We start from the raw sequence: 57,671 nt of genomic DNA, 5'->3' as shown, positions 1-57,671 counted from the left end.
GGCACTGCACCGCGTCGGTGATGTGGGTCTGCAGGCCGCGGCCACCACGAGCGCCGGTGACATCGTCGATCAGATCCTCGGCGTCGCCTCGGCCCGCGGCGCCACGGTCCTCGGCGACGGGCCGCTGACCGCCGGTGCCGTCGACCTCCTCAACGGGCAGGGCCCGACGGTGGCGATCGCGGCCGCCGCCATCGCCGCGCAGGACTCCGCCACCGGCGAGCCGATGATCGCCGACGTCGCCGCGCACCGGCTGTCCCCTCAGGTCGCGGTGGCACCGTTCGACCCGGCGGTCGGCGCAGCGCTGGCCGGCGTGGGAACCGACCCGGACCTGCCCACCTACGTCGACTCCTCACTGGCCGTTCCGCTCAACCACGATTCGACGGTGGCGCGGCGCCAGGACGCGATCGCCTCGATGCTCTGGCGGGCGCTGCAGCCGTCGGCCGAGCCGCGCACCCAGATCCTGCTTCCGCCGCTGAAGTGGAGCCCCCAGCCCGACGACGCGCAGGCGATGCTCACCGCACTGGCCACCACCATCCGCTCCGGGCTGGCCGTCCCGCGGCCGCTGCCGGCGGTGGTCAGCGACGCTCTCGCGCTTGCGCCCGCGGACAACCCGGCCCCCGCGTCGTCCGACGACACCCGGGGCCGGTTCGACGATGACGTGGTGTCCACCATCGCCGGCCAGATCGGCCGATTGTGGGGCCTGACCGCGGCGCTGACCACCGACCCGCGCACCGGACTGACCGGCCCGCAGTACACCGCGCCGCTGCGCGAGGACATGCTGCGCGCGCTGAGTCAGACCGAGTCGCCGCAGACCCGCAACGACCTCGCCCGGCAGCGCCTGGCGGTGGTGGGCCGGACCATCGACGACTTCTTCCGCGCCGTCACCATCGTCAACCCGGGCGGCTCCTACACCCTGGCCACCGAGCACAGCCCGCTGCCGCTGGCGGTGCGCAATGATCTTGCGGTGCCAATTCGGGTCCGGCTTCAGGTCGACGCGCCGCCGGGGATGACCGTCACCGACATCGGTGAGCAGGAGGTGCCACCGGGCTACCTGCCGTTGCGCGTTCCGATCGAGGTGCACTTCACCCAGCGGGTCGCCGTCGACGTCACGTTGCGCACCCCGGACGGCCTGGCCCTGGGTGAACCGGTCCGGTTGTCGGTGCACTCCAACGCCTACGGCAAGGTGCTGTTCGCCATCACCCTGGCCGGTGGTGCGGTATTGGCGATGCTCGTCGGCCGCCGGCTCTATCACCGATTCCGCGGCCAGCCCGATCCCGCCGACCTCGACCGGCCGCGCCGGCACGACTCCCCGGGCGAATCCCAAGGCGACGACGCATGACCCCGCCGGCCCGCAAGCCCGTCCCCTACGTCCGGCCCGGCCCCCGCACCCGCGCGGTGCGCGCCGAGCTGTCCGACGCCGCGGTGGTCTCGCGGTCCTGGGGGATGGCGTTCGCCACGCTGATCAGCCGCATCACCGGGTTCATCCGGATCGTGTTGCTGGCCGCGATCCTCGGTGCCGCGCTGTCCAGTTCGTTCACCGTCGCCAATCAGCTGCCGAACCTGATCGCCGCACTGGTGCTCGAAGCCACCTTCACCGCCATCTTCGTGCCGGTGCTGGCCCGCGCTGAACGCGACGATCCCGACGGCGGTGAGGCGTTCGTGCGGCGGCTGGTCACGCTGGCCACCACGCTGCTGCTGGTGGCCACCCTCATCTCGGTGGCCGCCGCGCCGCTGCTGGTACGGCTGATGCTCGGTCGAGACCCTCAAGTCAACCAGCCGTTGACCACCGCATTCGCGTATCTGCTTCTGCCCCAGGTGATCTTCTACGGGTTGACCTCGGTGTTCATGGCGATCCTGAACAACCGCAACGTTTTTGGGCCACCAGCCTGGGCGCCGGTGGTGAACAACGTGGTCGCCATCGCCACCCTCGGGCTGTATGTGATCGTGCCGGGACCGTTGTCGGTGGACCCCGTTCAGATGGGCAACGCCAAGCTGCTGGTGCTCGGTATCGGCACGACGCTGGGCGTGTTCGCCCAGGCGGCGGTGCTGCTGATCGCCATCCGCGCCGAGCGGATCAGCCTGCGCCCGTTGTGGGGTATCGACGACCGGCTCAAGAAGTTCGGCACGATGGCCGCCGCCATGGTGCTCTACGTACTGATCAGCCAGATCGGCCTGGTGGTCGGCAACCAGATCGCCAGTACCGCAGCAGCTTCCGGGCCGGCCATCTACGCCTACACCTGGCTGGTGTTGCAGTTGCCGTTCGGCATCATCGGCGTCACGGTGCTGACGGTGGTGATGCCGCGGCTGAGCCGCAACGCCGCTGCCGACGACCTGCCCGCGATCCTCGCCGACCTGTCGCTGGCGACCCGGCTGACCATGGTCACGCTGATCCCGATCGTGGCGTTCATGACCGTCGGCGGTCCGGCGATGGGCAGCGCTCTGTTCGCCTACGGCAAGTTCGGTGCGGTCGACGCGAACTACCTCGGTATCGCAATCGCCCTGTCCGCGTTCACTCTGGTGCCCTACGCACTGGTGCTGCTGCAGCTGCGGGTGTTCTACGCCCGCGAACAACCCTGGACCCCGATCCTGATCATCGTGGCGATTACCGCGGTGAAGATCGCCGGATCGCTACTGGCACCGCATCTGACCGACGACCGCGAACTGGTGGCCGGCTATCTGGGTGCCGCCAACGGGGTCGGCTTCCTGGCCGGTGCGGCACTGGGCTACGTGCTGCTGCGTCGGGCACTCAACCCACCCCGCGGCCGGCTGCTGGACCTCGACGTGATCCGCACGATCCTGGTCACCATTGCCGCCTCGCTGCTGGCCGGCCTGGTCGGCTACCTGGTGGACCGGCTGCTGGGACTGCGGGAGCTCACCGCTCACGGCGGCGGCGCAGGCTCGCTGCTGCGGCTGGCGGTGCTCGGCGTGATCATGCTGCCGATCGTGGCCGCCGTGATGATCGCCGCCCGGGTTCCCGACGCGGTTGCCGGCTGGACCGCGATCAAGCGCCGGATCACCCGGACCCCACCGGTTGCCGCCACCGCTACGGCAACCCTGGACCGGCCCCCGGCGAATCCCCACGTCACGTACCCTATGCACAGCAATTCGTCGGGAGCGGGACAACCTCCGCTCCGATACGAGCCTTCGGCACCCGTTGCCGGAGTAGGGACGGGGAAAGGACCGGCGGTGAGCGACGAACCCTCGGGCACACCCCCCACCGGTACTCCCGGTGATGCCACCACGAAGATTCCGCGCCAGTCCGCCGATGACTTCCAGCCGGACGTCAGCACGGACATCCAGGTCGGAACCGTGGCGCCGGCAGTGGGACCGACACCGCCGAACGCCGACTTCGCCGGTGACCCGAGCCGCGAGCCGCTCGCCTTCGACGCCCCCCGCGAGCCCGCGATGGAGCACCCCGGCGCCGACGACACCACCCCGCTGATGCCCGGCGCGAGCGTCGCCGACGGACGCTACCGCCTGCTGGTGTCCCACGGCGGACCTCCCGGCCTGCAGTTCTGGCAGGCCCTGGACACCGCGCTGGACCGACAGGTGGCGCTGACGTTCGTCGACCCCGACCGGACGCTGCCACCCGAACAGGTCCAGGAGATCCTGGCCCGCACCCTCAAGCTCAGCCGCATCGAACGTCCCGGAGTGGCCCGCGTGCTCGACGTCGCCACCACCGGCTCCGGCGGCCTGGTGGTCTCCGAGTGGATCCGGGGCGGCTCGCTCAAGGAGGTCGCCGACACCTCGCCGTCCCCGATCGGCGGGGCACGCGCCGTGCAATCGCTGGCGGCGGCGGCCGGTGCCGCGCACGAGTCCGGTGTGGCGCTGTCCGTCGACCATCCCAGCCGGGTGCGGGTGAGCATCGACGGTGACGTCGCACTGGCGTTCCCGTCCACGATGCCCGGTGCCACCCCGGAGGACGACATCCGCGGTATCGGCGCGACGCTCTACGCGCTGCTCGTGGACCGCTGGCCGCTGCCGGAATCCGGAACCCCCAGCGGACTGGCGCCCGCCGACACCGATCCGGCCGGTGAGGCACTCGAGCCCCGCGCGATCAACCGCGACATTCCGTTCCAGATCTCCGCCGCCGCCGCCCGCTCTGTCCAGGTCGGTGGCGGAATACGGAGTGCCCCAACACTTTTGAACCTTCTCCAGCAGGCAACGGCGGTGGCTGACCGCACTGAGCTGATCGAGCCGGTCGGTGGGTCCACCCCCGCCGCGGGCCACTCCGACATCGAGGACGATCCGGAGGCCCAGGCCCGGCGCAAACGCAATCTGCTGATCGGCGTCGGCATCGGTGCCGGGGTGCTGGTGGTGGCGCTGATCATCCTGGCCTCGGTGTTGAGCAGCATCTTCGGCGACGTCGGCGGCGGCCTCAAGGGCGACCAGCTGGGCCTCAACCCGTCGACCTCGCAGAGCCCCACCGCCTCGGGTGAGGCGGTCACGCCCGTCAAGGCCACCGTGTTCTCGCCGGCCGGCGGGGCCGACAACCCGGACAAGGCCGGGCTGGCGCTGACCGGCGCGCCCGGTTCCGGCTGGGCCACCGACACCTACACCGACCCGACCCCGTTCCCGAACTTCAAGAATGGCGTCGGACTCATGCTGCAGCTGTCCGCGCCGACCAAGGTCGGCAGCGTCTCGCTGACCGTGCCGAGTACCGGAACCCAGGTCCAGATCCGCGCGGCGTCGACCGCGAACCCGGCCAGCCTCGACGACACCACCGTGTTGGTCCCGGCGACCACGTTGAAGACCGGGCCGAACACCATCCAGGTCAACGCCTCGGCACCGACGACCTACCTGCTGGTGTGGATTTCGACGATGGGCACCACCAACGGCGAGAACCGCACAGAGATCTCGCAGCTGAGCGTGAAGGCCGCGTCCTAAGCACTTACTCACAGGGGTGAAGTGCACGCCCGGCGCGGCGACCATAGCGTCCGGCCGTGACCAGCTTTCCCCGCTCCGACGCCGATCTGCTGACCGCCCACGTCGGCGGTGACCGGGATGCGTTCGCCGAACTGATCAGCCGCCATCACCGCCGGCTGTATCGACTGGCGCGTGCGACGACCCGCAGCGCCGAGGACGCCGACGACGCCCTGCAGGACGCCTTGCTGGCCGCCCACCGCGGGGCACCGTCGTTCCGGAATGACGCCGCGGTGGGCAGCTGGCTGCACCGCATCGTCGTCAACGCCTGCCTGGACCGGGTGCGCCGAACGCGTCCCACCGAACCCGCCTCGGACGAGGAGTTCGGGTCGATCGGTGATTGCACCGGACAGGTAGACACCGCGATCGTCGTACGCCGCGCCTTGATGCGGTTGCCGATCGAGCAGCGTGCGGCCGTGCTGGCGGTGGACATGCAGGGCTATTCGGTGGCCGACGCCGCAGCGCTGCTGGGCGTCGCCGAAGGCACGATCAAGAGCCGGTGCGCCCGGGCCCGGGCCCGACTCGCCGTCCTGCTCGCCCCCTGAGACGGCACACTGGTCCGGTGGAGCCCGAACCCGCCGACGCCGCGCACACGGTGGCTGCGGGCGACGCGCCGGTCCGGTCGGCCGCCCATGCGGCACGCCCGGCCGGACACCACCGGCGGCTGGTCGCCGCGGCGATCGGCGGGGCCGCCGTGCTGACCGCCGTCTGGATGGGTACGACGGCGTTGCTGGGCCGCGATGACACCAACCACAGCAGTCCGACGAGTGCGAACCTGATCACCGTCACCCCGACCGTGCCGCTGTCGTCTCGCGATCTGGTGGCCCTGGTCGGTCGCAGCCCGGACTTCGGCCCGCTGGCCGACGAGGCGAAGCGGGCGTCGTGCCTGACCGGCCTCGGCTACCCGAGTACCCAGCAGATATTGGGCGCCGAACCGCTGCAGATCGACGGCCGGCCGACCATCGTGCTGGTGCTACCCGGCGAGCGACCCGAGGACCTCGTGGTGCTGGCCGTCGCACCGACCTGCAGTTCGGTGACCACCGGATTGGTCGCCGACACGACCGTGCGCCGACCATAGTTCACGCCCGGGAACAGCCCGGCCTACCCTGTTGTTTGACCAGGTGCCCTGGAGGTCCCGTCGTCGCAGGCCCCCGCCTGTCCAACGGGACCAGAGCAGAAAGGCTGGAATGACCGCCACCCCTACCGTGCATGACGTCATCGTCATCGGATCAGGCCCCGCTGGCTACACCGCCGCCATCTACACCGCGCGCGCCCAGCTCAAGCCCTTGGTCTTCGAAGGGACATCCTTCGGCGGCGCACTGATGACCACCACCGAGGTGGAGAACTTCCCCGGCTTCCGGTCAGGTATCACCGGTCCGGAGCTGATGGACGAGATGCGCGAACAAGCCCTGCGCTTCGGCGCCGACCTCCGGATGGAGGACGTCGAGGCGGTGTCGCTGGACGGCCCGATCAAGGAGGTGGTGACCTCCGACGGCGAGAAGCACCTCGCCCGCGCCGTCATCCTGGCGATGGGTGCCGCGGCCCGCTACCTAGGCGTGCCCGGCGAGCAGGAGCTGCTCGGCCGCGGCGTCAGCGCCTGCGCCACCTGTGACGGCTTCTTCTTCAAGGATCAGGACATCGCCGTCATCGGCGGCGGTGACTCGGCCATGGAGGAAGCCACCTTCCTGACCCGCTTCGCCCGCAGCGTCACCCTGGTGCATCGCCGCGACGAGTTCCGGGCATCCAAGATCATGCTGGAGCGCGCCCGGGAGAACGAGAAGATCACCTTCCTGACCAACACCGCTGTGGTCGCGGTCGAGGGTGACACCACCGTCAGCGGACTGAAGATCCGCAACGTGGTCACCGGCGAAGAATCCACCCTGCCGGTGACCGGTGTCTTCGTCGCCATCGGGCACGATCCTCGTTCGGCGCTGGTTCGCGACGCCGTCGATGTCGACCCGGACGGCTACGTCCTGGTCCAGGGCCGCACCACCGCCACCACGCTGGACGGCGTGTTCGCCGCCGGTGACCTGGTGGACCGCACCTACCGGCAGGCCATCACCGCCGCCGGCAGCGGCTGTTCGGCCGCGATCGACGCCGAACGCTGGCTGGCCGAGGCACACGAAGCCGGTAGCACCGATACCTCCGAGATGATTGGGGCACAACGATGAGCGACGACCACAACACCGTAACGGTCTCCGACGACTCGTTCGCCGAGGATGTGCTGGGCAGTAAAACGCCTGTGCTGGTTGACTTCTGGGCCACCTGGTGTGGGCCGTGCCGGATGGTCGCCCCGGTTCTCGAAGAGATCGCGACGGAGAAGGCCGGGTCGTTGACGGTGGCCAAGCTCGACGTCGACGCCAACCCGGCGACCGCGCGCGACTTCCAGGTGGTCTCGATTCCCACCTTGATCCTGTTCAAGGACGGCGAGCCGGTGAAGCGGATCGTCGGAGCCAAGGGCAAGGCCGCCCTGCTGCGGGAGATCGCCGACCTGGTCTAGGTCGAGACGATTCTGTTACGGGCGGCCTCGCCTGCCGTTTTCCGAAATGGCCCCAGCTTCTGCGAGAATGCTGCTTAGCCTGTCCGCAAACGTCAGCGCATTGGTAGCTGACCACGGTGACCGAAGGGCCGCGGTATGTCGAGTCTGGACCACGGCGCCGGAGACGATGCCTCCTGGCACCGTGCCGGCGCCGGCGACCTCCTGCGCCGCGGTGACCGCAGCGGGGCGGTGGTCGAGATCAGGGCGGCACTGGCTGCGCTGGGACTGCTGGAGAACCCGGACGAGAACCTCACCACCGGACGGCACGTGGCGGCCGATCTCTTCGACGCCGAACTCGACCAGGCAGTGCGCGCCTTCCAGCAGCGCCGTGGTCTGATCGTCGACGGGATCGTCGGCGAGGCCACCTACCGCGCGCTGCGGGAGGCCTCCTACCGCCTCGGTGCCCGCACCCTGCTGCATCAGTTCGGTGCGCCGATGTACGGCGACGACGTGGCCACCCTGCAGTCCCGGTTGCAGGACCTCGGCTTCTACACCGCCCTGGTCGACGGCTACTTCGGCCTGCAGACCCACAACGCGCTGATGTCCTATCAGCGCGAGTACGGGTTGTCCGCCGACGGCATCTGCGGCCCGGAAACGTTGCGCTCCTTGTACTTTCTGGGTTCCCGCGTCACCGGTGGGTCACTGCATGCGATCCGCGAGGAGGAGCTGGTTCGCCGCTCCGGGCCGCGGCTGTCCGGCAAGCGGATCATCATCGATCCGGGCCGCGGCGGCAGCGACCACGGCCTGATCACCAACGGCCCCGATGGTCCGATCAGCGAAGCAGACATCTTGTGGGACTTGGCAAGTCGGCTCGAAGGCCGGATGACGGCCATCGGGATGGACACCTTCCTGTCCCGGCCGGCCAACCGCAGCCCGTCCGACGGCGAGCGGGCCAACACCGCCAATACCGTCGGTGCCGACCTGATGATCAGCCTGCGTTGCGAGACACAGGCCAGCCCGTCACCCAACGGTGTTGCCTCGTTCTACTTCGGGAGTTCGCACGGCTCGGTGTCGACGATCGGCCGCAATCTCGCCGACTTCATTCAGCGAGAAGTGGTGGCGCGCACCGGGTTACGTGATTGCCGTACCCATGGGCGTACCTGGGATCTGCTGCGGTTGACCAGGATGCCCACCGTCCAGGTCGACGTCGGCTACATCACCAACCCGCGCGATCGCGCCATGCTGGTGACCCCGCAAACACGGGATTCGATCGCCGAAGGCATTCTCGCCGCGGTCAAGCGCTTGTATCTGCTCGGCAAGAACGACCGGCCGACGGGCACCTTCACCTTTGCCGAGTTGCTCGCGCACGAACGTGCCGTGGAGCAGGCCCGCCCCGCTCTCTAGGGCGTCTGACCGCGAACCTCTGCGCCGGCTCCCACCGGCTGCTGCAGCTGCGCACTGTCGAGGAGTTGCTTGAGAGCAGCTTCCACCTCGGCCTTCCACCCCAGCCCCTTGTCGAGTTCCAGACGCAGTCGGGGAAAGTACCGGTGCGGTGCGACAACCGTGAACCCTGCGTCGATGAGCAGGTCTGCCGGCATCATGCACTGTTCGAACGAGCAGTCCCCCAATGCCTCGACGGCTTCCCGCAGTCCGGGCTCGACAATTTCGGGATCGAGCTCGAGGAGTTCGACGGCATCGGCGGTACGGCCGAAGGCTTCCAGGGCCCGCACACCACGGCGCACCAGTTCTCGGACCACCTGACTGATCAATGAATGCGCTAGCTCCTGACCCTGTCCGGGCTCGGTGCCCAGTGAGGTGAGCAGGACCGCATCCGCGGACACCGGTCCGGTCGGAAACCGCTGCGCCCGCGGGACCGCACGCGGTGGCGCGTAGAGGATGTAACCCACACATGGTTCGTCGTCCTCGGCACCGGGGTCGGTCCCTTCGGCCGGGGCCTTGGCTGCGACCTGGCCGCAGGATCCCCACTCAAGCATGACCATCGACAGCCACGCTTCCTTCTCGAACTCAGGGTCGGGCAGATAGTCACCGCGATCCAGGGTCGCCGGGTCCACCTCCCAGAAGACGCAGCGGCGGGCGTGCTTGGGAAGCTGCTCGAAACCGTCGAGTCGCAACGGCATGATGCGAACGGACACTAGCCTCCCCGGCTTTCACGTGGCGTCGTGACGCACGAACGCCCCTCCAGAATAGGAGAGTTGGGCCGACGGCGGCCAGTGCAGGGTTGGCAACGTTCGCCGGTTCCGCCTGACAGTGAAAAGTCTTGCAGCACTATTGCTTTCCCCCGTCGGTGGTCACGTCAGCGAAGGCTCGGCGGCGCCAGCGTCACAGTGACGTAAGTGCCTGGTGTCGTCCTACCTGGATTTTCAGCCTTCAGAGCGGTCCATCATGCCGACAATCCGTTGCAAGTCTTCCACCGAACCGAACTCGACGACGATCTTGCCTTTGCGCTTGCCGAGGCTCACCGTAACCCGGGTGTCGAAGGTGCCCGAGAGCCGCTCGGCGACATCCTGGAGCCCCGGCATCTGGATCGGCTTGCGCCGCGGTGCGGGCGGGAGCTTGGGATCGGCCCGGTTGGCCAACGTGACGGCCTCCTCGGTTGCTCGTACCGACAAGCCCTCCGCGACGATCCTCGCCGCGAGTTCCTCCTGCGCCTCCGGACCGGCTTCCAGTGCGAGCAACGCCCGGGCATGACCGGCCGAGAGCACGCCCGCCGCCACCCGGCGCTGTACCGCGATCGGCAGCCGAAGCAACCGGATCATGTTGCTGATGACCGGACGGGACCGGCCGATCCGCGCCGCGAGTTCGTCGTGGGTGACGTCGAACTCCTCCAGCAACTGCTGGTAGGCCGCCGCTTCTTCCAAGGGGTTGAGCTGTGCCCGGTGGATGTTCTCCAGCAAGGCGTCGCGGAGAAGGTTGTCCTCGGTGGTCTCACGCACGATGGCCGGAATCGCCGTCAGGCCCACCTGCTGTGCGGCACGCCAGCGCCGCTCCCCCATCACCAATTGGTAGCGGGGGGCCGCGCCCGGTTCGGTGCCCGCGACCTCACGGACCACGATCGGCTGCATCAGACCGAATTCACGAATGGAGTGCACGAGTTCGGCCAAGGCCTCCTCGTCGAACACCTGGCGGGGCTGGCGTGGGTTGGGCTCGATGGTCGCCGGATCGATCTCGCGGTACACCGCGCCGACGTTGTCGGCCTCGATCACGGGGCCGCCACCGATGACGACGTCCGCGGCCGCCTCCCCCATCCGCGGTCCCCCGTCAGCCGGGCCGGTCGGAATCAGGGATGCCAATCCGCGGCCGAGGCCGCCTTTGCGCCGCGACGGCTGCGTCATGCCTGTGCCTCCACTGATGCGTCGGTGTCCCGGGTTGCGAGTTCTCGACTGGCATCGAGATAGCTCATGGCGCCCCGTGAGCCGGGATCGTAATCGATGATCGTCATGCTGTAGCCGGGGGCCTCCGAGACCTTGACGCTACGCGGGATGACGGTCCGCAGGACCTTGTCGCCAAAGAATCTGCGGACCTCGCTGGCCACCTGATCGGCGAGCTTCGTGCGTCCGTCGTACATGGTGAGGACCACGGTGGAGACCCGGAGCTTCGGGTTGAGATGTGCCCGGACCATCTCGATGTTGTTCATCAGCTGCGAGACACCCTCGAGGGCGTAGTACTCGCACTGGATCGGGATGAGCACCTCAGGAGCCGCCACCAGAGCGTTGATCGTCAGCAGACCCAACGACGGCGGACAGTCGATGAACACGTAGTCGAAGTCGGAGTCGTCGAGGGCAGCCAGTGCCGTTCGCAGTCGGTTCTCCCGGGCGACCATGCTGACGAGTTCGATCTCAGCGCCCGCGAGGTCGATGGTGGCCGGCACGCAGAACAGCCGGTCGCTGTGTGGGCTCTGCCGGATCGCGGCCTGCAGCGGGATCTCGCCGAGGAGGACCTCGTACGACGACGGTGTTCCGGATCTACGGTCGGCGATGCCCAGCGCGGTGCTGGCGTTGCCCTGCGGGTCGAGATCGATGACGAGTGTCTTCAGCCCCTGCACGGCCAGCGCGGCGGCCACGTTCACGGCGGTCGTCGTCTTTCCGACACCACCCTTCTGGTTGGCCACGGTGAAGACGCGGCGCTGCTTGGGCCGGGGCAGGCGACCGGTCGCGGTGTGCAGCACCTTCATCGCGCGCTCGGCGGCAGCACCGATCGGCGTCTCGAACTCGTCGGCCTCTTTCCATGTTTCACGTGAAACATCTCGCGGGCCCTGGTTCGGTGGCACTGTCATCGTCTTCTTCTCTCCGCCGCTCGCGTCGGCCGCCTTCGGTCCGGGCTCCGCTCCCCCCGTACCGCGATCACCACGGTGACGGGCGGACTCGAATAGCTCACGCCACATCTCACCACCCTGACATCCGTAGCGCCTAACGACGCCATCGCTCGCTGTGCCTCAGCAACCTCATCCTCGGCGCGCTCGCCCTTCAACGCCATCATCCGGCCACCGGGACGCAGCAGAGGGAAGCTCCAGCGGATCAGTTTGTCCAACGAAGCCACCGCACGTGATACCGCGACATCGGCACCGCCAGCCGCATCCCGGACACCCGGCTCCTCGGCTCGACCGCGGACCACGTCAACCGATAGCCCGAGCTCGGCAACCGCCTCGGTCAGGAACTCCGTCCGGCGCAGCATCGGCTCCACGAGTGCGACCCGCACATCGGGACGTGCGATCGCGATGGGCAATCCAGGGAGGCCGGCGCCGCTACCGATGTCCACGACGCGAGCGTCCGCCTCGATGAGTTCACCGACCGCCGCGCTGTTGAGGACATGGCGGTCCCAGATGCGGTCCACCTCTCGGGGACCGATCAGGCCGCGTTCAACACCAGGCCCAGTCAAGAGATTCGCGTACCGCTCGGCCAGTTCCAACCGGGGTCCGAACACTTCCACGGCCGCGGCCGGGGGCGGCGGTGCGCCCGTATGTTTCACGTGAAACATCCTCCCGTTCGCCGGGCCCGGCGATGAACTACATAGATGTAACTTCAGTCCTTCAGCACGACGACGCGGCGCGACGGCTCCACGCCCTCGCTCTCGCTGTGCACACCGTCGACCGCCGCGACGGCGTCGTGGACGATCTTGCGCTCGAAGGGCGTCATCGGTGCGAGCTCTTCGCGGCCACCATTCTCGGCCACCCGCCGGGCCACCTTGTCACCCAGCGCGCTCAGCTCCTCGCGGCGACGGCGACGCCAGTTGGCGATGTCCAGCATCAGCCGGCTGCGCTCCCCCGTCTTCTGGTGAACGGCCAGCCGGGTCAGCTCCTGCAGCGCGTCGAGCACCTCGCCCTTACGCCCGACAAGCTTCGACAGATCGTCTCCGCCGTCGATGCTCACGACCGCGCGGTTACCTTCGACGTCCAGATCGATATCACCGTCGAAGTCCAACAGGTCGAGCAGCTCTTCGAGATAGTCGCCCGCGATCTCGCCTTCGGCGACCAAGCGCTCTTCGAGATCTTCGGCCTTCGTCACCCGGGTCTCTTCCTCGGGGGCTTCGGTCAACTCGGTGGTGTCTGCTTCCGTCATGTGTCTCTCCCTCTTTCGCCGGAACCGAATCCGGTCAACGTCTCTTCTTCTTGGGCGGCCGCGCGCCTGGCCGCGGCGTAGCCGCCGGCTTGGTCGCGGTGTCGGCGGTCCCGTCGCTCGCCTCGGAGGCAAGGGTGTCGGCGGCGCCGGAATCTTCGGACTCCGCCGGTTCACCGCCCGTCCCGTTGGTGGCTTGAGCGCCACCCTTCTTGGGCTTGGTCGGCTTGGCGCCGGGGGCCGGTGCGTTGGCCGACCGGCGCGCCAGTGCCTCTTCCTTCTTGGCCTCTTCTTCTTTTTCGATCTTGCCGAAGACGTAGTGCTGCTGGCCGAAGGTCCAGATGTTGTTGGACACCCAGTAGATGATGATCGCGATCGGCAGGAACGGGCCGCCGACCACCACGCCCAACGGGAACACGTAGAGCGCGAGCTTGTTCATCATCGCGGTCTGCGGGTTGGCGGCGGCTTCCGGGCTCTGGCGCGCCACCGATGCACGGCTGTTGAAGTAGGTGGCGATGCCGGCGGCGATCATCAGCGGGATGCCGACCGCAATCACCGACAGGCGATTGAATTCGGTGAAGGCTTCCAGGCCATGCTGCTGGATCATCGTCGCGCCCAGCGGAGCGCCGAACAGATTGGCGTCCAGGAAGTGGCTGACATCCGTCGCGCTGAAGACGTAGTTGGGCAGGCTGCGGTTCTCTTCCACGGACAGGCCGAGCCGGCCGATGCCGGTCTGAGTCCGGTTGAATGACATCAGCACGTGATAGAGGCCGATGAACACCGGGATCTGCGCCAACATGGGCAGACAGCCGAGGATCGGGTTGAAGCCGTGTTCGCGCTGCAGCTTCTGCATCTCCAGCGCCATCCGCTGACGGTCTTTGCCGTACTTCTTCTGCAGCGCCTTGATCTGGGGCTGCAGCTCCTGCATCTGCCGGGTGGTGCGGATCTGCCGAACGAACGGCTTGTAGAGCAACGCGCGCAGGGTGAACACCAGGAACATCACTGACAGCGCCCAGGCGAAAAAGTTGGTGGGGCCGAGGATGAAGGAGAACAGCTTGTACCAAAGCCACATGATCCCGGAGACCGGGTAGTAGACGAAGTCGAGGCTGAACCAATTAAACATGTGTGCTCCTGGCTTCGTGTTCCACGCAGATGTGGGCCGGCTGCGATTGCCGCTCGGGGATTGGATCCCATCCTCCCCGATGCCAGGGACCACACTTCCCCAGCCGGACGACGGTCAGCCAGCTTCCTTTGAGCAAGCCGTACTCGGTCAAGGCATCGACTGCGTACTGGCTGCAGGTGGGGGTGAACCGGCAGGTCGGAAGTCGCAGCGGCGAGACGGTGTGCCGGTAGAGCTCGACGAGGAAGATCAGTGCACGCACCGGCACAGCCCTCAACCGGGCCAGTCGGCTTGCGCCCTGCATGCTCACCGGTTCTTCTCCATCACTGTCTGGGTGCGCTGCAGCGCTTTGCGCAACTGCTGCTCGAGTCGTGCGGAGAGCGCGGTGTTGCTGCTGGGCAGCGCGCGGATGACCACCCGGTCGCCGGGATCCAGTTCGGGGAGCACGTTGCGCGCGACATGACGGAGTCGACGCGAGACACGGTGGCGTTGCACTGCTGAACCCACCGACTTGGAGACCACCAGACCAATCCGGGGTCCGCCGTTGTTCTCGCGCTGCGCGTGCACGACAAGGTCCGGCTGCACCGCTCGCACCCCGTGCTTGATCGTGGCGCCGAACTCCGCAGACCGTGTCATCCGGAACTGAGCCGGGAGCACGCCGCGTGATCCTGTGGATCAGGCAGTCAGTGAACGACGACCCTTGCCGCGCCGGGCCGACACGATGGCGCGTCCGGCGCGAGTGCGCATGCGCAGGCGGAAGCCATGAACGCGCGCCCGGCGCCGGTTGTTCGGCTGGAAGGTCCGCTTGCCCTTGGCCACGGCTATATCTCCTCGTTGCGTATGGCAGTCGCCGCCCGGAGAACACGCGCATGGTGTACCCGGACGAACGCGACCGCCGTTGTTAAGCTTTGGTCTTGCTCGTCACCGGCGCGGTCCCGGAAACCGGTCGCAGCCGTGTCGCCAACGTTCGGGCGACTGTTCGAGGGTACTGACGTCATTTCGTCTGGTCAAACCGCCTTGTCAGGTCGGCTCCGTGGCATACCAATTCACTGGCGTCACACCTGTCACGCCTCCGCGACGTACGTCACAATCACGGTGATCGCAATGCCGCAGAACGGTTGGCACCCGCGACGAAAACTGTTAGCTTCTGCCAAAGCCGTTTCAGATTCGAAGCGGGCGTGGGAATCACAACCAGGAGGGTGACGTCGGTCGGAGTCCAGACAACATCGTTTGACCGGATAACCCGCCGACCCGATACCTTCCGCCGATATGCTGCGAGGCGAGGACGACTGTCCTGTCCACATCTGTGGATAACTATGTGGACAGTTTGTCGTCGTCTCGTTTATTTGTTGCCCGAGATCGGACCAGGGGGATCTGTCGTTGACCGATGATCCCGGTTCTGCATTCGCCACCGTGTGGAGTTCCGTCGTCGCCGAACTCAACGGTGACGGCGATCGCGACAGCCACGGCGGGAACGGTTCGGGACCCGACTCCCCCCTGACACCACAACAAAGGGCCTGGTTGAAGCTCGTTCAACCACTGACCATCGTTGAAGGCTTCGCCTTGTTGTCGGTGCCGAGCAGCTTCGTGCAGAACGAGATCGAGCGGCATCTGCGGACCCAGATCGTCGAGGCCTTGAGTCGTCGGCTCGGCCACCGCGTGGAGCTCGGGGTGCGGATCGCTCCGCCGACCGAAAACGAGGACGACGACGTCATCCCGGTGGATCCGATGGCCGCGGAGTCCGATCTCGACGAGGTCGACGAGGATCGCGAGGCGCTGGCCAGCGCGCACGAGACCTGGCCGACGTACTTCACCGAACGTCCCCGCAGCAACACTTCCGCGGACACCCCGGGGACGAGCCTCAACCGGCGATACACCTTCGAGACGTTCGTTATCGGGGCATCGAATCGGTTTGCTCACGCGGCCGCCCTGGCGATTGCCGAAGCGCCGGCCCGCGCTTACAACCCCTTGTTCATCTGGGGTGAATCCGGTCTGGGTAAGACCCACCTGTTGCACGCCGCCGGCAATTACGCCCAGCGGCTGTTCCCCGGCATGCGGGTCAAGTACGTCTCGACCGAAGAGTTCACCAACGACTTCATCAACTCCCTGCGCGACGACCGCAAGGTCGCCTTCAAGCGCAGCTACCGCGACATCGACGTGCTGCTCGTGGACGACATCCAGTTCATCGAGGGCAAGGAAGGTATTCAGGAAGAGTTCTTCCATACCTTCAACACCCTGCACAACGCCAACAAGCAGATCGTCATCTCCTCGGACCGGCCGCCGAAACAGCTAGCCACCCTCGAGGACCGGCTGCGTACCCGGTTCGAGTGGGGGTTGATCACCGATGTGCAGCCGCCCGAGTTGGAAACCCGGATTGCCATCCTGCGCAAGAAGGCGCAGATGGAACGTCTCGACGTGCCCGACGACGTGCTGGAGCTCATAGCCAGCAGCATCGAACGCAACATCCGAGAGCTCGAAGGTGCATTGATCCGGGTGACGGCCTTCGCATCGCTGAACCGCACGCCGATCAGCAAGGCGCTGGCCGAGATCGTGCTGCGGGATCTGATCGCCGACGCCAGTAGCATGCAGATCAGCGCGGCGACCATCATGGCGGCAACGGCCGAGTACTTCGACACCACTGTCGAAGAGCTCCGCGGCCCCGGCAAGACCAGGGCGCTGGCTCAGTCCCGCCAGATCGCCATGTATCTGTGCCGCGAACTCACCGACTTGTCCCTGCCGAAGATCGGGCAGGCGTTCGGCCGTGATCACACCACGGTGATGTACGCACAGAAGAAGATCCTCAACGAAATGGCGTACCGCCGCGAGGTCTTCGACACCGTCAAAGAACTCACCACCCGGATCCGGCAGCGCTCCAAGCGCTGAAAATCCCTGTCATTCGCCCGCTGCCGCCAAAAAACTTTGGCCGCAGCGGTCACAGCCGTCACATCCGTCGTTGTGCACAGCGGTGTGGACAACATCGGGTATCACCGAGGGCCGAGCGGGGATGGTGATGAACAACCCGCCGAATTCCACATCGGCCCCGCCAACCATCACCAACGATCCACAATCCATCCACATCGCCGAATCACATCCGAGCAGCCACTGGACGGCTCGATGCACAGGATCCACAGGCCCTATTACTGTTGCCGATATCTCTATTGAGATTTCTCCTTGAAAGAAGGGCCTGGGGAAGATCGCGTACACAGCCAGGCACAGGCTGCCTCCCGGCGCTTCTGTCACCGTGATCGATTAGCTTTCAAGTTGGCGCCCGACGCTCTACGGTTGTTCTTCTGACTGCCGTTCCGCGGCTGTCGCTCACAGGTCACGCTCGCCCTCCGCCGTCGGCGCCGGGTGCGCGCCGGCCGAGCATGTTGGGTGATGAAGGGACACTATGGACGTGGCGACGACAACCGTTGGCTCCGACTTGAAGGTTCGCCTGGTGCGGGAGGACTTCGCCGAGGCGGTGGCCTGGGTTGCGCGCAACCTGCCGTCGCGGCCGACGGTTCCGGTGCTGGCCGGCGTCCTGCTGACCGGCACCGAAGACGGGCTGACCATCTCCGGGTTCGATTACGAAGTCTCCGCAGAGGTGCGCGTTCCTGCTGAAATCGCTTCTCCTGGAAGCGTTTTGGTGTCAGGCCGGCTGCTTTCGGACATCACCAAATCGCTGCCCGCCAAGCCGGTCGACGTCACCGTCGAAGGCACCCGGGTGTCGCTCACCTGCGGCAGTGCTCGGTTCTCGCTACCGACCATGGCCGTCGAGGATTACCCCGCGCTACCGGCCCTGCCCGAGGAAACCGGTGTCATCTCCGCCGATGTCTTCGCCGAAGCGATCGGTCAGGTGGCCGTTGCCGCGGGCAAGGACGACACCTTGCCGATGCTGACCGGCATTCGGGTCGAGATTTCCGGCGAGACAGTCGTTTTGGCCGCCACCGACCGATTCCGGCTGGCGGTGCGGGAACTCACCTGGTCGACCTCCTCCCCCAGCCTGGAGGCGGCGGTCCTGGTCCCGGCCAAGACGCTGGCCGAAGCTGCCAAGGCGGGCACTTCCGGTTCCGAAGTCCACTTGGCGCTCGGTGCCGGAGCCTCGGTCGGCAAGGAAGGTCTGCTCGGTATCCGCAGCGCCGGCAAGCGCAGCACCACGCGACTGCTCGATGCGGAGTTCCCCAAGTTCCGCCAGCTGCTGCCCAGCGAGCACACCGCCATCGCCTCGATCGGTGTGGCCGAACTCACCGATGCCATCAAGCGCGTGGCGCTGGTGGCCGACCGTGGTGCGCAGGTACGGATGGAGTTCAGTGACGGCGTACTGCACCTGTCGGCAGGTGCTGACGATGTCGGCCGCGCCGAAGAGGACCTGCCGGTCCAGTTCGCCGGCGAGCCGTTGACCATCGCCTTCAACCCGACCTACCTCACCGATGGTCTGGGGTCGCTGCATTCCGATCGTGTGACATTCGGTTTCACCACTCCCAGCCGACCTGCCGTGCTGCGGCCGGCGGGCGATGATGAGCACCTGGATGGCAACGGACCGTTCCCTGCCATTCAGACGGACTACGTATACCTGTTGATGCCGGTGCGCCTGCCCGGCTGACCGCGGCAAGGAAAGAGGCACACATGCAGTTGGGTTTGGTCGGGCTCGGCAAGATGGGTTTCAACATGCGCCAGCGTCTGCGCGACGGCGGCCATGAAGTCATTGGATACGACCCGCGTCCCGAGGTCAGTGATGTTGCGAGCCTGGCTGCTCTCGCCGAGGCGTTGACCGCACCGCGCGTCGTGTGGGTGATGGTGCCGTCCGGTCCGATCACCGACGAGACCGTCACCTCTCTTGCCGAGGTCCTCAGCCCCGGTGACCTGGTGATCGACGGTGGAAACTCGCGGTATACCGAAGACGGGCCGCACGCCGAACTCCTTGCCAAGAAGGGCATTTCGTTCGTCGACGCCGGTGTGTCCGGGGGCGTTTGGGGATTGACCGAGGGTTACGGCTTGATGGTCGGCGGCAGTGACGAGGATGTGGCGCGGGTCATGCCGATCTTCGACACCCTGCGTCCGGAAGGTCCGCTGGCGGACGGTTTCGTGCATGCCGGGCCGGTTGGGGCGGGCCACTACGCCAAGATGGTGCACAACGGTATCGAGTACGGCCTGATGATGGCCTACGCCGAAGGCTATGAACTGCTCGCGGCCGAGCCGCTGATCACCGACACCCAGGCTGTCATCCAGGCCTGGACCAACGGCACGGTGGTGCGTTCGTGGCTGCAGCAACTGCTGGCCAAGGCTTTGAAGGAAGACCCGAATTTCACCGACATCTCCGGCTACACCGAGGATTCCGGCGAAGGACGATGGACGGTCGAGGAGGCTATTCATCACCGGGTTCCGATGCCGGTGATCGCGGCGTCGCTGTTCGCCCGGTTCGCCTCTCGCCAGGACGACTCCCCCACCATGAAGGCAGTGTCGGCGCTGCGCAACCAGTTCGGCGGCCACGCTGTCAAACGGGTTCCGCTGTCGGGCTAACACCAGCATGTACGTTCGGCACCTGACGCTGCGCGACTTCCGGTCGTGGGCACATGTCGACCTGGAGCTGACTCCGGGACGCACCGTGTTCGTCGGGTCCAACGGTTTCGGCAAGACGAATCTTGTTGAGGCACTGTGGTATTGCGCAACGCTCGGTTCGCATCGGGTGGCCACCGACGCGCCACTGATCCGGGCCGGTGCACAGCGGGCGGTGATCTCGACGATCGTCGTCAACGAGGGCCGGGAACTGGCCGTCGACATGGAGATCGCCGCGGGCCGGGCCAATAAGGCCCGGCTCAACCGGTCGCCGGTGCGCAGTACCCGGGAGGTGCTCGGGGCCGTGCGTGCGGTGCTCTTCGCACCGGAGGACCTGGCCCTGGTTCGGGGAGATCCAGGTGAGCGCCGCCGGTACCTCGACGAGCTGGCAGCGGTACGTCGCCCGCGCATCGCGGGTATCAAGGCCGATTACGACAAGGTTCTCAAACAACGCACGGCACTGCTGAAATCTGCTGCGGGAGCACGCTTTCGAGGCGACCGCAGTGTCCTCGACACCCTTGATGTGTGGGATGGTCACCTGGCCGCACACGGCGCCGAGTTGATGGCGGCCCGGATCGAATTGGTGAATCTGCTGGCCCCCGAGATGGAGAAGGCCTACCAGTTGCTGGCGCCCGCCTCGCGGCCGGCCGCCATCAGCTACCGCAGTAGTGTGGAGCTCTCCGGGGAGGACGGTGCGGACCGCGAGTTCCTGGAAGCGGCGCTGCTGGCCGGGCTGGCCAGACGCCGCGATGCCGAACTGGAACGAGGCATGTGTCTGGTCGGCCCGCACCGCGACGACCTGGATCTGCGGTTGGGTGATCAGCCGGCGAAAGGCTTTGCCAGCCATGGTGAATCGTGGTCGATGGCGCTGGCCTTACGGCTGGCGGCTTACGAACTGCTGCGCACCGAGGGCAGCGAACCGGTATTGATCCTCGATGACGTGTTCGCCGAATTGGACAACGCACGGCGTCGCGCGCTGGCCGGTGTGGCCGCTGACGCCGAGCAGGTCTTGGTCACCGCGGCCGTCGGTGAGGACATCCCCGAGGACTGGGACGCCCGCCGCATTGGAATCTCACTGGTCGACGACGACAGTGGGCGGATGTCGGAGGTGGTGTCGTGACTGACGGTGACGGCGACCGCGATGAGGTCGGCGAGGACGTAGACCAGGCGGCGGCCCCGCCGGAGCATCTGCGCGGGCTGGCCGGCATGGATCTGGTGCGCCGGGCTTTGGAGGAAGCCCGCGGCGCAGCCCGCAGTCAGGGTAAGGAAGTGGGCCGCGGTGGGCGGTCACCGTCGCGTCGGCGCAGCACGCCGCGTACCGGCGGTCGCCGGTGGTCGGGTCCCGGACCCGACCAACGCGATCCCCAACTTCTGGGTTCGGCCACCCGCGACCTGGCCAAGAGCCGGGGTTGGTCGCCGCGGGTGGCCGAAGGAACGGTCTTCGCCCAATGGGCCGAGGTCGTCGGTGAGCAGATCGCCGAGCACGCGCAACCGACCGCGCTTCGTGAGGGAGTGCTCAGCGTTTCCGCAGAATCAACCGCCTGGGCCACCCAGCTGCGGATGGTCCAGGCGCAACTGCTGGCCAAGATCGCCGCGGCCGTCGGCGACGGGGTGGTGACCTCGTTGAAGATCACCGGTCCCACCGCCCCGTCCTGGCGTAAGGGCCCGTTGCACATCTCCGGGCGGGGTCCGCGCGACACCTACGGCTGAGTCCTCTACCACAGTCGGCTGACGGCCGCGTGGAGATCGCCGACTGGTGTGTTAGGCGTCAAGACGTATGCCGATCCGAGAAATTCCGCGCACGGCTCAACTAGGTGTGTAGAAACGCGCACACAGAATCGGTCCGGTCGGTGGTTGACGGTAGACTGACGCAAGACCTGCGCGCGGTGTACCAATCGCGCGCGTGCGAACCCCAAGGAGAGCGTTCCGCTAGTGGCTGCCAACGATCAGTACGGTGCCGAATCCATCAAAGTCCTCGAAGGGCTCGAGGCGGTCCGCAAACGACCGGGTATGTATATCGGCTCGACCGGTGAGCGAGGCCTGCACCATCTGGTCTGGGAGGTCGTCGACAACTCGGTGGACGAGGCGATGGCCGGTTTCGCGACCAAGGTCGATGTCCGCCTCCTGGAAGACGGTGGTGTGCAGGTCAGCGATGACGGGCGCGGTATCCCGGTGGCCATGCACTCCACCGGTGCTCCCACCATCGACGTGGTCATGACGGTGCTGCACGCCGGCGGAAAGTTCGAAGAGGGCGCCTACCAGGTGTCCGGCGGTCTGCACGGTGTGGGTGTCTCGGTGGTCAACGCCTTGTCGACCCGCCTGGAGGCGGATGTCTGCACCGACGGCTACGAGTGGTTCCAGACCTACGACCGGTCGGTGCCGGGCACGTTGCGTCAGGGCGAGAAGACCAAGAAGCGCGGCACCACCATCCGGTTCTGGGCGGACCCGGACATCTTCGAGACCACCACCTATGACTTCGAGACCATCGCGCGCCGGCTTCAGGAAATGGCATTCCTGAACAAGGGTCTGACCATCGAGCTCACCGATGAGCGGGTCAGCGCCGATGAGGTGGTCGATGAGGTGGTCAGCGACACCGCCGAGGCCCCGAAGTCCGCGGAGGAGAAGGCTGCCGAGCAGGCCGCCGCCCCGCAGAAGGTCAAGCACCGGATCTTCCATTACCCGGGCGGCCTGGTCGACTTCGTCAAGCACATCAACCGCACCAAGCAGGCCATCCAGCCCAGCGTCATCGACTTCGACGGCAAGGGCGAGGGCCACGAGGTCGAGATCGCGATGCAGTGGAACGCCGGCTACTCCGAGTCGGTGCACACCTTCGCCAACACCATCAACACCCATGAGGGCGGCACCCACGAAGAGGGCTTCCGCGCGGCACTGACCACGGTGGTCAACAAGTACGCCAAGGACAAGAAGCTGCTCAAGGAGAAGGACGCCAACCTCACCGGTGACGACATCCGCGAGGGGTTGGCCGCGGTGATCTCGGTGAAGGTCTCCCAGCCGCAGTTCGAAGGCCAGACCAAGACCAAACTCGGCAACACCGAGGTGAAGTCGTTCGTCCAGCGCATCTGCAACGAGCAGCTGACCCACTGGTTCGAGGCCAATCCGACCGAGGCCAAGACCGTCGTCAACAAGGCGGTCTCCTCGGCGCAGGCACGGATCGCTGCCCGTAAGGCGCGAGAGCTGGTGCGCCGCAAGAGCGCAACCGATATCGGCGGGTTGCCGGGCAAGCTGGCCGACTGCCGTTCGACCGACCCGAGCAAGTCCGAACTGTATGTGGTGGAGGGTGACTCGGCCGGCGGCTCGGCCAAGAGCGGCCGCGACTCGATGTTCCAGGCGATCCTGCCGTTGCGCGGCAAGATCATCAACGTCGAGAAGGCCCGCATCGACCGCGTGTTGAAAAACACCGAAGTCCAGGCCATCATCACCGCGCTGGGCACCGGCATTCACGACGAGTTCGACATCGCCAAGCTGCGCTATCACAAGATCGTGCTGATGGCCGACGCCGACGTTGACGGACAACACATTTCGACGCTGCTGCTGACCCTGCTGTTTCGCTTCATGAAGCCGCTGATCGAGGCCGGACATGTGTTCCTGGCCCAGCCGCCGCTGTACAAGCTCAAGTGGCAGCGCTCCGAGCACGAGTTCGCCTACTCCGACCGCGAGCGCGACGGCCTGCTCGAGGCGGGACGCAATGCGGGCAAGAAGATCAACACCGACGACGGTATCCAGCGGTACAAGGGTCTGGGCGAGATGAACGCCAAGGAACTGTGGGAGACCACCATGGACCCGTCGGTGCGGGTGCTGCGTCAGGTCACCCTCGACGATGCCGCGGCCGCTGACGAGTTGTTCTCCATCCTGATGGGCGAGGACGTCGAGGCGCGCCGCAGCTTCATCACCCGCAACGCCAAAGACGTTCGCTTCCTTGATGTTTAGTGAAGTACACCCCTTCCTAGGGACAGAAGGATCAGATGACTGACACCACGTTGCCGCCCGGCGACGCCACCGGAGACCGCATCGAGCCGGTCGACATCCAGCAGGAGATGCAGCGCAGCTACATCGACTACGCGATGAGCGTGATCGTCGGCCGTGCGCTGCCGGAGGTGCGCGACGGTCTCAAGCCGGTGCACCGCCGCGTGCTCTACGCCATGTACGACTCCGGGTTCCGGCCGGACCGCAGCCACGCGAAATCCGCACGCTCCGTTGCCGAAACGATGGGTAACTACCACCCGCACGGTGACGCCTCGATCTACGACACCCTGGTCCGGATGGCCCAGCCGTGGTCGTTGCGCTACCCGCTGGTCGACGGGCAGGGCAACTTCGGTTCGCCGGGTAACGACCCGCCAGCCGCCATGCGGTACACCGAGGCCCGGCTCACCCCGCTGGCCATGGAGATGCTGCGTGAAATCGACGAGGAGACAGTCGATTTCATTCCAAACTACGACGGTCGGGTGCAGGAGCCGACGGTTCTGCCGAGCCGGTTCCCCAACCTGCTGGCCAACGGTTCGGGCGGTATCGCCGTCGGTATGGCCACCAACATCCCGCCGCACAACCTGCGCGAGCTGGCCGAGGCCGTCTACTGGTGCCTGGAGAATCACGACGCCGACGAAGAGGCCACCCTCGAGGCGGTGATCGAACGGGTCAAGGGCCCCGACTTCCCCACCTCCGGTCTGATCGTCGGTAACCAGGGCATCCTCGATGCCTACCGGACCGGCCGCGGTTCGATCCGGATGCGCGGTGTGGTCGAGATCGAAGAGGACGCCCGCGGCCGCACCGGCATCGTCATCACCGAGTTGCCGTACCAGGTCAACCACGACAACTTCATCACCTCGATCGCCGAACAGGTCCGCGACGGCAAGCTGGCCGGCATCTCCAACATCGAGGACCAGTCCAGCGACCGGGTTGGTCTGCGCATCGTCGTGGAGATCAAGCGCGACGCCGTGGCCAAGGTGGTGCTGAACAACCTCTACAAGCACACCCAGCTGCAGACCAGCTTCGGCGCCAACATGCTCTCGATCGTCGACGGGGTGCCGCGCACGCTGCGCCTCGACCAGATGATCCGCTACTACGTCGCCCACCAGTTGGATGTCATCGTCCGGCGCACCACCTACCGGTTGCGCAAGGCCAACGAGCGGGCCCACATCCTGCGCGGTCTGGTCAAGGCGCTCGACGCCCTCGACGAGGTCATTGCGTTGATCCGGGCCTCGCAGACCGTCGACATCGCCCGGGCCGGCCTGATCGAGCTGCTGGATATCGACGAGATCCAGGCCCAGGCGATCCTGGACATGCAGCTGCGGCGCCTGGCCGCCCTGGAACGTCAGAAGATCGTCGACGACCTGGCCAAGATCGAGGCCGAGATCGCCGACCTCGAGGACATCCTGGCCAAGCCGGAGCGGCAGCGCGCGATCGTGCGCGATGAGCTCAAGGAGCTCGCCGACAAGTACGGCGACGACCGGCGCACCCGGATCGTGGCCGCCGACGGCGAGGTATCCGACGAGGATCTGATCGCCCGTGAGGACGTGGTCGTCACGATCACCGAGACCGGGTACGCCAAGCGCACCAAGACCGATCTCTACCGCAGCCAGAAACGCGGCGGCAAGGGTGTGCAGGGCGCGGCCCTCAAGCAGGACGACATCGTGCGGCACTTCTTCGTGTGCTCCACGCACGACTGGATCCTGTTCTTCACCACCCAGGGCCGGGTGTACCGCGCCAAGGCCTACGACCTGCCCGAGGCGCAGCGCAATGCCCGCGGTCAGCACGTGGCCAACCTGCTGGCGTTCCAGCCCGAGGAGCGCATCGCCCAGGTCATCCAGATCAAGAGCTACGCGGACGCGCCGTACCTGGTGCTGGCCACCCGCAACGGCCTGGTGAAGAAGTCCAAGCTGGAGGACTTCGACTCCAACCGCTCGGGCGGCATCGTCGCGATCAACCTGCGCGACGGCGACGAGCTGGTCGGTGCGGTGCTGTGCTCGGCTGAGGACGATCTGCTGCTGGTCAGTGCCAACGGCCAGTCGATCCGGTTCTCGGCCACCGATGAGGCGTTGCGGCCGATGGGCCGGGCGACCTCGGGTGTGCAGGGCATGCGGTTCAACGAGGACGACAAGCTGTTGTCGCTGAATGTGGTGCGCGAGGGCACGTATCTGTTGGTCGCGACGGCCGGCGGCTACGCCAAGCGCACCGCGATCGAGGAGTACACGGCGCAGGGCCGTGGCGGCAAGGGGATCTTGACGGTCCAGTACGACCGTCGCCGCGGCAGCCTGGTGGGTGCTCTGGTGGTCGACGAGGACAGTGAGATCTTCGCCATCACCTCCGGCGGCGGTGTCATCCGTACCGCGGCCAAGCAGGTTCGCAAGGCCGGGCGCCAGACCAAGGGCGTGCGCTTGATGAACCTGGGCGAGGGCGACACACTATTAGCCATTGCCCGCAATGCCGAGGAGCAGGAGGACCAGGAAGACACGGTCGATACGGCCGTGGTTCCTGAAGCCGAAGGCGAGCCCGAGACCGACGCGACGTAGCGTGGCGGGGGGCAATACGTGAGGAGCTGGTGGTGAGCGCACCCAACGAGCCGGGTCAGCCCGGGCCGGGCGACAACCCGGGCAACGGGAACGGCTCGGCGGACTGGGGTACGCCCCGGCCCGCCTCGGACCCCTACGGTGCGACGGCCGAGGTGCCGCCGTGGCAACGCGGAGCGACCCGGGCCCGCCAGGGCGCGGCCCCGCAACGTCCGGCGACCGAGGGTGGTGCCCGGCCGGAGCCGCGTCCCGCTGCGCCGGCCGGCGCGCCGAGCATCGACGACCGGGTGAGCCGCTTCATCACCGGGACGGCTGCCCCGGACCTCTCGTCGCTGGGTGGTCCGCCCCCGCCGCGGCCCGAGCCGCGCCCGGAGGCCGAGCAGCCGCCGGTGCGGCCCGAGCCCCGTCCCGAGTCGCGGGCTGAGCGCACTGAGGTGGCCCGCCCGGAGGCCTACCCGAGCGAGTTGCCCGACCTGTCGGGGCCGCCGCCCAAGCCCGTTGCGGCGCGTAAGCCCGAGCGTCCCGCCGCCGAGGCGGCGCCGGCCAAGGCCCCGACGCCGATGCAGCGAATCCAGGTGGCGGCCAACCGTTCTCGCGGTCCGGTGCGCGCCAGTATGCAGATCCGCCACATCGACCCGTGGAGCGCGCTGAAGGTGTCGCTGCTGTTGTCGGTGGCGCTGTTCTTCGTGTGGATGATCGCGGTGGCGTTCCTCTATCTCGTGCTCGGCGGCATGGGCGTGTGGAGCAAGCTGAACAGCAACGTCGGCGACCTGCTCACCGCCACCAGTGGCGGGGGCGGGGAGCTGGTGTCCAGCGGCACGATCTTCGGCGGTGCCGCGCTGATCGGGTTGGTGAATATCGTGCTGCTGACGGCGATGGCGACCGTGGGTGCGTTCATCTACAACCTGAGCACCGACATCGTCGGCGGCATCGAAGTCACCCTGGCCGACCGGGACTAGGTCGACGCGGTTTGGGTGCAGTGCGGGTGGTGGGGTAATCTCGTCGCTCGGTCGTATGTGAATACGGGCCTATAGCTCAGGCGGTTAGAGCGCTTCGCTGATAACGAAGAGGTCGGAGGTTCGAGTCCTCCTAGGCCCACGATGTCCTGGTCAACGGGAAGGGCGTCCGTGCGGATTGCAGTACTGCTGGCGGTGCTGGTGGCGGGCGCGGTGCTGGTGTGGAAGCGCCGCCGCGGCGAGATCTGGCACACCCTCCACGACCGCGACTGACTCGGGGCCTTAGCTCAGTTGGTAGAGCGCTGCCTTTGCAAGGCAGATGTCAGGAGTTCGAATCTCCTAGGCTCCACAGATCAAGCACCGCCCACGCCTGTCACGGTGTGGATGAATTCGTCCACCGCGTTCGTGTAGGCGCCGCTGGTGCCGAGGCTCTTGTTGATCTGCCCGTGCGAGAGATTCTCCGGCAGCAGCGCGACGCTGGTCCCCAGTGCCCGGGCCGCGTCGGCGAATGTCGCGGCGTCATCGCACGAGTTGCGCCGTTGGGTCGAGCACACCAGCAGGATTGGTTCGGTCGCCTGGTTCAGCGCCACCAGCGGCGACATCTCTGCCCAGTAGGTCGGATCGTCGCCGAAAGCGCGGGTGTAGAGCCGCAGCGGGTTGTTCTGCATGAGGGTCACCAGGTCCAGCGCCGCGGAGTCCAGGGATACGGTGCCCTGCCACGGCTGCAGCTCGGGGTAGCGGTCGCGCTGGGCGGATACCAGCATCGCCAGGTGGGCACCGGCCGAATGGCCCATGACGACGACATTAGTGGGATCCCCACCCCATTCGGTGGCATGGGCCTGGACGTAGGTGATGGCCGCTGCGACCGAATCCGCCTGCGCGTCAGGCTTGTTCGCCGGCAGCATCGGATAGTTCACGGAGACGAAGACATAGCCCTGCGGCAGGTAGTGGTTGACCTTGTTCAGTACCACCCCCAGGTGCGACTTGTCGCCCATCGCCCATCCCCCGCCATGCACCATCACGATGACGGGGGCGTCTGCGGCCTGCGGGGGTGCGTAGACGTCCAGCTCCTGCGCAGGATCCGAGCCGTAGGCCACGTCGGTGTACTTGGTGGCGTGCACGCGCGCGCCTACTGGGATCTGCCGTGACACCCAGGTCACCAGATCGTTGATTAGTGAGCGCACCGTCACCGGCGCCGTCGATGCACTCGCTGTGGCAGACCGCGTCGAGCTCGCGGCCGAGCCCTGGGGTGTCACCAGCGCCCGGGCCGGCCGGGCGGTGCTCCGTGCCGCCGATGCTGCGCGGGAGCCGGTAGCGCTACGGGCCGAATGCGCGGTGGTCTTCGTGCCCGCGCCGTCGCCGGTGTCGGCAGAGGCGACAGCGGAACCCGTCAGGGCGGCGAGTCCGAGGGCCGCTGACGCGGCTGCGGTACCGAGCCAGAAGCGCACATCCATGCGATCACTCCCCCGTGTGGTCGGACGTGGCCACCAGCATGCACCGAAGCGCGATCATCTGCAGCGCTTTGCCAGCGCTCAGCACTCCACCACATTCAGCGCCAGCCCGCCCTGGGCGGTCTCCTTGTACTTGTCGGCCATGTCGGCGCCGGTGTCGCGCATCGTCTTGATGGCGGTGCATGGCCATCCGCGCCGCGGTGTCACCCGTCGACGGTTCGGCGTCGTCCTCGTCGAGTATCGTGCCGCCACCGATCGAGAAATAGGTCCGCCGCTCCAGCACTGTCTGGTCGGCGCCGAACGCCCCGAAACCCATTCCGTTCGAGTGAAAGTGCAAGCGGTCCAAGCGAAGTGCGGATTAACTCACACACCCGAGGACAGCGGCTCGGTCCTTGCCGTGTAGACCGGCTTTCCCCCGTCGGGCCGAGTCGGATCCGGATCTGGGGTCTCGAAGGTCACGCCGTTGAGTCGGTAGGTGGTGTTCCCGATCGTCGCGACGAAGTCACCGGTCACCCGTTTCACCGGATCCTGTACCTCCAGAATGCCGCGGGAGTTCGGGTCGATGGGCTGCTGTACCGAGTACTGGTACTGCGTGCTCTCAGTCCAACTCTGGGTGCTCTCCCGGGTGATGCCGAGTTCGACCACCTGCAGGATCGTGGCCTTCGCGCTGAGCGACAGAGCCAGGCTCGTCGTCGTCTCGACCGTCTCCGACCGAGTCAACGTCGATGTGATCGTCGTCGAACCCTTGTTCACTGTGGTCGCGACAACACGGGGGCTTGACTGAGTCTGCTCGAAGGTCTTCGGCGAGAAGCTGCACTTGGCAGATCCGTTGGCGCACAGCGAGTTGAGGATTTGGGCCTGCTTCTGGCCCTGCCCGCTATCGATGGTGTAGGTGCTGCCGGCTGGGTCGACAAGGTAGGTGTTCCCGTTGAAACTCCAGCCGTCGGGCTTGGTGAAGGTGCAATCCCCCGTGGTGCAGGAAGCCACCGATTGGTCCGGACTTGCGACGGAGATGGAGTCGGTATACATCTTCACTTTCCACTCGCGGGGCGTTCCGTCCGGCGCGGTGCTGGTGAAGGTTGCGATGGTTTGATAGGAGCTGGCGGGGTTGAGGTACTGCGCACTTTCGAAGCGAGCAGTGTCGCCGGGTTTCAGCACAGTGCCGACCGGCGGTGATCCCACCGAGCCCTCGAAATTGGCGCGGTCGTAAAAGAAATTGCTGAGGGTCACCGAACTTCCGGTGAGATTGGTGACGGTGAATCCCCTGGAGTAGCCGCCGAGCGACCAATAGGGAACCTCCACGAACGCCTGCGTCGACCGGCTCGAGAAGGGATCCAGGATGTTGAATCCACGATCACTGACGGTCGCGGTGAAGGAGTCGTAGCCGTTGAAGTCGGGTCCGGGAATGTAGGTGTACACCCCATCCGGTCCGATCTGCACCGTCCCATAGGTGGGCTTTTGTGCCAGGGAATAGGTCAGCGCATCCCCTTCGGGATCGACGGCTGTGAGGCTTCCGACGGTCTCACCGTTGGTTTCGATCATGAAGTTGACCGGGTTCGTGGTCGGGGTCTGGTTGAAGAGGCTTCGCCGGACCAGCAGTAGGGCGCCCTGGAGAAACTCGCGGATAGGTGAGGCAGGCAGATTGCCGAGCAGGGAGGCCGTGCCGTCGAACCAGCCGGTGACTGCGGTGTTGAGTCCGCCGAGCGGATTGGCCTGCGCCAGTTGCGTTGGGGCGCTGAAGACTTGCCCTATTCGCGCCGTGGTTCCGGTGCTTGCCGCACCGCTGGAAGCGGTCGCAGTCGCCGAGCGCGCCGGGTCTTGGAGCGTGCCGATCGGTGGCCCGAGTGGACCCGCAGGCGAGTTCCCTTCGCTGTCAACCGAGGTGACCGCCTTCGAGATTCGGGCAGCTGCCGATGCCGTGACGTGAGCAGGTGAACTCGGCCGCACGGCAGCGACCGGCGAAACGGTGTCCGGCACGGCGGCCGCAGGACGCACCCGCGCGGTGGCGGTACGGCCGCTGGTGGCGGAGGCTGCACCCGTTCGGCGCGACGGTGCGGTCCCGGCCGGGCGCTGGTGATTACCCGTGGCCGAACTCGTCGCAGCAGCCGAATCCTCGTTGCCACTGTCGGCTGCTGCGATAGCTTGCGGGCCCACGATCGACAGGCCCAGCACGAATGCCGCAGACCCTAGCCCGGCCGAAATCCTTGACATCGTCATGGTGAACCCCCGTTGACCAGCGTCGTTATGGAAACGTGACGGGAAACTAGCACAGCTGGGTCATGTGGTCCAACCAGTTAACGAAAAAATTTACGCTTGAGTCATTACTTGTTGGGCGCTCAGCACTCCACCACATTCAGCGCCAGCCCGCCCTGAGCGGTCTCCTTGTACTTGTCGGCCATATCGGCGCCGGTGTCGCGCATCGTCTTGATCGCGGTGTCCAGGCTGACGAAGTGGGTTCCATCGCCGTGCATGGCCATCCGCGCGGCGGTGATCGCCTTGACCGCCGCCACGGCGTTGCGTTCGATGCACGGGATCTGCACCAGCCCGCCGACCGGATCACATGTCAGACCGAGGTTGTGCTCGATACCGATCTCGGCGGCGTTCTCCACTTGTTGGGGCGTGCCGCCGAGCACGGCGGTCAGTCCGGCGGCCGCCATCGAGCACGCCGAGCCGACCTCGCCCTGGCAGCCCACCTCGGCTCCGGAGATCGAGGCGTTGGCCTTGAACAGCACGCCGATCGCGGCGGCGGTCAGCAGGAACTCCACCACCCCGTCGTCGGAAGCGCCCGGGACGAATCGTGAATAGTAGTGCAGCACAGCGGGAATCACGCCTGCGGCGCCGTTGGTCGGTGCCGTCACCACCCGGCCGCCTGCCGCGTTCTCCTCGTTGACCGCCAGCGCGTACACGGTCGTCCAGTCCAGCGCGTACAGCGGGTCGTCGGGTGTGGCCTCGAGTTGAGCCGCCAGCTGGTGGGCCCGGCGCTTCACCTTCAGTCCGCCGGGCAGCACACCCTCGTGGGTCAGCCCGGCGCTCACGCAGTCCCGCATAGCGTGCCAGATCCGCAGCACCCCGGCGCGCAGGTCGTCGTGGCGGCCCAGCGCATGTTCGTTGTCGGCCATCAGCTCGGCGATCGTGCACCCGCGGCCGACGGCCAGCGCCACCAATTCCTTGGCCGTGGCGAACGGATACGGCAGCTCGGTGTCACCCACCGCCGGTGCGGCGGCCTCGTCCTCGTCGAGGATCGCGCCACCACCGATCGAGAAATAGATCCGCCGGTCCAGCACCGACCCGCCCGAACCCACCGCTTCGAACGCCATCCCGTTGGAATGAAAGTCCAAGCGGTCCAACCGAAGTGCGATATCAGAACCAAGGTCGAAGTCGATGGTCCGGCCGCCACCGAGGGCCAGCCGGCCGGTGGTGCGCACCGCCAGCACCCGGTCTGCCACGTCCGCGGGATCCACCGTCTCCGGGTCGGCACCGCCGAGCCCGAGCACCACCGCGCCGATGGTCCCGTGCCCAGTGCCGGTGGCCCCGAGAGATCCGTACAACTCGACCCGGACCCGTTCGACGGCACCCAGGACGCCCCGCTCGGCGAGGCGACGGGTGAAGCGGGCGGCCGCCCGCATCGGTCCCACGGTGTGTGAACTCGATGGGCCGATCCCGATGGAGAACAGATCGAAAACGCTGACGGCCACGCGTGCCCGCTACGGCTTGGGAGAGACCTCGACGCTGGGCGGCAGCGCAGACGGCTCGGGCTGCATGGAACGACGCACGATGGTGAATGCCACCGCGCCGCCGACCACGGTCGCCAAGCCCAGGCCGCCGAACACCAGCAGCCGGCGGCGACGGCGCGGCGCGCTGCGGGCCTCCTGGATTGCGGCGGGCAACTCGGCCACCACCTGCTTGACCGCGGCGGCTTCCTGCATCAGTTCGCGGCGCGCGGCACGGGTGTCGCGGTAGCGGCGACGCACTGCGGCGGCGGCCGACTCCGCGGAGTGCGCTGTCAGTCCGACCACGCCGCGGGTGACGTCCACCGGACCCACCGCGGTGTAGTGCAGTCCGCGCCGTAGGCGCTGCTGGGAGGTGAGCGTCGGTGCGGTCTTGCGGGCCATGGTTCAACAGTGCCACACCACCGCACCGGGTGGCCGCGAGATGGGGCAGTGCGGGCTAGTGGCACACTGTGAATTCGTGACGAGCCCTATTGCGACCGCGACCGCGACCCTGCACACCAACCGCGGTGACATCAAGATCGCCCTGTTCGGTAATCACGCCCCCAAGACCGTCGCGAACTTCGTCGGCCTGGCCCAGGGCACCAAGGAGTACTCGACGCAGAACGCGTCGGGCAGCACCTCCGGACCGTTCTACGACGGTGCGGTGTTCCACCGCGTCATCGACGGTTTCATGATCCAGGGCGGTGACCCGACCGGTACCGGCCGCGGCGGCCCGGGCTACAAGTTCGCCGACGAGTTCCACGGTGAGCTGCAGTTCGACAAGCCCTACCTGCTGGCGATGGCCAATGCCGGGCCGGGTACCAACGGCTCGCAGTTCTTCATCACCGTCGGCCCCACGCCGCACCTGAACCGTCGGCACACCATCTTCGGCGAGGTCGTCGACCCGGAGTCGCAGAAGGTCGTCGACGCGATCGCCACCACCGCCGTCGACCGCAACGACCGGCCCACCGAGCCCGTCGTCATCGAGTCCGTCACCATCTCCTGACGGTCGCTAGGCGGCCTCACCGACCGGCGTAGCCGGCCTCGGTGAGGGCGTCGAGCACGCCGAGCGGTTCGGCACCCAGGTCCCACCGGCTGAGCACGATCAGCCGGTCGTCGGTGGTGTCGATCTCCAAAAGTCGTACTTTGCGGCCGATCCGCCGAAACTCGGTGATGCGGATCAGGGAGATGTCCGGATGCCGCAAAGTCTGTGACCTGAACCACCCCCGGTACACCAGGCCGTCGGGGGTGATTGCCAGCCGTGGTCGCGCTCGCCACGATCCGAGTGCAAACAGGATCAGGCCCACCGCGGCAACGCCGGTGAGGATGCGCCCTGGCGCCTCTGTGACCACGGTCACAGAGGCGATGCACATCACAACACCCACGATTCCGAAGGCGACGACACCTCCGGGGCGGGGCGCCCACTCAGTTTGCTGCATAGCATCCTCGGGCGCTGTCACCGTGGCAAACGCAGTTATCCACAGGTGCTATCCACAATGGGGATGAATCACATCGATGTGATTGGCTTACCAGAAGGTTGCCAGCACGGTAACGGCGCGCACACAGCGAGGCACGGGATAGAGTGTCGGGCCCGCTCAGCGCCACCGCATCGTGAGCAACAACCCTGTGATCATGAAGGCAAACGCGATCGCGTAGTTCCACGGACCCAGGTTAGCCATCCACTGCAGGGCACTCGGGGTGTCGAATCCCGAGGCCGCCAACTGGAACACCAGCAGCCAGATCAGCCCGATCAGCATCAGGCTGATGAACAGCACGACGAACCACACGCTCGACGGCCCGGCCTTCACCTTGACCGGGGTACGGCTGACCGGCTTGACGGTGAAGTCGTTCTTCTTGCGAACCTTGGACTTGGGCATGGGTACCTTCGGGACGAATCGGTGCGACGATGGGTCGCAGATCGACTATGAGATTAACGCAGCGACGCCGCGAGCAGACACACGCGGCACCGGCGACGACGACGGCCCCACGTTCGGCGTGGCGCTACGGCGTCCCAGTGGTGTGCCTGCTGGCCGGCCTGCTGCTGGCCGCCACGCACGGCGTCTCCGGTGGCGGTGAGATCCGGCGCAGCGACGCCCCCCGGCTGGTCGACCTGGTGCACGACACCCAGAGCTCGGTCGACCGGCTCAGCGCCCAGCGCGACTCCTTGGCCGCCCAGGTGGACTCCACCCACGGCGCCTCGGCGGGTACCGCGCTCTCGGCGATGCTGGCCAGGGCCGATCAGCTGGCCGCCGACGCGGGGTTGGCGCCGGTGCACGGACCCGGGCTGGTGGTGACGTTGTCGGACGCCCAGCGCGACGCCAACGGCCGTTTCCCCCGGGACGCCTCCCCCGACGACCTGGTCGTCCACCAGCAGGACATCCAGGCAGTGCTGAACGCGCTGTGGAGCGCAGGCGCCGAGGCCATCCAGATGCAGGACCAGCGGATCATCAACACCTCGGCACCGCGCTGCGTGGGCAATACGTTGCTGCTCAACGGACGCACCTACAGCCCGCCGTATGTCATCACCGCGATCGGCGACGCCAACGCCATGAAGGCCGCCCTGGCCGATGCCCCGCTCGTCACGCTCTACAAGCAGTACGTAGTCCGGTTCGGCCTGGGCTACAGCGAAGAGGTGCGCACCGATGTCCAGGTCGCCGGCTACACCGAGCCGGTGCGGATGCGCTACGCCCAGCCGGCCGGTCCTGTCGGATATTGACTGGATCGTCCCAGGTAGCCTGGCACGATGCAGGTCTTGGTCGTCGACAACTACGACAGCTTCGTGTTCAACCTGGTCCAGTACCTGGGTCAGCTCGGGGTGGACGCGCAGGTCTGGCGCAACGACGACGAGCGCCTGGCCGACGCTGACGCCATCGCGGCGGAATTCGACGGTGTGCTGCTGAGCCCCGGCCCGGGCACCCCGGAACGCGCCGGCGCCTCCATCCCCCTGGTGCGGGCGTGTGCGGCAGCCGGCACTCCCCTGCTCGGGGTCTGCCTGGGACACCAGGCGATCGGGGTGGCGTTCGGTGGCACGGTGGACCGCGCGCCGGAACTGCTACACGGTAAGACCAGCACCGTGTATCACACGAATGTTGGTGTGCTGCATGGACTTCCGAACCCGTTCACCGCGACGCGGTATCACTCGCTGACCATCCTGCCGGAGACCGTACCGGCGGCGCTGGAGGTGACCGCCCGTACGAAGGGCGGGGTCATCATGGCGGTGCGGCACGTCGATCTCCCCATCCACGGCGTGCAGTTCCATCCCGAGTCGATCCTCACCGAGGGCGGTCACCGGATGCTGGCCAACTGGCTGGGCTACTGCGGCGCGGCGCCGGCCGAGACCCTGGTCAGCCGCCTCGAGCAGGAAGTGGCCGATACGGTGCGGCACGCGACGGCTGGATCAGCCGCCCCCGCTACGACGCAAAGCTGAGGGTGATCGACGCCCCGAAGTTCACGGCGGTACCCGCCGCCGGACTCTGGGTCACCACGCCGTTGCTGCGCACCCCGCTGTTGTCGACATTGGGCCCCTTGATCAGCACGCCGGTCCAGCCGAGGACCCGCAGATTGGGCTCGGCGTCGGTCCAGAACTGACCCTTGAGATCCGGCATCACGAACTGGTTGCCCTTGGACACCTGGATCTGGATCACGGTGTCCTGCGCGACAACCTGGCCGGCGGCCGGATCGGAGCCCACCACCTGTCCGGCAGGTTCGGTGCTGTCGACGGGGACCTGGATGAACTTCAAGAAGCCCGAGGCGGTGAGGATCTGCCCGGCGACGTCGACGGTCTGGCCGGCGATGACCGGCACGGCCGCGGTCTGCGGTCCCTTGCCGACGACGACGGTGATCTCATTGGTGATCGCCGACGTCTGGTTCGCCGGCGGGATCGTCGAGAGGACCTTGTCCTTCTGCTCGGGTGTGGAAGCCTGCTCGGTCTGCTTGTACTTGCCGAATCCGGCGGCCTTGAGCTTCTGGACACACTCGCCGTAGCTCAGACCGGTGCAGTCCGGAACCTCGCGCTGCTCCGGTCCGTAGGACACGTTGATGGTGATCTCGTCGCCGGCGCTGGCCATGGAGTTGGCGGGCGGGTCGGTACCGATGACCTTCTCGGGCGCGATGGTGTTGTCCGGCTTCTGTTGCGTCCGGATCTTGAAACCCTTGTTCTGCAGTGTCGCGATCGCATCGGCGGCAGCCTGCCCACGGACATCCGGCACCTGCACATTGCGCGGACTGCCGCTGACCATGTTGATCGCGACTGTCACCACCACGGTCAGGATGGCCAGGATCGCGACGGCGATGAGCCAGCGACCGATGGACCCACCGGCCCGTTCGTTCTCGACGACGGCTCCGTGCCGTGGGATCTCGTCGGTGTCGTCGCCGCGAGGCCGCAGGGGCGGTGTCGCGTTCAGCAGCGAGGTGCGCTCGGCGTGGCTGAGCACCTTGGGCGCATCGGGGGCCTCCCCGTTGTGCACCCGAACCAGATCGGCCCGCATCTCGGCCGCGGTCTGATAGCGGTTGTCGGGGTTCTTGGCCAGCGCCTTGAGGACGACGGCGTCCAATTCCGGGGAGACGCCGGCATGCTTCTGCGACGGCGGCACCGGATCCTCGCGGACGTGCTGGTAGGCCACCGCCACCGGCGAATCACCGATGAACGGCGGCTCGCCGGTGAGGACCTCGTAGAGCACACAGCCCAGCGAGTAGACGTCGGAGCGGGCGTCGACCGACTCGCCGCGGGCCTGCTCGGGTGAGAGGTACTGTGCGGTGCCGATCACCGCGGCGGTCTGGGTGACGCTGTTGCCCGCATCGGCCAGCGCGCGGGCGATGCCGAAGTCCATGACCTTCACCGCACCGGTCTTGGAGATCATGATGTTGGCCGGCTTGACGTCGCGGTGGATGATGCCGTGCTGGTGGCTGAAGTTCAGCGCCTGGCAGGCATCCGCGATGATCTCGATCGCCCGCCGCGGCGGCATCGGCCCGTCGGTGTGGACGATGTCGCGCAGGGTCACCCCGTCGACGTACTCCATCACGATGTAGGGCAGCGGCCCGGTGGCCGTCTCTGCCTCACCGGTGTCGTACACCGCGACGATCGCCGGATGATTGAGCGCGGCGGCGTTCTGGGCCTCGCGGCGGAACCGCAGATAGAAGCTGGGGTCGCGGGCGAGGTCGGCGCGCAGCACCTTCACCGCCACATCGCGGTGCAGGCGGGTGTCGCGGGCCATGTGTACCTCGGACATCCCGCCGAAACCGAGGATCTCGCCGAGCTCGTAACGGTCGGACAGGTGCTGGGGCGTGGTCATTACGGGCCCTCGCCGTCTATAGCCGCGACCAACCGGATCACCGGTTCCCGGCCGTCCCACCCCGACGGGGCGGTGCCCGCGCCGGGCGTCGGCGTCACCGTCTCCGTCTCGGTGCGCTGGACCGGGGCCGTGTCCCGACGGTCGCGGTCGGCCAGCACGATCAGGATGGCGCTGATGATCGCCAGCGCGCCGAGCACGCCGGCCGCCCACAGCAGAGCGCGCTGCCCGGAGGAGAAGGTGCGGCGGGCCGGTTGGCTGCGGTGACCGCCGGTCGCCGGACGTGGGCGGGCGGCGGTGGACGGCGGGGGCACTGCAGGCAACCGCGGCGAGCTGCCCGGGATGGCTGCCGGCGTGGCCCGGATGGTGGGTGCGGAGTTCGGCCGCGGCGGACGCCGTCCGGCACGCACCGCGCCGACGGCGTCGGCGAACTGCCCGCCGTTGCGGTAGCGCATGCCCGGGTTCTTCACCAGGGTGATCTCGATCAGCTCGCGCACATTCGGCGGTAGGTCGGCCGGCAACGGCGCAGGCGTCTCCTTGATGTGCTTCATCGCGACGGTCAGCGCCCCGTCGCCGACGAACGGCCGCTTGCCTGAAACCGCTTCGTAGCCAACGACTCCCAGCGAGTAGACGTCGCTGGCGGCGGTGGCGTCATGGCCGAGGGCCTGCTCCGGCGCGATGTACTGGGCGGTGCCCATCACCATGCCGGTCTGGGTGACGGGCGCGGCGTCCACGGCCTTGGCGATACCGAAGTCGGTGAGCTTCACCTGCCCGGTCGGGGTGATCAGGATGTTGCCGGGTTTGACGTCGCGGTGCACCAGGCCGGCGGCGTGCGCCACCTGCAGCGCGCGGCCGGTCTGCTCCAGCATGTCCAGCGCGTGGCGCAGCGAGAGCCGGCCGGTGCGCTTGATCACCGAGTTCAGCGGCTCGCCGTTGATGAGCTCCATGACCAGGTAGGCGGTGCGGCCCTCACCGTCCATGTCGGTCTCGCCGTAGTCGTGCACGGCGGCGATGCCAGGGTGGTTGAGCATGGCGACGGTGCGGGCTTCGGCCCGGAACCGCTCGACGAACTCGGGGTCCGAGGAGAACTCCTGCTTGAGCACCTTGACCGCGACGCGACGGCCCAGCCGGCTGTCCACGGCTTCCCACACCTGGCCCATACCGCCGGTGGCGATCAGCCGCTGCAACCGGTAGCGGCCGGACAGGGTCACACCCACGCGGGGGCTCATGGCTTGCCTCGCTTCGCTCGCCTGCGCGGGCTCATGATGCCCCCTGCAATGCTGCGGCGATCGTTGCCCGCCCGATCGGGGCGGCCAGCGCCCCGCCGGTCGCCGACAGTCGGTCTCCACCGTTCTCGACTAGCACCGCGACGGCCACCTTCGGGCTCTGGGCCGGGGCGAACGCGATGTACCAGGCATGTGGGGGTGTGTTCCTCGGGTCGGTGCCGTGTTCGGCGGTACCGGTCTTGGAAGCGATCTGGACGCCGGGAATGGCTCCCTTTTGCTGGGTTTGCTGTTCGGCGCCGATCATCAAATCAGTTAGCTTAGCCGCGACCTGTGGAGAAATCGCACGCCGCTGCTCCTGGGGCGCCGTGGTGGCGATATTCGACAGGTCCGGTCCGCGCAGGCTGTCCACCAGATAGGGCTGCATCAACACCCCGGAGTTGGCGATGGTCGCCGCCACCTCGGCGTTCTGCAGCGGTGTCACAGCCACGTCCTTCTGCCCCATGCTCGACATACCCAGTGCCGCGGCGTCCGCGATCGGACCCACGGTGGACTCGGCGACCTCCAGTGGGATCGGCGCGGGTGCACTGTCGAGCCCGAACGCTTGCGCGGTGTTGCGCAGCGCATCGGCACCTACCCGGATACCCAGTTCCACGAACGCGGTATTGCAGGACCGGGCGAACGCCTCGCGCAGCGACGCCGTTGGCGCGGTGCCGCACGGGGAGCCGCCGTAGTTCTCCAAGGTCGCGGTGCTGTTGGGCAGCTGGATCTGCGGGGACGCCGTGAGCTGATCGGTGTCGTTGATGCCGGCCTGCAGGGCGGCGGCGGTGGTGATCACCTTGAACGTCGATCCGGGCGGGAAGGTCTCGGAGATCGCGCGGTTGGTCAGCGGCGAGCCCGGGTCGTCACGCAACTGCTGCCAGGCCTTGCCTTGCTCGTCGGTGTCGTGGGTGGCCAGCAGGTTGGGGTCGTACGACGGCGCGGAGACCATTGCCAGGATCTTGCCGGTGGACGGCTCCAGGGCCACCACCGAGCCCTTGCACGGCCCGCTGCAGCCCTGCTGCATCGCGTCCCAGGCGGCCTGCTGCACCCGCGGCACGATCGTGGTGTCCACATTGCCGCCCCGTGGGTCGCGGCCGGTGAAGAAGTCGGCCAGCCGGCGGCCGAACAGCCGTTGATCGGAGCCGTTGAGAATGCTGTCCTCGGCGCGCTCCAGGCCGCTGCTGGAGTAACGCAACGAGTAGAAGCCCGTCACCGGGGCGTAGACGAAGGGATTCGGGTACACCCGCAGGAACCGGTAGTGGCCGTTGGTCGACACCGAGTAGGCCAGCAGCTGGCCGCCGGCGGTGATCTGCCCGCGCTGGCGCGAGTACTCGTCGAGCAGCACCCGCTGGTTGCGCGGATCGGCGCGCAATCCGTCGGCGCGGAACACCTGGGTGACCGTCGCATTGATCAGCAGCAGCACGATCAGGGCCATGATCATGATCGAGATACGGCGCAGTGTGGTGTTCATACCCGGTCGATCACCTCGGTGCTGGCCACCGCGATCGGGGTGTGCGGGCTGGTCATGATCGGGCGCCGGGCCGCATGCGAGATCTTCACCAGGATCGCCAGCAGCAGATAGTTGGCCACCAGTGACGAACCGCCGTAGGACATCCACGGCGTGGTCAGACCGGTCAGCGGGATCAGGCCGGTGACCCCGCCGACGACGATGAACAACTGGATGGCCAGCGTCGAGGCCAGGCCGGCGGCCAGCAGCTTGCCGAAGCTGTCGCGCACGGCGATCGCGGTGCGCAGGCCGCGCACGATCAGGATCGTGTAGAGCATCAGCACCCCGGCCAGGCCCACCAGACCCAGCTCCTCACCGACAGCGGCGATGATGAAGTCGGTGGAGGCGGCCGGAACGGTACCCGGCTGGCCGTTGCCCAAGCCGGTGCCGAAGATGCCGCCGGTGGCGAAGCTGAACTGTGCCTGCACCATCTGGTAGCCGGTGCCCTCGGGGTCGGCGAAGGGGTCCAGCCAGTTCTCCACCCGTACCCGCACATGGGCGAACAGGTGATAGGCCACCACGCTGCCGGCGGCGAACAGCGTCAAACCGATCGCCACCCAGCTGAACCGTTCGGTGGCGATGTAGACGATCACCAGGAACGACGCGTAGAGCAGCAGCGAGGTGCCCAGGTCCTTCTCGAAGACCATCACACCCACCGAGGCGATCCAGGCCACCAGCAGCGGGGCCAGGTCCCGCGGGCGCGGCAGGTCCATGCCCAGCACGTGTTTACCGGCGCTGGTGAACAGGCTGCGCTTGGCCACCAGAACGGCGGCGAAGAAGATCAGCAGCAGAATCTTGGAGAACTCCGCGGGCTGAATACTGAAGCCGGGGAACCGAATCCAGATCTTGGCGCCGTTGGTCTCGGAGAAGCGGGCGGGCAGCAGGGCCGGGATGACCAGCAGCACCAGGCCGACCAGGCCACAGAGGTAGCCGTAGCGGGCCAGGATGCGGTGATCCTTGAGGAACACCACCAGCAGCGAGAAACCGACGACACCGACCAGCGTCCAGAGCATCTGCTGGGAGTCACTGGGGCCCTTGTCCGATGCCTGCAGCGCGCCGGGCACCAAGTCGAGGCGGTGGATCATCACCAGCCCAAGACCGTTGAGCAGAGCCACGATCGGCAGCAGCACCGGATCGGCGTAGGGCGCGAAGCGCCGGATGGCCAGGTGCGCGCAGATGAACAGCGTCAGGAAGGCCAGCGTGGAACTGGCCAGATCCCAGCTGATGCCCTGCTCCTGGTTGGCCTCCACGATCATCAGGGCGACGAGGGTGATGATGGTGGCGAAGATCAGCAACGCCAGCTCGGTGTTACGCCGAGTCGGGGTCGCGGTCGCTACCACCACGGGGGCCTGGGGCTGGGTGCTCATGCCTCGGCTCCCGCTCGCTGCGGTCCTTGCTGCGCTGCGATCCTCACTCGCGATCGCCTTCGGGTGGTGCTCATGCCGCCGCCCGGCAGTCGACACCCGGCTTCTGGGGTGGCGCCGGTAATTGGGTCACCGTCGGGGCGGGGCTCGGGAGCGCCGGCGGTGTCGCCGAATCCGTTGCCGCCGAGGCGCTTTCGCTCGACGTCGGGCTTGTCGGCGGCGCCGGGGTGGTGCGTGGCGAAGCCGACGTGGGTGCCGGAGTCGACGGGCGGGCGGCCGAGGTCGGGCCGGGTGCTGGAGCTGAGCTCGGTGCGGGCGCCGGTGGCGGGATCGGCGCGGGCGCCGGCGTGGGGGCCGGAGCGGGCGCGCACGGCGGCAGCAGCGAGCCGCGGGCGAGTTCGCGAAGCTGGCCGATGGCGTTGTCCAGGCTGCCGGCCGGCAGTCCGGCCGAGACCTGGGTGCGCTCAGAGGGCCGCAGATCCTGCAGCCGCATCAGCGTGCAGCCCAGCGGATCGGTGGACTGGCCGTAGCTGATCTGGGACAACTCGCCGCGGTCGTTCAGACAGCCCAGCAGGTAGGGCTCCTGTAGCGGGTAGCCCAGGATCGAACCCTGGATTCCCCGCATGATCGCCACCGTGCCGTCATGGGCACTGACGTAGTAGTTGCTGCGGATGATCTCGCGGCCCACCACCAGGCCGGCGATCGCGAGCAGGACCACCAATGCGGCGACGATGAACATTCGCTTGTGGGAGCGCGGTTTTGGCGGTGGTTCGGGCTCGGCCACCACCCGTTTGGCGACATTGGGCCGCGGGTTGATCGCCGATGCGCGCCCGGCAGCGGTGTTCGGTGGTGCGACGTGATCGTCGTCCCCGGAGACTGCCCCGGCCAGGATCGGCTGGGTCTGGCCGCCGTAGTCGTAGTCGACGACGTCGGCCACCACCACGGTGACGTTGTCCGGGCCGCCGCCGCGCAGCGCCAGTTCGATGAGCCGGTCGGCACTCTCGGCGACATCCGGGATCTGCAGCGCTTCGGCGATGGTGTCGAAGCTGACCGGGTCGGACAGGCCGTCGGAGCACAGCAGGTAACGGTCGCCTTCGCGGGCCTCTCGCATGATCAGCGTCGGCTCGACCTCGTGACCGGTCAGCGCCCGCATGATCAGGGAGCGCTGCGGGTGGCTGTGCGCCTCCTCGGCGGTGATCCGGCCCTCGTCGACCAGGGTCTGGACGAACGTGTCGTCCTTGGTGATCTGGGTCAGCTCACCGTCGCGCAGCAGATACCCGCGCGAGTCGCCGATGTGGACCAAGCCAAGTCTGTTGCCGGCGAACAGGATTGCGGTGAGCGTGGTGCCCATGCCTTCCAGTTCGGGTTCCATCTCCACGTGCGCGGCGATCGCCGAGTTGCCCTGGTGCACCGCGTCGTCCAGCTTGCTCAGCAGGTCGCCACCGGGCTCGTCGTCATCGAGGTGGGCCAGCGCGGCGATCACCAGCTGGGAGGCCACCTCACCGGCGGCGTGACCACCCATGCCGTCGGCCAGCGCCAGCAGGCGTGCACCGGCGTACACCGAGTCTTCGTTGTTGGCGCGGACCAGGCCGCGGTCGCTTCGGGCGGCGTAGCGCAGGACGAGGGTCACGGGCGCAGCTCGATTACCGTCTTGCCGATGTGTACCGGCGTGCCGATCGGAACGCGAACTGCCGTGGTCACCTTCGCCCTGTCGAGGTATGTGCCGTTGGTCGATCCTAGGTCTTCGACATACCAGTCCGGACCCCGCTGGGACAGCCGGGCGTGCCGGGTGGAGGCGTAGTCGTCGGTGAGGACCAGAGTGGAGTCATCGGCCCGGCCGATCAGCACCGGCTGGCTGCCGAGCGTGATGCGGGTCCCGGCCAGGGCACCGTCGGTGACCACCAGGTAGCGGGCGCTGCTGCGCTGCTGGCGAGACGGCAGCAGCGCACCCCGCAGCGCGAGGCCGCGCCGCACCATCACCGCGCCGGTGGGTGCGTAGATGTCGTTGCGCAGGATGCGCAGCACCGACCAGATGAACAGCCACAGCAGCAGCAGGAAACCGGCACGCGTCAGCTGCAGAACTAGTCCCTGCATCCGGCGTCCTCTCCGTCCTCGCGCCGCAATCGCAGCACCGTCACGATACTTGGACGCTGCAGGACCCGAAGGTGAAGCCACACAGCTTCGCCCAAGGCGCGGCCCCCCGCCGGCCTCAGTGAACGCGGACGATGATCTCGGAGTGGCCGAGCCGGATGACGTCACCGTCGGCCAGCTGCCACTCTTGGACGGGCGCGTTGTTGACCGTCGTGCCGTTGGTCGAGTTGAGGTCCGAGAGCAACGCCACCTGGCCGTCCCAGCGGATCTCCAGATGCCGGCGCGACACCCCGGTGTCGGGCAACCGGAACTGCGCGTCCTGCCCGCGGCCGATGACGTTGGCGCCTTCGCGCAGCTGGTAGGTGCGTCCGCTGCCGTCGTCGAGCTGCAGGGTGACGTTGTGGCCGGCACTCGGGTACTCGCCGGCCGGCGCCTGGCCGTACCCGGCGTAGCCGCCGCCGGCGGGCTGGCCGTAGTCGTAGTCGCGGCCCTGTTCGCCATAACCGCCTTGCTCGTAGCGGGGGTAGTCGGGCTGGGCGTAGTCCTGACGGCCGTAACCGCCCTGGCCGGGGTAGCCCTGCTGCTGCTCGTAGCCACCCTGATCCGGGTAGGCCGGCCGCGGCTCGGGACGGCCGTAGCCGGGCTCCTCGTGGCGGCCCGGTGCGCGGCCGTAGTCGTAGTCATTCGACGGGGCGCCGTAGCCACCACCAGCCGGCGGGCCGTACGGGGCCTGCGGGGGCGGGCCGTAGCCGGGGGGCGGCTGGCGGTAACCCTGGTCGTAGCCGCCGCCGTAGCCGGCCGGCGGGCGCTGCTCGTAGCCGCCCTGGCTCGGATAGCCCTGCTGGTAGCCGCCCTGCTCGGGGTAGCCGCCGCGGGGCGGGTAGTTCGGATCGTTCGGCGGGGCGTATCCGCCACGGTCCTCGGGCGGGTACGGGCCGCGCTGCTCGGGAGCGCCACCACGCTGCTCGTCCTGGGGACGGGCGTAGCGGTCCTCGTAGTAGTCGTCGGCGGGCCGCCCCTGACCCTGGTCGCCGCGGTAGCTCGGGTTGTCGCTCATCGGTGGTACTCCTGGTTCTGCGGTGAACGCATCTTTCGATTGTGCTGGGGCGGGTGCGCCTGCGGTCGGGTGGGGGCTGGCGTCCGGATTGACGACGCCACGGGCACGGTACTGGCCAGTGTGCAGGTTCTGCGACTGCTCGAACCTGACGACGACATCACCATACGTTTGCCACCCTTGTTCCCGGAGGTATCCCCCCAAGTGTCTGGCAAAAGTGTCCGAGGTGACATCGCGGTCGGCGTTGACCTTCTCGAAGTCGGACCCACTGAGGGTAATGACGTACTCGTTGGGTGCCAACAGACGGCCACCTTGCAGTGTTTGCACACCATCGGAGGCCTCCCGGCGTAGTAGTGCTTCCACTTCCTGCGGAACGATCGACCCACCGAATACCCGGGCAACGGCATCGCCCACCGTGTTCTCGAGTTTGCGCTCGATGCGTTGAACCAGACCTCTCTGGTTACTCATCTCACCGCCTGCCTCGAGTCCGGCGCGTGTCGCACCGCCGCTTCTTTCCCTTGCATGGTATCGGCCCAGGTGAAGGCATCGTCACCATGAGAACTCTGAGAATCGGATTACAGCAGGTCAGGGCCCCGAGGCTGGGACTGTGACCTGGGCCGTAGAGTAGCGGGAAGCCGTGGGCGCGAGTTGGGGATCATCCGGTAGACCTGATACGCTCCCCGGGTTGTTTCGGGCGAGTGGCGGAATGGCAGACGCGCTGGCTTCAGGTGCCAGTGTCCTTCGGGACGTGGGGGTTCAAGTCCCCCTTCGCCCACATTGAGCGGTTCTATGAACTGCGACGACAAAGGTCACGAACCAGAAATGGTTCGTGACCTTTGTGTTTAGCGGGGTTCTCCAGTCGGTAGGTATTTTCTCGGCGGGGTCGGGGACTTCGGCTGCTAACTCCCGTGTCTGTCAGCCGCGCGGTCACCGACGCCGCATAGCTGGGTGCTGATTCTCAAAGTCCCCGCCGGACGGTGCCGGGCTCTCGTTGCGTGGTCGGCCGCAGGTGTTCACTGGCTCGCACCCTCGCACCCTCGCACCGCGAGCAAGCTACGTACCGCTGTTGCTCGCGCTACTTCCCGGTGTGCGGACCCCCGACACGGCAGGATGAGAAAGCGAACCACCGATTGCCGGATGCGCCAAGATGCTGGAAACAGTAACTCGGACTAGATGGTGGGGGAGTCTGCACTTGAGCAAACTGGGCAACTTCGTGTGGGGGATCGCCGATCAACTGCGTGGGGTCTACAAACCGCATCAGTACGGCGGGGTGATTCTGCCGTTCACGATCCTGCGGCGCCTGGACTGCATACTGGAGCCCACCCGCGACGAGGTGCGGGTCCTAGCTGAGAAGTACAGCGGCGGTGCCCTGGATGTGCAGGTCAAGCGCAAGACCGGCCTGAGCTTCTACAACACCAGCGCTTTCGACTTCGACCTGTTGCTGAAGGAGCCAGAGGGCCTGCGGGCCAACCTGGTCGACTACATCACCGGGTTCTCGGCCAACATCGACGTGTTCGAGCGATACAAGTTCGACAACGAACTGGCCACCCTCGACGAGAAGAACCGGCTGTACTTGATCACATCGAAATTCGCCGAGGTCGACCTACACCCGGACACGGTGCCCAACGCCGAGATGGGCGACTTGTTCGAATTCTTGATCTACAAGTTCGCCGAAGCATCCAATGAGGAGGCCGGCGAGCACTACACCCCGCGGGACGCGATCCGACTGATGGTCGACCTGCTGTTCGCCGAGGCCAGCGAAGCACTGCTGGAACCGGGCACCATCCGCTCCATCTACGACCCCACCGCCGGCACCGGCGGCATGCTGTCAGTCGCCGAGGAACGACTGTTGGAACGGAACCCGGATGCCCGGCTTCGGCTTTACGGGCAGGAGATCAACGACCAGTCCTACGCCATCTGCAAGTCCGACATGCTCGCCAAGGGACAGGATGCTGGCAACATCCGCCTCGGCGACACCCTTTCCGATGATCAGTTCTGGGACCGCACCTTCGACTTCTGCATGTCCAATCCGCCATACGGATTCGACTGGAAGGCGTCTAAGGACGCAGTGGAGAAGGAAGCACTCGCCCAAGGTTCGCGGTTCTCCCACGGCCTTCCCTCGGTCGGGGACGGCCAAATGCTGTTCCTGACTCACCTGGCGCACAAGATGCGGCCCTCCCATGAGGGTGGCGGCCGCGCCGGCATCGTGCTCAACGGCTCCCCGCTCTTCAACGGCGCCGCCGAGTCCGGGCCTTCGAAGATCCGGCAATGGCTGCTGGAGTCAGATTTGGTGGAGGCGATCATCGCGTTGCCGACCAACATGTTCTTCAACACCGGCATCGCCACCTACATCTGGCTGCTGGACAATACGAAACGTGTTGAACGGCAAGGCAAGGTCCAGTTGATAGACGCGACCTCTTTCTGGACGAAGATCCGCAAGAACCTCGGCTCGAAGAACCGCGAGGTCGACGAGGCTGCCCGCAATCGGATCCTCGCGCTATATGACGCGTTCGATGAGGCCGACGCCGGCTACTCGAAAGTGTTCACCGCCAACGACTTCGCCTACTGGACGATCACCGTCGAGCGCCCACTGCACGACGAGAACGGCACCCCGGTCATCGACGGCAAGGGCAAACCTAAGCCCGATACAAAGAGGCGTGACACTGAAAACATCCCCTTCACCTACGGTGGAAACACCGATGGCGATGCTGCCCGGGACGCGACGATCAAGGCGTATGTCGCCGCCGAGGTGCTGCCGCACGTGCCAGACGCATGGGTCGACATGAAGAAAACCAAAGTGGGATACGAGATCCCGTTCACCCGCCACTTCTTCAAATACGTGCCACCGCGCCCGCTCGCCGAGATCGACGCCGACCTGGAGAAGCAGATAGCCAAGATCCTAGAGCTACTGCGGGAGGTGGAGGGGTGACAGAATCGGTACGCCTCAAGTGGCTGCTTGATGAGCGGGATGAGCGGGCGGGTGAGCGAGTCGCCACCCTACCGCTGCTGTCGGTGTCGATCACCCGTGGCGTGCAGCGGCGTGAAGCAGAAGACACCACCACACGGGCAGCCGCAGAAGACCTCTCGAACTACAAGATAGGCCGCGCCGGCGACCTTGTCATAAACCGCATGCGCGCGTTCCAAGGAGCGCTCGGCATCGCTCCAGAAGACGGCGTCGTCAGTCCCGACTATTCAGTTCTCCGCGTGTCACCGTTGGTCGAGCACCGCTGGCTCAACTACTACCTAACGAGCACATCAACGGTGTCTGAAATGGCTAGCCTTGTACGCGGTATCGGAGGAACGGAAGCGGGGAACGTCCGCACTCCTCGCCTGAATGTGAGCGATCTCCACTCGATGCGCATCGAACTCGAATCTCTGGACAAGCAGCGCGCGATCGCCGACTACCTTGACCGCGAAACGGCCCGCATCGACACGCTCATTGAGGAGCAGCGGCGGCTGGTGGAGATGCTGCGGGAGCGACGTTCGTCGGTTATTTCACACGCGGTTGGAAGCGGCTTAGATCGTTCGGTGGAATTCAAACCATCGGGGTTGGGTGCAGTTCCGTACGTCCCCCGGCATTGGCCAGTTATGCCGCTCCGACATGCGCTTACTTACCAGGAAGGCCCCGGCATCCTGGCGGCTGATTTCAGAGACGAGGGAGTGCCCTTGCTTCGCGTCAGCGGCGTGCGTACGTCAACTGTTTCTCTGGCCGGGTGCAACTACCTGGACCCCGAAGCTGTCGCTCGAAGGTGGGCCCACTTTCAGGTGGAGCGGGGAGACCTGCTTATTAGCGCTAGCGCCAGCATGGGAACTGTCTCTGAGGTAGTCAGTGATGACGTAGTCGGGGCAGTGCCCTATACAGGCTTGATTCGGATGAAACCTGGCCAGATGACCGCTGCCTTCGTTCGGTGGTTCGTGGTGTCAGACGAATTTATGCACCAAGTCGAATCTATGAAGACCGGTTCTACTATTCAGCATTTCGGTCCGTCTCATCTCGCGCAGATGCGCGTAGCCCTTCCCCCGCCGGAGGAGCAGCGCCGCATCGTCGCTTATCTCGATGAGCAGACCGCCAAGATTGACACCTTGGTCGCGGAGACGGAGCGGTTCATCGAGCTGTCGCGGGAGCGGCGTTCGGCGCTGATCACCGCGGCGGTGACCGGTCAGATCGATGTGCGCGGTGAGGTGGCCTGATCGTGGCGGTGCACAACGAGATTGAGTTCGAACGCGAACTCGCCGAGTATCTGGCCGACCGCGGTTGGTTCTATTCCCCCAACGACGGCGGCTACGACCGCGAACGTGCCGTATTCCCCGAGGACATTCTGGGCTGGTTGGCCGAAACCCAGTCCGAACAGTTGGCCAAGGTCGTCAAGTCCGGCTCCGGTGACGCCGCCAAGCAACAGGACCAGCTGCTGGACCGGATCGTCAAAGTTCTCGACATCCCGCTCGACAACGGTGGCGGGACACTGAATCTGCTGCGCAAAGGATTTTCGCACCTGGCGGCGAAATTCGAGATGTGCGTGTTCAAGCCCGAGTCGACGCTGAATGCGAAACGCAACGCCGACTACGACGCGGTGCGCCTTCGGGTGATGCGCCAGGTGCATTTCTCCACCTGCGACAACCGGTCGGTGGATCTGGTGTTCTTCATCAACGGCCTGCCTGTGGCCACCGCGGAGCTGAAAACTGACTTCACCCAGACGATCACCGATGCAATCGCCCAATACCGGACCACGCGGCTACCGAAAGACCCTGCCACCGGCAAGATTCAGCCATTGTTTGTCTCCGGTGCCCGCGCCCTGGTGCACTTCGCGGTGACCGAGGCCGAGGTGTGGATGACCACCGCGCTGGCCGGCGACAAGACCCATTTTCTGCCGTTCAACCGCGGCGCCGAGGACGGCGGGCCCGGTAACCCGCAGAATCCTGAAGGGGCCCGCAGCGCCTACCTGTGGGAGCGGGTGCTGCAACGCGACGCTTGGCTCAACATCTTCGGTCGGCTCATGTACATCAAGCACGAATCGTCGACCGACCCGATCAGCGGAAAGACCACCAAGTCCGCCTTGTTGCGGTTCCCGCGGTTCCATCAGTGGGAGGTCGTCACCAAACTCACCGCTGCCGTCACCGCCGAAGGCGTCGGCAAGCGCTACCTGATCCAGCATTCTGCCGGGTCGGGCAAGACCGATTCAATTGCGTGGACCGCGCACCGGATGGCGCGGCTGCAGGTTGACAACCAGAAGGTGTTCGACTCGGTCATCGTGGTGACCGACCGAAACGTCCTCGACGCGCAGTTGCAGGACGCGATCAAGCAGATCGACAACGACGCCGGCATCGTGGTGGCCATCGACCGCAGCGAGATCGCCAAGGCCGGCGACGAAGTGAAGTCGAAAGCCGGGCTGCTGGCCCAGGCGCTGACCGGCGGCAAGCTGATCGTCGTCGTCACCCTCCAGACCTTCCCGCACGCGATGGATGCGATCCGGAAGAACAAGGGACTCAGGGGCAAGACGTTCGCGGTGATCGCCGACGAGGCGCACTCGTCCCAGTCCGGGCAGACCGCCAACCGGCTCAAAGAGGTGCTGACGGCCGACGAACAAGCCGATCTGGAAGACGGCGGCGAGATCGACGCCGAAGCGGTCCTAGCCGCCGAGATGACCGAACGCGCGGAGTCGACCAACATCTCCTACTTCGCGTTCACCGCGACGCCGAAAGCTAAGACGCTGGAGTTGTTCGGTCGCGAACCGGCCGGCGGTGGCCTGCCGGCGCCGTTTCACGTGTACACGATGAAACAGGCGATCGCAGAGGGCTACATCCTCGACGTGCTGACCGGGTATCACTCGTTCAAGTTGGCGTTCCAGATCGCGCAGAATGCCGCAGCGGAGAACGAGGTCGACCAGTCCCAGGCCACCAAGGAAGTCATGCGGTGGGTGAAGCTGAACCCGCAGACGATCACGCAGAAAGCGGCGATCATCATCGAGCACTTCCGCGAGAACGTCGCGCATCTGCTCGACGGGCATGCCAAGGCGATGGTGGTCACCGACTCGCGCAAGGCCGCGGTTCGCTACAAGAAAGCCATCGATGACGAGGTGAAGCGGAAAGGCTACGGGTACGGCACTCTGGTGGCGTTTTCCGGGGTGGTGCGCGACCCCGAGTCTGGGCCCGAGGACTTCACCGAGGCCACCATGAACCCGGGCGTGCATGATCTGCGGACAGCGTTTCGTGGCGACCAGTACCGGGTGATGATCGTGGCCAACAAGTTTCAGACCGGGTTCGATCAGCCGCTGCTGTGCGCGATGTACGTCGACCGTCGTCTGCCGAACATCACCGCGGTGCAGACCCTGTCACGTCTCAATCGCACCTACCGCACCCCGTCGGGGATTCAGAAGACCTCGGGGCTGACCCAGGTGGTCGATTTCGTCAACGAACCGGCCGCGATCCAGGAGGCGTTCGAGCCGTACTACGTCGATGCGCATCTGGAGACTGCGACCAATCCGAATCTGGTGCACGACCTGTCGACGAAACTCGATACCGCCGGCATCTACACCACAGCCGAGATCGACGCTTGCTTCGAAGCCGCGTCCCGCGGTGAACACGGGAAGCTGTCGGCGTCGGTCGAGTACGGGCGCAAGCGATTCGCGGACCGGTATCAGTCCGCGCTGCTCGACAACGGCGGCGAGGGTGACAAGGTGGCGCTGGCCAAGTTGGACATGTTCCGCAAGGATGTCGGATCCTTCGTGCGGCTGTATGACTTCATGAGTCAGGTCATCAACTACGGCGACACGGCGCTGGAGAAGAAACACCGATACCTGCGACTGCTGGAGCCCGAGATCCGGCCGGAGAATTACACGGCGCCGATCGACCTGTCCGATGTGGTGCTCAAGCAGGTTAAGCAGGTCGACCGCGGCCGCGTCGACATCGGCCTCGGCACCCGCATCGGCCTAATCGGCATGACGGCTGTCGGTTCGGGTGAGAAACGTGATCCCAAGATGGTCGCGTTCCAGCAGGTGCTCGACCGGCTCAACGATCTCTTCGGCTCAGAAGACTTCACCGAGTCTCAGAAAGTGTCGTTCCTGGAGGCGCTGCTACGAACACTGCTCGATGACGCCGCGCTCGTACAACAGGCAAAAGTGAACTCCACCAAGCAATTTGTCGACTCGCCGGACTTTGATGACGCTGTGACCGGCGCCGTCGCTGACAACCAGGGTGCGCACGAGAAGATGAGCGACTACTTCTTCACCAACGCCCCCGGGCGTACGCATCTGATCTCCGACATCGCAAAATGGTTCTACCAGGTCGTCGTAGAACAAGATGACAAGGCGGGCCTGTCTTGAGACAAGAGCACCCCGCCCTCCAAGTCGTCCTCGACGAGGATCCGAATGCACAGCAAGCGAACGTCTTAGACACTTCGGTGAGCCAGGAGCAGACCACGAGTTTGTCGTTGGCTCAGGCACTTGCGGTTGGATGCCTTAGTCGCCTAGACCCTAGACGTGCGTCCATCGATGTCTGGGATCCTGCAGCTGGTTCTGGGTTTGCGGGGTTCCTGCTCGTCGGTGCGCTTCAAGCGGCTGGGGTGCGGGTCCGATATCGAGGCCAGGACATCAACCGGGAGGCGGTGTTGGCCAGTTCCCGGCGCTTCGAAGCCGTCCCAGACGCTGAACTCGCTGTCGGCGACACACTCGCGCACGACGAATACGCCGACTTTGAAGCCGATTTGGTGATCGTGGACGCGCCGTGGGGTATGAACTGGGCAGGTTCAGCATCGGCTGTGGAATCTCGTCGAGAATTGGGCGCGTTCCGCTTCGGCGTTCCGCAGCAATCTGACAGTACTTGGCTCTTCATATCGTTGGCTTTGGAGAAGCTGCGACCGGCAGCTTTGGGAGGTGGACGCGTCGCGGCGCTGGTTGCGCCTGGCGCGTTGAGCGTCGGAGGCGGTACCGGCGCCGTGCGACGGAGGATCGTTGAGGCCGGGCTGCTCGAGTCGGTCACACGGCTGCCTGAGGGGCTAGCACCGAACACGGCCATCGCGCTGCACCTCTTGACCTTCACGAACAGTGCCGATGCAGCGGGGCGAGGCGAGGTGGCGATCGCCGATCTGCAGACGCAGTTCACGACCAGCCGCCGTGGTCGCGCTATGCCCGGATCCGCGTTCCGGGAGCTCGAGTCAGGCCTTCGGACGAGAAAAGCTGGACCCCGAAACCGCACAATCAGTGTTGAGAAGCTTGTCCGCAACGAAGCCGTCGCCTCCCGAGAGTCGAACTCTGGGCACAGGCTCTCGTGGCGTCTTACGACCTACTGCGGCGAGCCCATCAATGAGGCGTTACTGGAATCTCGGTACGGGCCAGAGTCCGGCGTTTTCATCGACTCGGATCCAACCACGGTCGTTGACCTCGACCCCAGCCCCTTCTTCGGGGATGACTCACGTGAACTCTTGAAATCCCTTGAGGCGCAGGGGTGGGCGACTCGGCGGCTGAGCCAGCTCTTAACCAGGACGCCCGAAGCAACAACTGAATCGACCACCGCCGGCGACGGACAAGTGTTTATTCCGACGACCCGCAGCGGCAAGGTCTCCACCGAGATAACTGATACTGGAGCCAACGGCCGCGTGCTCGCGATCCAACTCGAACCTGACGTGGCCGAGCCCGCCTTCTTAGCGGCGTGGCTCAACTCAGAACAAGGCGTCGCGAGCAGACTGCGTGCAATCGACGCCAGCAGCTCCGGCACCCATGTGCGGGCGCTGAGGTCAGACGCTAGGGCGTTATTGCGGTGGGCCGATGAACTCATCGTTCCGGTGCCCCCGCAGAATGTTCAACTCGCTCTTGCATCAGCGGACGAAAGGCTCGGCTCGTACCACGCTGAACTGATCCGGCTACGAGAGAGCATCTGGTTAGCGTCGGAAACCGCGGCGGAGGTCGTTGGGAGAATTGCGAGCGCATTCGACGAGTCGGTGCTTGCTTGGATAGACCAGCTCCCGTTTCCCATGGCATCTGCCCTCTGGACTGCCGAAACCGCCACTTCACCAGGCGACAAACAGCGGGCCTACCTCCATGCGTGGGAAGCCATTGTGACCTTCCATGCGACGGTGCTTCTCTCGGTGATCCGCTCGGACCCGGGCAGTAGCAGCGACGTTGAAGCTGCTATTTCGCAGACGTTGCGCGAACAGCACATGGGAATCGAACGGGCTTCGTTCGGAACCTGGGTAGTCATCGCGGAGAAGTCTTCCAAGGAACTTCGCCGCGCACTTGAGAGTGACGATCCTGACGATGTCGCGCGCATCCGAAACGCGTTCGCCGGCCTCAGTAGGACCGGAATCGAAAGGCTCATCTCGAAGGACGTCGTGAAGAAGTTCAACGAGATGAACGGCAAGCGCAATCGGTGGAGTGGACACACTGGCCATACATCCCGCGAAGAATGGGAAGCGCAGGTCGCGTCGCTTGAAGCGGATCTCGCTGGCCTTCGGCAGCTCCTCGGCAATGTCTGGACGCAACTCTTACTCGTCAGGGCAGGCAGCACCCGGCGCACGCAGGAGGGTTACATCCAGGCCGCAGAGGTCGCGATCGGAACCCGGTCCCCCTTCCGGACGGCTGATTTCAGCGTTGGAGAGCCGATGATCGATGGCGAGCTATACCTGGTAAGAGAAGGGGCGCAGTCGCCGTTGCGCCTCGTGCCGTTCGTGCAACTTCGTGCGGCTCCACGCAATGCCCAGTACACGACCTACTTCTACAACCGAACCGAAGGACCCAGCGTCCGCATGATCAGCTATCAGCATGGGCCGGAGAGCGAAGTACAGGCCGACGCAGAGAGCTTCCGCCCTGTGTTCGGAGATCTTGCTTGAGGTATAGGACCGTAACCGCGCTGCTGCAACTCTTCCACGGCTTGGCCGATGGGAGTTGCCGCTGGCCGTTTGCGGGGAGCCGCCATCCGCGAAGAGTGCCGGACAACGTTCGAGTTTGGAGGACAGCCTTGGAGGAAGGCGTCGGGCAGCCGTAGGTGCTCGGTCATTGGGCCTCACGAACACACCCATGATCGTAGAAAGCTGCCATGAGACGCGGTCTCGGAAAGATCGAGCGTTTACTTGGAGGGACCTATGGTCCCCACTATCAATAATTGGAGGAACTTGAGTGGCGATTGAGGAAGAGATAGCCAAGAATCGGCAGAGTATACGAACTGATGGCTACGCAATGTCTATAGGAGAGATGCTTAACCTGTATAAGGATAAGGAAATACGTATTCGTCCTGAGTTCCAGCGGATATTTCGTTGGCCGATTGAGAAACAGTCACGTCTAATCGAGTCTCTTCTGCTCGATATACCGCTCCCCCCTATCTTTGTTTCACAGTCAGATGATGCGATCTGGGAAGTTGTCGACGGCCTGCAGCGTTTGTCTACTATTCTCAAATTCACGGGCGATCTTCGCGATGAAGACACTGGAAAGGTAGAAGAACCAAGCACGCTCACGCGGACTAAGTACATACCCTCTCTCGAAGGTGTCACCTACAGCAATCTTCCACAAGCAGTAAAAATACAGTTCAAGCGAGCACGGCTCGATTTCAGAATTCTCCTCAAGGAATCGGACCCGGCGGTCAAGTTTGAGCTTTTCGATCGGTTGAATAGTGGTGGTGTTGCGACCAGTCCACAAGAAGTTCGTTCGGCCATTCTTCTTATGACCAGCCCGAGTCTGTTCGCAGCGCTGCAAAGCCTCCGAAAAGATGAGCGAGTTGTAGACGCACTTTCGCTAACAGAACGTCAAGAGGCCGAGCAGTATGACCTCGAACTAATCGTGAGGTTCATCGTGTTCCAGCGAAGCACCGCTGAAGAACTCGCAAGCTTCGCTGATATTGATACTTATCTGACGGACAAAGTCCTAGAGCTAGCGGAAAGCGGCGACGACGCCGCCGACTTGGTGCGCCTCGCCGAAGATATGTTCGCTGTCGCTAGTACCATCGGGTCTTCTACGTTCCGCAGGTTTGATACTGCACGCGGACGCACGATCGGCGGGTTTAGTGTCTCGGCTTTCGAGGCTGCGAGCGCCGGTATAGCAAGTCGAGTCGCCGACTGGCTAGCTCTCAGCGACGACGAGCGTTCAGCGAAGCTGATTTACGCGATGGCAGCTCTATGGACGGACGATGAATTTCTAAAGTATTCGGGCGGCGGTGTCCGTGCGACGACGCGCGCTCCACGAATGCCTAGCATCGGTAAGCGAATCTTTGCATTGGATTAGCGAGTGGCGATCCGCACGTTAGAGGAACTGGAAGCTACACTGACCGCCGATCTCAAATGGCGTGTGCAGGAGATGTTTGTTTTCGAAAAAATGGCAGAAAAGGCTCGTGAACATGAATTGAGTGCGCTGATGCGGGCTGGCCTGGCGCTCGTCTACGCGCACTGGGAGGGATACGTAAAAACAGCTGGCTCAGGATACCTTGAATATATTTCAAGAAAGCGGCTGAAGCTGGGTCAACTACGACCAGAAGTGGCAGCGGTTGCCCTGCGCAACGTGATCACTACCCTTTCGCAACAGAAGTCTAGTGAAAGTCATACTGACCTGGTACGAACGCTATGGGATCGAGCTGATGAAACAATAGCCGTGCCGTATGAGACCACTACAATACGAACCAACGCGAATCTGAAATTCGAGTTGTTTGCGTCTATCATGCATTCACTTGGTTGTGATGCTTCTCGTCATCGAGCCCATGAAATGCTCATCGATGAACGGTTGCTTGGGTGGAGAAATGAAATCGCCCACGGGCGAGGCCAATTGGTGACTCTCACTGACTGGATTGTCATGCGCGATGTGGTCGAGGTGATTCTGCGGGATGTCCGTACACAGGTGTCTAACGCGGCCGCCATGAATACGTTCATGAGACAGCAGTAGTGGAAAAATGGCCTTGCCGGATGGTTTCACGTATGTGGGCCGGACTCGCCGGATGAGTAATGCGGGATGAAGGCCAGCTGAGCTCTAGCTGATTCGTCGACGAGTTCTCGTGGTGGCCTTCGTCAAGGTCGAAATGTTTGGGAACGGTTTCACCTCCAACGCACATCGTCACTGCCGGCCGGGGTCTATGACGTCTAGGGGTCGTTCTATCAATCTGGTCCGTGCGGGCCGTCTACTTCGCCGTAGGCCAGTTTCAGAAATCCTGGACATTCGTCAGGTGGTCTCGCCAATTGCTCAACCTTCCGCCCTAATTGGGATTGGTGGGCCTGCAGAGGGGGCTATGGTTCATAGCTTGTTGGGGGTGACCGCTGAACGGCGAAACAGCATCCGGGCTATCGACCGAAGGGCCGGCGTGGTCGGCGCCCGGGATGAGCAAGCGAACGAGCCGCTACCCATTGGCCGTCGAAGCGCCCGTGCTGCGCATGGTCGGTGTGCTGGTGCCCGGTATCTCCACGCTGAGCGATAGCGCTTTGCACTTTGCGTTGTACTGGGCGCTTGCTGATTTTGCTTCTGCGCACGACTCCGACGCCGCCGGTTGCCGAACTTTGATTCGACGTGCGGAGTCGGCCCTCGCCTGGGCGTCGCTGATTTCCCCGACGATCGGCGATCTCTCTGGGCCTGGCCACTTACACGGCGCGGACACGGTGCGGAAGCTCCTCGCCGACGGTCTGGCTGACCGGCTGAGTGAAGTCGGTGTGCAAACATACTCGGATCGAGCGTCAGGCTTCTGGTCGCAGTACAAAGGGCCGGCTAGCACCGTCGGTCTCGTGACTACGGACAAGAATGCGCTGCGGGTGGGTCGGCGTCGTTGTCCGGACGCAGTCTTGGACATGTTCGCTCCGCTCACAGAGATCATCGCGACCCGTCCCGTTACCAATGACGATCTTTCGGAAATCCTTCCTATCGTGCACGG

Annotated in this window: 48 protein-coding genes, 3 tRNA genes and 1 pseudogene (2 of these 52 only partly in view); 28 read left to right on the top strand and 24 right to left on the bottom strand. The window is 65.8% G+C overall.

All coding sequences use genetic code 11. From position 1 onward, the window contains the following. The 7 genes from G6N35_RS19175 to G6N35_RS19145 all read left to right on the top strand — a co-directional run. On the top strand, window positions 1–1,339 hold the 3' portion of the coding sequence (locus G6N35_RS19175) for a DUF6049 family protein (protein WP_163805669.1). 1,016 nt of this gene lie to the left of the window's left edge; only the last 1,339 of its 2,355 coding nucleotides appear in the window; its start codon lies beyond the left edge, outside the window; the stop codon is at window positions 1,337–1,339. Continuing rightward, a complete protein-coding gene (murJ, locus tag G6N35_RS19170; protein WP_163805668.1) occupies window positions 1,336–4,887 on the top strand; it encodes a murein biosynthesis integral membrane protein MurJ in 3,552 nt (1,183 codons plus the stop codon). Before G6N35_RS19175 ends, murJ begins: the two co-directional genes overlap by 4 nt. A 56-nt stretch (window positions 4,888–4,943) precedes the next feature. Then, a complete protein-coding gene (gene sigM / locus G6N35_RS19165) occupies window positions 4,944–5,468 on the top strand; it encodes an RNA polymerase sigma factor SigM (protein ID WP_163805667.1) in 525 nt (174 codons plus the stop codon). A gap of 17 nt (window positions 5,469–5,485) precedes the next feature. After that, window positions 5,486–6,001: an RsmA family anti-sigma factor gene (locus G6N35_RS19160; protein ID WP_163805666.1), complete on the top strand. Its 516-nt coding sequence runs from the start codon at window positions 5,486–5,488 to the stop codon at window positions 5,999–6,001. Between the two features lie 109 nt (window positions 6,002–6,110). Then, entirely contained in the window at window positions 6,111–7,094 is a 984-nt protein-coding gene (gene trxB, locus G6N35_RS19155) for a thioredoxin-disulfide reductase (RefSeq protein ID WP_163805665.1), read from the top strand. Then, entirely contained in the window at window positions 7,091–7,423 is a 333-nt protein-coding gene (trxA, locus tag G6N35_RS19150; protein ID WP_163805664.1) for a thioredoxin, read from the top strand. Before trxB ends, trxA begins: the two co-directional genes overlap by 4 nt. Before the next feature lie 135 nt (window positions 7,424–7,558). Further along, complete coding sequence (locus tag G6N35_RS19145) at window positions 7,559–8,806, top strand: N-acetylmuramoyl-L-alanine amidase (RefSeq protein ID WP_179967388.1); 1,248 nt, start codon at window positions 7,559–7,561, stop codon at window positions 8,804–8,806. Here G6N35_RS19145 and G6N35_RS19140 read toward each other — a convergent pair. The 9 genes from G6N35_RS19140 to rpmH form a co-directional block, all read right to left on the bottom strand. After that, entirely contained in the window at window positions 8,803–9,555 is a 753-nt protein-coding gene (locus tag G6N35_RS19140; protein WP_163805663.1) for an acetyltransferase, read from the bottom strand. The genes G6N35_RS19145 and G6N35_RS19140 overlap by 4 nt on opposite strands. A gap of 228 nt (window positions 9,556–9,783) precedes the next feature. After that, entirely contained in the window at window positions 9,784–10,755 is a 972-nt protein-coding gene (locus G6N35_RS19135) for a ParB/RepB/Spo0J family partition protein (RefSeq protein WP_163805662.1), read from the bottom strand. After that, a complete protein-coding gene (locus G6N35_RS19130; protein ID WP_246224385.1) occupies window positions 10,752–11,696 on the bottom strand; it encodes a ParA family protein in 945 nt (314 codons plus the stop codon). Before G6N35_RS19130 ends, G6N35_RS19135 begins: the two co-directional genes overlap by 4 nt. Continuing rightward, a complete protein-coding gene (gene rsmG / locus G6N35_RS19125) occupies window positions 11,693–12,397 on the bottom strand; it encodes a 16S rRNA (guanine(527)-N(7))-methyltransferase RsmG (RefSeq protein WP_163805661.1) in 705 nt (234 codons plus the stop codon). Before rsmG ends, G6N35_RS19130 begins: the two co-directional genes overlap by 4 nt. Window positions 12,398–12,441: 44 nt before the next feature. Further along, the gene (locus G6N35_RS19120; protein WP_163805660.1) at window positions 12,442–12,978 is read right to left on the bottom strand and encodes a Jag family protein; all 537 of its coding nucleotides are present in this window, start codon (window positions 12,976–12,978) and stop codon (window positions 12,442–12,444) included. Window positions 12,979–13,012: 34 nt separating this feature from the next. Continuing rightward, window positions 13,013–14,098: a membrane protein insertase YidC gene (gene yidC, locus G6N35_RS19115; RefSeq protein ID WP_163805659.1), complete on the bottom strand. Its 1,086-nt coding sequence runs from the start codon at window positions 14,096–14,098 to the stop codon at window positions 13,013–13,015. Next, on the bottom strand, window positions 14,091–14,399 hold the full coding sequence (gene yidD / locus G6N35_RS19110; protein WP_163807787.1) for a membrane protein insertion efficiency factor YidD: 309 nt from the start codon (window positions 14,397–14,399) through the stop codon (window positions 14,091–14,093). Before yidD ends, yidC begins: the two co-directional genes overlap by 8 nt. 2 nt (window positions 14,400–14,401) lie before the next feature. Then, window positions 14,402–14,752, bottom strand: a complete 351-nt coding sequence (rnpA, locus tag G6N35_RS19105; protein WP_163805658.1) for a ribonuclease P protein component — start codon at window positions 14,750–14,752, stop codon at window positions 14,402–14,404. Between the two features lie 18 nt (window positions 14,753–14,770). Next, the gene (gene rpmH, locus G6N35_RS19100; RefSeq protein ID WP_073695092.1) at window positions 14,771–14,914 is read right to left on the bottom strand and encodes a 50S ribosomal protein L34; all 144 of its coding nucleotides are present in this window, start codon (window positions 14,912–14,914) and stop codon (window positions 14,771–14,773) included. Between the two features lie 561 nt (window positions 14,915–15,475). On the opposite strand from rpmH, the gene dnaA reads away from it, so the two are divergent. The 10 genes from dnaA to G6N35_RS19050 all read left to right on the top strand — a co-directional run bounded on the left by dnaA (window position 15,476) and on the right by G6N35_RS19050 (window position 27,462). Beyond that, on the top strand, window positions 15,476–16,978 hold the full coding sequence (gene dnaA, locus G6N35_RS19095) for a chromosomal replication initiator protein DnaA (RefSeq protein WP_163805657.1): 1,503 nt from the start codon (window positions 15,476–15,478) through the stop codon (window positions 16,976–16,978). A gap of 514 nt (window positions 16,979–17,492) precedes the next feature. Beyond that, window positions 17,493–18,680 (top strand): DNA polymerase III subunit beta, encoded by a 1,188-nt coding sequence (dnaN, locus tag G6N35_RS19090; RefSeq protein WP_179967387.1) that lies wholly within the window; start codon window positions 17,493–17,495, stop codon window positions 18,678–18,680. Between the two features lie 23 nt (window positions 18,681–18,703). Continuing rightward, window positions 18,704–19,597 (top strand): phosphogluconate dehydrogenase (NAD(+)-dependent, decarboxylating), encoded by an 894-nt coding sequence (gnd, locus tag G6N35_RS19085; protein WP_163805655.1) that lies wholly within the window; start codon window positions 18,704–18,706, stop codon window positions 19,595–19,597. 7 nt (window positions 19,598–19,604) lie between these two features. After that, window positions 19,605–20,753, top strand: a complete 1,149-nt coding sequence (recF, locus tag G6N35_RS19080) for a DNA replication/repair protein RecF (RefSeq protein WP_163805654.1) — start codon at window positions 19,605–19,607, stop codon at window positions 20,751–20,753. Continuing rightward, window positions 20,750–21,343 carry a DUF721 family protein gene (locus G6N35_RS19075; RefSeq protein ID WP_281357025.1) on the top strand — a complete coding sequence of 198 codons (594 nt, stop codon included), beginning with the start codon at window positions 20,750–20,752 and terminating at the stop codon, window positions 21,341–21,343. The genes recF and G6N35_RS19075 overlap by 4 nt, the downstream gene beginning before the upstream one ends. A gap of 222 nt (window positions 21,344–21,565) precedes the next feature. Then, on the top strand, window positions 21,566–23,581 hold the full coding sequence (gene gyrB / locus G6N35_RS19070; protein ID WP_163805653.1) for a DNA topoisomerase (ATP-hydrolyzing) subunit B: 2,016 nt from the start codon (window positions 21,566–21,568) through the stop codon (window positions 23,579–23,581). Between the two features lie 35 nt (window positions 23,582–23,616). Further along, window positions 23,617–26,160 (top strand): DNA gyrase subunit A, encoded by a 2,544-nt coding sequence (gene gyrA / locus G6N35_RS19065; protein WP_163805652.1) that lies wholly within the window; start codon window positions 23,617–23,619, stop codon window positions 26,158–26,160. Window positions 26,161–26,192: 32 nt separating this feature from the next. Further along, window positions 26,193–27,116, top strand: a complete 924-nt coding sequence (locus tag G6N35_RS19060) for a DUF3566 domain-containing protein (protein ID WP_163805651.1) — start codon at window positions 26,193–26,195, stop codon at window positions 27,114–27,116. A gap of 65 nt (window positions 27,117–27,181) precedes the next feature. Next, a tRNA-Ile gene (locus tag G6N35_RS19055) sits at window positions 27,182–27,255 on the top strand. Between the two features lie 134 nt (window positions 27,256–27,389). Then, window positions 27,390–27,462, top strand: a tRNA-Ala gene (locus G6N35_RS19050). Window positions 27,463–27,466: 4 nt separating this feature from the next. Here the strand turns inward: G6N35_RS19050 and G6N35_RS19045 are convergent. From G6N35_RS19045 to cwsA, 6 genes and pseudogenes are all read right to left on the bottom strand, one after another. Further along, the gene (locus G6N35_RS19045; RefSeq protein ID WP_163805650.1) at window positions 27,467–28,567 is read right to left on the bottom strand and encodes an alpha/beta hydrolase; all 1,101 of its coding nucleotides are present in this window, start codon (window positions 28,565–28,567) and stop codon (window positions 27,467–27,469) included. A 78-nt stretch (window positions 28,568–28,645) separates the two neighbouring features. Next, on the bottom strand, window positions 28,646–28,771 hold the full coding sequence (locus G6N35_RS27090) for a hypothetical protein (RefSeq protein ID WP_281357083.1): 126 nt from the start codon (window positions 28,769–28,771) through the stop codon (window positions 28,646–28,648). 31 nt (window positions 28,772–28,802) lie between these two features. Further along, window positions 28,803–28,901: pseudogene (locus G6N35_RS27775) on the bottom strand (serine dehydratase beta chain); the annotation flags it as partial. 26 nt (window positions 28,902–28,927) lie between these two features. Then, window positions 28,928–30,775: a cadherin-like domain-containing protein gene (locus G6N35_RS19035; protein WP_163805649.1), complete on the bottom strand. Its 1,848-nt coding sequence runs from the start codon at window positions 30,773–30,775 to the stop codon at window positions 28,928–28,930. Between the two features lie 125 nt (window positions 30,776–30,900). Next, entirely contained in the window at window positions 30,901–32,259 is a 1,359-nt protein-coding gene (locus G6N35_RS19030; protein ID WP_163805648.1) for an L-serine ammonia-lyase, read from the bottom strand. A gap of 9 nt (window positions 32,260–32,268) precedes the next feature. Continuing rightward, entirely contained in the window at window positions 32,269–32,676 is a 408-nt protein-coding gene (cwsA, locus tag G6N35_RS19025; protein WP_163805647.1) for a cell wall synthesis protein CwsA, read from the bottom strand. 58 nt (window positions 32,677–32,734) lie between these two features. On the opposite strand from cwsA, the gene G6N35_RS19020 reads away from it, so the two are divergent. Beyond that, the gene (locus tag G6N35_RS19020) at window positions 32,735–33,280 is read left to right on the top strand and encodes a peptidylprolyl isomerase (protein ID WP_170313182.1); all 546 of its coding nucleotides are present in this window, start codon (window positions 32,735–32,737) and stop codon (window positions 33,278–33,280) included. 16 nt (window positions 33,281–33,296) lie between these two features. On the opposite strand, the gene G6N35_RS19015 is transcribed toward G6N35_RS19020, so the two are convergent. Beyond that, a complete protein-coding gene (locus G6N35_RS19015; RefSeq protein WP_163805646.1) occupies window positions 33,297–33,713 on the bottom strand; it encodes a PH domain-containing protein in 417 nt (138 codons plus the stop codon). A gap of 156 nt (window positions 33,714–33,869) precedes the next feature. Then, the gene (gene crgA / locus G6N35_RS19010; RefSeq protein ID WP_163805645.1) at window positions 33,870–34,151 is read right to left on the bottom strand and encodes a cell division protein CrgA; all 282 of its coding nucleotides are present in this window, start codon (window positions 34,149–34,151) and stop codon (window positions 33,870–33,872) included. A gap of 47 nt (window positions 34,152–34,198) precedes the next feature. On the opposite strand from crgA, the gene G6N35_RS19005 reads away from it, so the two are divergent. Then, window positions 34,199–34,990, top strand: coding sequence for a DUF881 domain-containing protein (locus G6N35_RS19005; RefSeq protein WP_163805644.1), 792 nt, complete (start codon window positions 34,199–34,201; stop codon window positions 34,988–34,990). Window positions 34,991–35,017: 27 nt separating this feature from the next. Further along, entirely contained in the window at window positions 35,018–35,701 is a 684-nt protein-coding gene (locus G6N35_RS19000; RefSeq protein ID WP_163805643.1) for an aminodeoxychorismate/anthranilate synthase component II, read from the top strand. On the opposite strand, the gene pknB is transcribed toward G6N35_RS19000, so the two are convergent. From pknB to G6N35_RS18965, 7 genes are all read right to left on the bottom strand, one after another. Then, the gene (gene pknB / locus G6N35_RS18995) at window positions 35,685–37,565 is read right to left on the bottom strand and encodes a Stk1 family PASTA domain-containing Ser/Thr kinase (protein ID WP_163805642.1); all 1,881 of its coding nucleotides are present in this window, start codon (window positions 37,563–37,565) and stop codon (window positions 35,685–35,687) included. The genes G6N35_RS19000 and pknB overlap by 17 nt on opposite strands. Beyond that, complete coding sequence (locus G6N35_RS18990; protein WP_246224383.1) at window positions 37,565–38,791, bottom strand: protein kinase domain-containing protein; 1,227 nt, start codon at window positions 38,789–38,791, stop codon at window positions 37,565–37,567. Before G6N35_RS18990 ends, pknB begins: the two co-directional genes overlap by 1 nt. 31 nt (window positions 38,792–38,822) lie before the next feature. After that, on the bottom strand, window positions 38,823–40,298 hold the full coding sequence (gene pbpA / locus G6N35_RS18985; RefSeq protein WP_163805641.1) for a D,D-transpeptidase PbpA: 1,476 nt from the start codon (window positions 40,296–40,298) through the stop codon (window positions 38,823–38,825). Continuing rightward, on the bottom strand, window positions 40,295–41,701 hold the full coding sequence (locus G6N35_RS18980) for a peptidoglycan glycosyltransferase RodA (protein ID WP_163805640.1): 1,407 nt from the start codon (window positions 41,699–41,701) through the stop codon (window positions 40,295–40,297). Before G6N35_RS18980 ends, pbpA begins: the two co-directional genes overlap by 4 nt. Window positions 41,702–41,771: 70 nt before the next feature. Beyond that, window positions 41,772–43,328, bottom strand: coding sequence for a PP2C family protein-serine/threonine phosphatase (locus tag G6N35_RS18975; RefSeq protein ID WP_163805639.1), 1,557 nt, complete (start codon window positions 43,326–43,328; stop codon window positions 41,772–41,774). Then, window positions 43,325–43,792: an FHA domain-containing protein FhaB/FipA gene (locus G6N35_RS18970; RefSeq protein WP_163805638.1), complete on the bottom strand. Its 468-nt coding sequence runs from the start codon at window positions 43,790–43,792 to the stop codon at window positions 43,325–43,327. The genes G6N35_RS18975 and G6N35_RS18970 overlap by 4 nt, the downstream gene beginning before the upstream one ends. A gap of 115 nt (window positions 43,793–43,907) precedes the next feature. After that, complete coding sequence (locus tag G6N35_RS18965; RefSeq protein WP_163805637.1) at window positions 43,908–45,311, bottom strand: FHA domain-containing protein; 1,404 nt, start codon at window positions 45,309–45,311, stop codon at window positions 43,908–43,910. Between the two features lie 224 nt (window positions 45,312–45,535). Here G6N35_RS18965 and G6N35_RS18960 point away from each other — a divergent pair. The 8 genes from G6N35_RS18960 to G6N35_RS18925 all read left to right on the top strand — a co-directional run. Continuing rightward, window positions 45,536–45,618: transfer RNA gene (locus G6N35_RS18960), tRNA-Leu, on the top strand. A gap of 417 nt (window positions 45,619–46,035) precedes the next feature. Continuing rightward, window positions 46,036–47,772, top strand: coding sequence for a type I restriction-modification system subunit M (locus G6N35_RS18955; protein WP_163805636.1), 1,737 nt, complete (start codon window positions 46,036–46,038; stop codon window positions 47,770–47,772). Then, the gene (locus tag G6N35_RS18950; protein WP_246224378.1) at window positions 47,769–49,034 is read left to right on the top strand and encodes a restriction endonuclease subunit S domain-containing protein; all 1,266 of its coding nucleotides are present in this window, start codon (window positions 47,769–47,771) and stop codon (window positions 49,032–49,034) included. Before G6N35_RS18955 ends, G6N35_RS18950 begins: the two co-directional genes overlap by 4 nt. 2 nt (window positions 49,035–49,036) lie before the next feature. Then, a complete protein-coding gene (locus G6N35_RS18945) occupies window positions 49,037–52,162 on the top strand; it encodes a type I restriction endonuclease subunit R (protein ID WP_163805635.1) in 3,126 nt (1,041 codons plus the stop codon). 77 nt (window positions 52,163–52,239) lie between these two features. Continuing rightward, window positions 52,240–54,663, top strand: coding sequence for an HsdM family class I SAM-dependent methyltransferase (locus tag G6N35_RS18940; protein WP_163805634.1), 2,424 nt, complete (start codon window positions 52,240–52,242; stop codon window positions 54,661–54,663). A 286-nt stretch (window positions 54,664–54,949) separates the two neighbouring features. Continuing rightward, window positions 54,950–56,047: a DUF262 domain-containing protein gene (locus tag G6N35_RS18935; protein ID WP_163805633.1), complete on the top strand. Its 1,098-nt coding sequence runs from the start codon at window positions 54,950–54,952 to the stop codon at window positions 56,045–56,047. Between the two features lie 3 nt (window positions 56,048–56,050). Beyond that, window positions 56,051–56,698 carry an MAE_28990/MAE_18760 family HEPN-like nuclease gene (locus G6N35_RS18930; RefSeq protein ID WP_163805632.1) on the top strand — a complete coding sequence of 216 codons (648 nt, stop codon included), beginning with the start codon at window positions 56,051–56,053 and terminating at the stop codon, window positions 56,696–56,698. A gap of 428 nt (window positions 56,699–57,126) precedes the next feature. Then, window positions 57,127–57,671 carry the beginning of a hypothetical protein gene (locus G6N35_RS18925; RefSeq protein ID WP_163805631.1) on the top strand. 916 nt of this gene lie beyond the right edge of the window, so the window shows 545 of its 1,461 coding nt (coding positions 1–545); it begins with the start codon at window positions 57,127–57,129; the stop codon falls past the right edge of the window.

Origin of the sequence: Mycolicibacterium anyangense, from assembly GCF_010731855.1 — a bacterium.
GTDB classification, from domain to species: Bacteria; Actinomycetota; Actinomycetes; order Mycobacteriales; family Mycobacteriaceae; genus Mycobacterium; species Mycobacterium anyangense.
Note: the sequence above shows the minus strand (reverse complement) of the source record. Positions and strands in the feature narration are given on the sequence as shown.

Coding starts and splice junctions, on each gene's coding strand:
- yidD (WP_163807787.1), bottom strand. CDS start 14,399: ATGCAGGGCGCAAGCCGACTGGCCCGGTTGAGGGCTGTGCCGGTGCGT.
- G6N35_RS19130 (WP_246224385.1), bottom strand. CDS start 11,696: ATGACAGTGCCACCGAACCAGGGCCCGCGAGATGTTTCACGTGAAACA.
- G6N35_RS19135 (WP_163805662.1), bottom strand. CDS start 10,755: ATGACGCAGCCGTCGCGGCGCAAAGGCGGCCTCGGCCGCGGATTGGCA.
- G6N35_RS18970 (WP_163805638.1), bottom strand. CDS start 43,792: ATGCAGGGACTAGTTCTGCAGCTGACGCGTGCCGGTTTCCTGCTGCTG.
- pbpA (WP_163805641.1), bottom strand. CDS start 40,298: ATGAACACCACACTGCGCCGTATCTCGATCATGATCATGGCCCTGATC.
- recF (WP_163805654.1), top strand. CDS start 19,605: ATGTACGTTCGGCACCTGACGCTGCGCGACTTCCGGTCGTGGGCACAT.
- gyrA (WP_163805652.1), top strand. CDS start 23,617: ATGACTGACACCACGTTGCCGCCCGGCGACGCCACCGGAGACCGCATC.
- G6N35_RS19145 (WP_179967388.1), top strand. CDS start 7,559: ATGTCGAGTCTGGACCACGGCGCCGGAGACGATGCCTCCTGGCACCGT.
- trxB (WP_163805665.1), top strand. CDS start 6,111: ATGACCGCCACCCCTACCGTGCATGACGTCATCGTCATCGGATCAGGC.
- G6N35_RS19005 (WP_163805644.1), top strand. CDS start 34,199: ATGAGATTAACGCAGCGACGCCGCGAGCAGACACACGCGGCACCGGCG.
- G6N35_RS19120 (WP_163805660.1), bottom strand. CDS start 12,978: ATGACGGAAGCAGACACCACCGAGTTGACCGAAGCCCCCGAGGAAGAG.
- gnd (WP_163805655.1), top strand. CDS start 18,704: ATGCAGTTGGGTTTGGTCGGGCTCGGCAAGATGGGTTTCAACATGCGC.
- G6N35_RS18965 (WP_163805637.1), bottom strand. CDS start 45,311: ATGAGTAACCAGAGAGGTCTGGTTCAACGCATCGAGCGCAAACTCGAG.
- murJ (WP_163805668.1), top strand. CDS start 1,336: ATGACCCCGCCGGCCCGCAAGCCCGTCCCCTACGTCCGGCCCGGCCCC.
- rsmG (WP_163805661.1), bottom strand. CDS start 12,397: ATGTTTCACGTGAAACATACGGGCGCACCGCCGCCCCCGGCCGCGGCC.
- G6N35_RS19000 (WP_163805643.1), top strand. CDS start 35,018: ATGCAGGTCTTGGTCGTCGACAACTACGACAGCTTCGTGTTCAACCTG.
- G6N35_RS18990 (WP_246224383.1), bottom strand. CDS start 38,791: ATGAGCCCCCGCGTGGGTGTGACCCTGTCCGGCCGCTACCGGTTGCAG.
- yidC (WP_163805659.1), bottom strand. CDS start 14,098: ATGTTTAATTGGTTCAGCCTCGACTTCGTCTACTACCCGGTCTCCGGG.
- G6N35_RS19045 (WP_163805650.1), bottom strand. CDS start 28,567: ATGGATGTGCGCTTCTGGCTCGGTACCGCAGCCGCGTCAGCGGCCCTC.
- crgA (WP_163805645.1), bottom strand. CDS start 34,151: ATGCCCAAGTCCAAGGTTCGCAAGAAGAACGACTTCACCGTCAAGCCG.
- trxA (WP_163805664.1), top strand. CDS start 7,091: ATGAGCGACGACCACAACACCGTAACGGTCTCCGACGACTCGTTCGCC.
- G6N35_RS18980 (WP_163805640.1), bottom strand. CDS start 41,701: ATGAGCACCCAGCCCCAGGCCCCCGTGGTGGTAGCGACCGCGACCCCG.
- pknB (WP_163805642.1), bottom strand. CDS start 37,565: ATGACCACGCCCCAGCACCTGTCCGACCGTTACGAGCTCGGCGAGATC.
- G6N35_RS19035 (WP_163805649.1), bottom strand. CDS start 30,775: ATGTCAAGGATTTCGGCCGGGCTAGGGTCTGCGGCATTCGTGCTGGGC.
- G6N35_RS19015 (WP_163805646.1), bottom strand. CDS start 33,713: ATGCAGCAAACTGAGTGGGCGCCCCGCCCCGGAGGTGTCGTCGCCTTC.
- cwsA (WP_163805647.1), bottom strand. CDS start 32,676: ATGGCCCGCAAGACCGCACCGACGCTCACCTCCCAGCAGCGCCTACGG.